Annotated in this window: 38 protein-coding genes (1 of these 38 running past the window's edge); 14 read left to right on the plus strand and 24 right to left on the minus strand. The window is 59.6% G+C overall.

The annotated features are described in order from the left end of the window. The 6 genes from acpP to ACPF7Z_RS07340 all read right to left on the minus strand — a co-directional run. Window positions 1-21, minus strand: partial view of an acyl carrier protein gene (gene acpP / locus ACPF7Z_RS07315; RefSeq protein WP_425192609.1) — the beginning only. 213 nt of this gene lie to the left of the window's left edge; only the first 21 of its 234 coding nucleotides appear in the window; its start codon is at window positions 19-21; its stop codon lies beyond the left edge, outside the window. 98 nt (window positions 22-119) lie between these two features. Further along, entirely contained in the window at window positions 120-866 is a 747-nt protein-coding gene (gene fabG, locus ACPF7Z_RS07320; protein WP_425192610.1) for a 3-oxoacyl-ACP reductase FabG, read from the minus strand. A 27-nt stretch (window positions 867-893) separates the two neighbouring features. Beyond that, the gene (fabD, locus tag ACPF7Z_RS07325) at window positions 894-1,847 is read right to left on the minus strand and encodes an ACP S-malonyltransferase (protein ID WP_425192612.1); all 954 of its coding nucleotides are present in this window, start codon (window positions 1,845-1,847) and stop codon (window positions 894-896) included. A gap of 12 nt (window positions 1,848-1,859) precedes the next feature. Next, window positions 1,860-2,948, minus strand: a complete 1,089-nt coding sequence (gene plsX, locus ACPF7Z_RS07330; RefSeq protein ID WP_425192614.1) for a phosphate acyltransferase PlsX — start codon at window positions 2,946-2,948, stop codon at window positions 1,860-1,862. Window positions 2,949-2,983: 35 nt separating this feature from the next. Next, a complete protein-coding gene (gene rpmF, locus ACPF7Z_RS07335) occupies window positions 2,984-3,154 on the minus strand; it encodes a 50S ribosomal protein L32 (RefSeq protein WP_425192615.1) in 171 nt (56 codons plus the stop codon). Between the two features lie 32 nt (window positions 3,155-3,186). Beyond that, the gene (locus tag ACPF7Z_RS07340; RefSeq protein ID WP_425192616.1) at window positions 3,187-3,714 is read right to left on the minus strand and encodes a YceD family protein; all 528 of its coding nucleotides are present in this window, start codon (window positions 3,712-3,714) and stop codon (window positions 3,187-3,189) included. Window positions 3,715-3,838: 124 nt separating this feature from the next. Here ACPF7Z_RS07340 and ACPF7Z_RS07345 point away from each other — a divergent pair, with 124 nt between their 5' ends. Next, window positions 3,839-4,456, plus strand: a complete 618-nt coding sequence (locus tag ACPF7Z_RS07345; protein WP_425192618.1) for a Maf family protein — start codon at window positions 3,839-3,841, stop codon at window positions 4,454-4,456. Here ACPF7Z_RS07345 and sppA read toward each other — a convergent pair. The 4 genes from sppA to ACPF7Z_RS07365 form a co-directional block, all read right to left on the minus strand. Next, window positions 4,441-5,520, minus strand: a complete 1,080-nt coding sequence (gene sppA, locus ACPF7Z_RS07350) for a signal peptide peptidase SppA (RefSeq protein ID WP_425192620.1) — start codon at window positions 5,518-5,520, stop codon at window positions 4,441-4,443. The genes ACPF7Z_RS07345 and sppA overlap by 16 nt on opposite strands. Before the next feature lie 21 nt (window positions 5,521-5,541). Further along, window positions 5,542-6,192, minus strand: a complete 651-nt coding sequence (locus tag ACPF7Z_RS07355) for an HAD-IA family hydrolase (RefSeq protein ID WP_425192621.1) — start codon at window positions 6,190-6,192, stop codon at window positions 5,542-5,544. Between the two features lie 36 nt (window positions 6,193-6,228). Continuing rightward, window positions 6,229-7,170, minus strand: coding sequence for an RluA family pseudouridine synthase (locus tag ACPF7Z_RS07360; protein WP_425192622.1), 942 nt, complete (start codon window positions 7,168-7,170; stop codon window positions 6,229-6,231). A gap of 451 nt (window positions 7,171-7,621) precedes the next feature. After that, on the minus strand, window positions 7,622-7,786 hold the full coding sequence (locus ACPF7Z_RS07365; protein ID WP_425192623.1) for a hypothetical protein: 165 nt from the start codon (window positions 7,784-7,786) through the stop codon (window positions 7,622-7,624). Between the two features lie 27 nt (window positions 7,787-7,813). Between ACPF7Z_RS07365 and rne the strand changes: the two genes are divergently transcribed. Continuing rightward, window positions 7,814-11,080, plus strand: a complete 3,267-nt coding sequence (gene rne / locus ACPF7Z_RS07370; RefSeq protein ID WP_425192624.1) for a ribonuclease E — start codon at window positions 7,814-7,816, stop codon at window positions 11,078-11,080. 106 nt (window positions 11,081-11,186) lie between these two features. On the opposite strand, the gene ACPF7Z_RS07375 is transcribed toward rne, so the two are convergent. After that, window positions 11,187-12,494, minus strand: a complete 1,308-nt coding sequence (locus ACPF7Z_RS07375) for a M18 family aminopeptidase (RefSeq protein ID WP_425192625.1) — start codon at window positions 12,492-12,494, stop codon at window positions 11,187-11,189. Between the two features lie 259 nt (window positions 12,495-12,753). Here ACPF7Z_RS07375 and ACPF7Z_RS07380 point away from each other — a divergent pair, with 259 nt between their 5' ends. The 3 genes from ACPF7Z_RS07380 (at window position 12,754) to ACPF7Z_RS07390 (ending at window position 17,432) form a co-directional block, all read left to right on the plus strand. After that, entirely contained in the window at window positions 12,754-14,805 is a 2,052-nt protein-coding gene (locus ACPF7Z_RS07380; RefSeq protein WP_425192626.1) for a carboxy terminal-processing peptidase, read from the plus strand. Window positions 14,806-14,862: 57 nt separating this feature from the next. Beyond that, complete coding sequence (gene ligB / locus ACPF7Z_RS07385) at window positions 14,863-16,572, plus strand: NAD-dependent DNA ligase LigB (RefSeq protein ID WP_425192627.1); 1,710 nt, start codon at window positions 14,863-14,865, stop codon at window positions 16,570-16,572. Between the two features lie 197 nt (window positions 16,573-16,769). Continuing rightward, window positions 16,770-17,432 (plus strand): L,D-transpeptidase family protein, encoded by a 663-nt coding sequence (locus ACPF7Z_RS07390; RefSeq protein ID WP_425192628.1) that lies wholly within the window; start codon window positions 16,770-16,772, stop codon window positions 17,430-17,432. Between the two features lie 218 nt (window positions 17,433-17,650). On the opposite strand, the gene ACPF7Z_RS07395 is transcribed toward ACPF7Z_RS07390, so the two are convergent. Further along, window positions 17,651-18,202 carry a DUF1439 domain-containing protein gene (locus tag ACPF7Z_RS07395; protein ID WP_425192629.1) on the minus strand — a complete coding sequence of 184 codons (552 nt, stop codon included), beginning with the start codon at window positions 18,200-18,202 and terminating at the stop codon, window positions 17,651-17,653. Between the two features lie 318 nt (window positions 18,203-18,520). Then, window positions 18,521-19,207, minus strand: coding sequence for a GntR family transcriptional regulator (locus tag ACPF7Z_RS07400; protein WP_425192630.1), 687 nt, complete (start codon window positions 19,205-19,207; stop codon window positions 18,521-18,523). A 197-nt stretch (window positions 19,208-19,404) separates the two neighbouring features. Here ACPF7Z_RS07400 and ACPF7Z_RS07405 point away from each other — a divergent pair, with 197 nt between their 5' ends. After that, entirely contained in the window at window positions 19,405-20,145 is a 741-nt protein-coding gene (locus ACPF7Z_RS07405; RefSeq protein ID WP_425192631.1) for an outer membrane protein OmpK, read from the plus strand. A gap of 15 nt (window positions 20,146-20,160) precedes the next feature. Here ACPF7Z_RS07405 and ACPF7Z_RS07410 read toward each other — a convergent pair whose 3' ends face one another. Then, entirely contained in the window at window positions 20,161-20,808 is a 648-nt protein-coding gene (locus ACPF7Z_RS07410) for a TetR/AcrR family transcriptional regulator (RefSeq protein ID WP_425192632.1), read from the minus strand. A gap of 181 nt (window positions 20,809-20,989) precedes the next feature. On the opposite strand from ACPF7Z_RS07410, the gene xdhA reads away from it, so the two are divergent. The 5 genes from xdhA (at window position 20,990) to ACPF7Z_RS07435 (ending at window position 27,532) form a co-directional block, all read left to right on the plus strand. Next, the gene (gene xdhA, locus ACPF7Z_RS07415) at window positions 20,990-22,471 is read left to right on the plus strand and encodes a xanthine dehydrogenase small subunit (protein ID WP_425192633.1); all 1,482 of its coding nucleotides are present in this window, start codon (window positions 20,990-20,992) and stop codon (window positions 22,469-22,471) included. Continuing rightward, window positions 22,455-24,908: a xanthine dehydrogenase molybdopterin binding subunit gene (gene xdhB / locus ACPF7Z_RS07420; RefSeq protein ID WP_425192634.1), complete on the plus strand. Its 2,454-nt coding sequence runs from the start codon at window positions 22,455-22,457 to the stop codon at window positions 24,906-24,908. Before xdhA ends, xdhB begins: the two co-directional genes overlap by 17 nt. Next, the gene (gene xdhC / locus ACPF7Z_RS07425) at window positions 24,895-25,767 is read left to right on the plus strand and encodes a xanthine dehydrogenase accessory protein XdhC (RefSeq protein WP_425192635.1); all 873 of its coding nucleotides are present in this window, start codon (window positions 24,895-24,897) and stop codon (window positions 25,765-25,767) included. Before xdhB ends, xdhC begins: the two co-directional genes overlap by 14 nt. Continuing rightward, window positions 25,760-27,076 (plus strand): guanine deaminase, encoded by a 1,317-nt coding sequence (gene guaD / locus ACPF7Z_RS07430; protein WP_425192650.1) that lies wholly within the window; start codon window positions 25,760-25,762, stop codon window positions 27,074-27,076. The genes xdhC and guaD overlap by 8 nt, the downstream gene beginning before the upstream one ends. 87 nt (window positions 27,077-27,163) lie before the next feature. Next, the gene (locus tag ACPF7Z_RS07435; RefSeq protein WP_425192636.1) at window positions 27,164-27,532 is read left to right on the plus strand and encodes a cupin domain-containing protein; all 369 of its coding nucleotides are present in this window, start codon (window positions 27,164-27,166) and stop codon (window positions 27,530-27,532) included. A 46-nt stretch (window positions 27,533-27,578) separates the two neighbouring features. Here ACPF7Z_RS07435 and ACPF7Z_RS07440 read toward each other — a convergent pair whose 3' ends face one another. The 6 genes from ACPF7Z_RS07440 to ACPF7Z_RS07465 all read right to left on the minus strand — a co-directional run bounded on the left by ACPF7Z_RS07440 (window position 27,579) and on the right by ACPF7Z_RS07465 (window position 35,664). Then, window positions 27,579-28,574, minus strand: coding sequence for an adenosine deaminase (locus tag ACPF7Z_RS07440; protein WP_425192637.1), 996 nt, complete (start codon window positions 28,572-28,574; stop codon window positions 27,579-27,581). Between the two features lie 92 nt (window positions 28,575-28,666). Continuing rightward, a complete protein-coding gene (gene cydC / locus ACPF7Z_RS07445; RefSeq protein ID WP_425192638.1) occupies window positions 28,667-30,415 on the minus strand; it encodes a thiol reductant ABC exporter subunit CydC in 1,749 nt (582 codons plus the stop codon). Continuing rightward, complete coding sequence (gene cydD, locus ACPF7Z_RS07450) at window positions 30,405-32,102, minus strand: thiol reductant ABC exporter subunit CydD (protein ID WP_425192639.1); 1,698 nt, start codon at window positions 32,100-32,102, stop codon at window positions 30,405-30,407. Before cydD ends, cydC begins: the two co-directional genes overlap by 11 nt. A 13-nt stretch (window positions 32,103-32,115) precedes the next feature. After that, on the minus strand, window positions 32,116-33,117 hold the full coding sequence (cydB, locus tag ACPF7Z_RS07455) for a cytochrome d ubiquinol oxidase subunit II (RefSeq protein ID WP_425192640.1): 1,002 nt from the start codon (window positions 33,115-33,117) through the stop codon (window positions 32,116-32,118). A gap of 3 nt (window positions 33,118-33,120) precedes the next feature. Then, window positions 33,121-34,527: a cytochrome ubiquinol oxidase subunit I gene (locus ACPF7Z_RS07460; RefSeq protein ID WP_425192641.1), complete on the minus strand. Its 1,407-nt coding sequence runs from the start codon at window positions 34,525-34,527 to the stop codon at window positions 33,121-33,123. A gap of 156 nt (window positions 34,528-34,683) precedes the next feature. After that, complete coding sequence (locus ACPF7Z_RS07465; RefSeq protein ID WP_425192642.1) at window positions 34,684-35,664, minus strand: calcium/sodium antiporter; 981 nt, start codon at window positions 35,662-35,664, stop codon at window positions 34,684-34,686. Window positions 35,665-35,942: 278 nt separating this feature from the next. On the opposite strand from ACPF7Z_RS07465, the gene ACPF7Z_RS07470 reads away from it, so the two are divergent. The 3 genes from ACPF7Z_RS07470 to ACPF7Z_RS07480 are packed head-to-tail and all read left to right on the plus strand — an operon-like array spanning window position 35,943 to window position 39,482. Beyond that, complete coding sequence (locus ACPF7Z_RS07470; protein WP_425192651.1) at window positions 35,943-37,208, plus strand: PqiA/YebS family transporter subunit; 1,266 nt, start codon at window positions 35,943-35,945, stop codon at window positions 37,206-37,208. Further along, the gene (pqiB, locus tag ACPF7Z_RS07475; RefSeq protein WP_425192643.1) at window positions 37,201-38,841 is read left to right on the plus strand and encodes an intermembrane transport protein PqiB; all 1,641 of its coding nucleotides are present in this window, start codon (window positions 37,201-37,203) and stop codon (window positions 38,839-38,841) included. Before ACPF7Z_RS07470 ends, pqiB begins: the two co-directional genes overlap by 8 nt. A 44-nt stretch (window positions 38,842-38,885) precedes the next feature. Then, complete coding sequence (locus ACPF7Z_RS07480; protein WP_425192644.1) at window positions 38,886-39,482, plus strand: PqiC family protein; 597 nt, start codon at window positions 38,886-38,888, stop codon at window positions 39,480-39,482. 82 nt (window positions 39,483-39,564) lie between these two features. Here ACPF7Z_RS07480 and ACPF7Z_RS07485 read toward each other — a convergent pair whose 3' ends face one another. The 4 genes from ACPF7Z_RS07485 to ACPF7Z_RS07500 all read right to left on the minus strand — a co-directional run bounded on the left by ACPF7Z_RS07485 (window position 39,565) and on the right by ACPF7Z_RS07500 (window position 45,283). After that, the gene (locus ACPF7Z_RS07485; RefSeq protein ID WP_425192645.1) at window positions 39,565-40,530 is read right to left on the minus strand and encodes an AraC family transcriptional regulator; all 966 of its coding nucleotides are present in this window, start codon (window positions 40,528-40,530) and stop codon (window positions 39,565-39,567) included. Between the two features lie 91 nt (window positions 40,531-40,621). Beyond that, a complete protein-coding gene (locus ACPF7Z_RS07490) occupies window positions 40,622-42,595 on the minus strand; it encodes a hydantoinase B/oxoprolinase family protein (protein WP_425192646.1) in 1,974 nt (657 codons plus the stop codon). Then, on the minus strand, window positions 42,592-44,643 hold the full coding sequence (locus ACPF7Z_RS07495) for a hydantoinase/oxoprolinase family protein (RefSeq protein WP_425192647.1): 2,052 nt from the start codon (window positions 44,641-44,643) through the stop codon (window positions 42,592-42,594). The genes ACPF7Z_RS07490 and ACPF7Z_RS07495 overlap by 4 nt, the downstream gene beginning before the upstream one ends. Window positions 44,644-44,890: 247 nt before the next feature. Beyond that, on the minus strand, window positions 44,891-45,283 hold the full coding sequence (locus ACPF7Z_RS07500) for a hypothetical protein (protein WP_425192648.1): 393 nt from the start codon (window positions 45,281-45,283) through the stop codon (window positions 44,891-44,893). Window positions 45,284-45,439 lie beyond the last annotated feature (156 nt).

Genomic DNA, 45,439 nt, shown 5'->3' on the forward strand with positions numbered 1-45,439 from the left:
ACGTTCTTCGATGGTGCTCATTACGTTGCTACTCCTAATGGTACATATCCGCCGGCAAAAACTGCCGGGTAGTTTATAGACGGCCTCTGATCGACGCAACCGAGGCGCTATCCGACAGCCTAACGCATATTCATGCCACCGTTGACTTGCAACGTCTCTCCGGTGATGTAGCCCGCTGCGTCACTGGTCAGAAAACCCACAGCGGCTGCGATTTCCTCAGGTTTACCTAGTCGAGCCAGCGGTATCTGACCCAATAATGACGCTTGCTGATCCTGCGGCAGTTTTTCGGTCATGTCCGTTGCAATGAACCCCGGCGCCACCGCATTGACGGTAATGTTGCGGGACGCCACCTCACGAGCCAGTGCCCGAGTGAAACCTTCCATGCCGGCCTTGGCGGCCGCGTAGTTGGACTGGCCAAGATTTCCCATTGACGCAACGACCGAGCTGATACTGACGATACGCCCGAAGCGTGCTTTAGTCATGCCGCGAATACAAGCCTTGGTGACACGATAAACGGACTTGAGATTGGTATCGAGCACCGCGTCCCATTCATCTTCTTTCATGCGCATCAATAGATTGTCACGAGTGATGCCAGCATTGTTGACCAACAGAGTAGGTGCGCCGAAACGCTCACTGATCGCCGCAATCAACGCATCGACACTGGCTTGATCGGTGACATCGAGCATCTGGCCTGCCCCCTCGATGCCCCGATCCTTGAGATCGGCATCGATGTGGCTGGCGCCCTGTTCGCTGGTCGCGGTACCGATTACCACATGCCCCTGGCGACCGAGTTCGTGAGCGATGGCGCGGCCAATACCGCGGCTGGCACCGGTAATCAGTGCAATTCTGGGTTCGCTTGTCGTCATGGCGTTTCCCGAAGTGAGTCGTTGGTATTATTGATCGATATTGCCGTGGGCCAGTTCGAGCGCCGCAGCAAGACTGTCGGGGTCGTTGGCGGACAACCCCTTGGCGTTTCGCGCAATACGCTTGTTGAGTCCCGTGAGCACCTTGCCTGGACCACATTCGATGAAGGTCTGCGCACCCTGTCCCTGCATGGCCTCGACACATTCTGTCCAGCGCACTGGACGATAGAGCTGCTCGACGAGGCGAGTTCGCAGTGTCTCGACGTCCTTGGGAGCGCTGGCATCGACATTCTGGAATACTTTATAGCGCGGCGGCTTGATTTCAATAGTCTCCATCGCTGCGGCCAGGCGTTCCGCCGCGGGTTCCATCAATGCACAATGCGAGGGAACCGATACTGGCAACGGGATGGCGCGTTTGGCTCCAGCTTCCTGACAGGACGTGATGGCACGCTCGACGGCAGCCTTGCCCCCGGCGATGACGATCTGTCCCGGTGCATTGTAGTTGACCGGGGCAACCACCTCACCCTGAGCGGCATCGCGACAAGCAAGTTCCACTGCCGCATCATCGAGTCCGAGGATGGCCGCCATGGCGCCCTCACCCGCCGGTACTGCCGCTTGCATGGCGTCACCACGCAGCTTGACTAGACGCACCCCCTCGGCAAAGCTCATCGCACCGGCACATACCAGCGCACTGTATTCGCCCAGACTGTGACCCGCCATGGCAACCGGCCGCGGGCCTTCCAACTCTTGCCAGACACGCCAGATGGCAATGCTCGAGGTGAGAAGTGCGGGCTGGGTGCAGGCAGTGGCGTTGAGCGCCTCCTCGGGCCCCTCCTGCACCACCTGCCAGAGATTATAGCCAAGTGCGTCCGCAGCCTCTTCGAAGGTCGTGCGCACCACACTATAACGTTCCGCCAGCTCTCGCAGCATGCCTACATGCTGGGAGCCCTGTCCCGGAAACACCAAGGCCAGGGATTGGGTCATGACATTCACCTTTCAGGGATTAGAATCATCGGTTCTCGAACGCGATACGCCGTCAAGACAGCAGGAAACGTCCGTCTCTTTCGCTAGAGTAGCCCGCTGGCCCAGTTCTCGCTCAAGATGCATCGGCAGATTGATACGCACCTCCTGCATTGCCCGGAATATGGCATACGTAAAACCCAACGCGCTGGCACGCCCATGACTCTTGACGACGATGCCCGACAATCCCAGCAAACTAGCACCATTGTAGCGTACCGGATCGAGCTGGCGACGCAGACGCTGCAGTGCCGGTCGTGCCAGCAAGCCCACCAGGCGACTCCCCCAATGGGCATGGAAAGTAGCCTGCATCCGCCCAATCAGCATGTGCGCCAAGCCTTCGCTTGCCTTGAGCACGATATTGCCGACGAAACCATCACAGACCACTACATCCGCCTCACCACTGAACAAGCCATCGCCCTCGACGAACCCCACGTAGTGGATGCCGGGCAACTCTCTGAGCATCGTATCGGCAGCACGAACACTGGCCGTTCCCTTGGTTGCCTCTACCCCGACATTAAGCAGGGCTACCCGGGGATGCGGCAAGCCATCTACGCGGCGCGCCATGACATCGCCCATCAAGGCGAATTCCACCAGCCTCGAAGCGGATGCCTCGATATTGGCGCCCATGTCGAGCATGTAACAGCGCCCACCGTTTCGAGTGGGTATTGCCGTGCTTATCGCCGGGCGCGGTATGCCGGCTACAGTGCCCAGCGCGCGTCTCGACAAGGCCATGAGCGCGGCAGTGTTACCCGCACTCACCCCCGCGTCCGCCCGACCCGACGCCACGTCATCGAGCATCATCGCCAGGCTGCTGGTGCGTGGTGCGCGCAGAGCACGAGTGAGTTTCATGTCTTGAGAGACGATATCCGGCGCATGAACCATACTTAACCGCGCCTTCGCTGCCTGCAGGGACTTGGGCAAGCGCGACAATTCATCTCGTAGCACTTCCTGCGGACCATACAGACATACCTGAAGCTCAGAATGGGCGATCAGAGCCTCGCTCGTACCGTGAACAGTAGCGCGGGGACCGAGGTCCCCGCCCATGGCATCGATAGCGATCTTCACGCTCGACTCCGAAACGTCGCCCGTGGCAATAGTGCTTAGACGTCGATGACCTTGCGGCCGCGATAGAACCCATCCGACGCAATATGATGACGACGATGAGTAGTACCGGTTTCCTTATCCTGGGACAGTGTGGGCGCAGAGAGTGCGTCGTGACTACGGCGCATGCCACGCTTGGAACGAGTTTTACGGTTCTGTTGAACTGCCATGAGAGATCACTCCAGAGTGTATCGGTATCGAATCAATGTTTTTTCTTCAAGGCACGAAGCACCTCGAAGGGGCTAGCAGCGGGCCGCTCCGACGACTCGGGCAAGGTGCCGCTACTCAGCTGATCCGGCGAAACGGCACAATCCGTTTCGTCGTGATAGACCACCTGCGGCAGACTGAGGATCAATTCATCCTCCAGCATCAACTGCAGATTGAGCTGTTCGTTTTCCACCACCACCGGCTCGTAGGCGGCCGGCAGGTTCGCCGCCATCGCATCATCGCTCACCATTCCCAACAGGAAATGACTATCGATGACGACCGGCATGGACTCAAGGCAGCGCTTACAGGCTAGGTCCAGCGTCGTCTTCACCCATCCTTCGATGAGACGGCGTCCTTGGGCATCCTGGGCGAACTCAAGACACACCTGGGCATCGCCCTGCTGCTCCCCTGCCTCTTCCCGCAAACGCACCATCTCCTCGAGAGACACTGCGCCTTCGAGATGCTCGCCGCTGGCGGCCAAACGGTACGGTTCGACCTGTAAAGGAAGTCTTGTGGTTGACATAAGCGCGCAATGATAGGGATTCCCCCCAGGCGTGTCAAAGCGGCTGTGGGATAAGCCTATACAAGTGCCACGCCGACACGGCAAACTGCGTCGAGTACGACCATGAACGCCCGGGAGCGACAGGATGAGTAAACAGTCACGTTTGATTCTTGCCTCTGGATCACGCTGGCGCAGACAGCTTCTCGAGCGGCTCGGCATTCCCTTTACCTGGGCCAGCCCCGACATCGACGAAACGCGCAAGTCCGAGGAGTCGCCTGCTGCACTGGTGCATCGCCTGGCGCTAGGCAAGGCCTTGCGTCTGGCAGATGATTATCCTAGCCACCTGATCATCGGCTCGGATCAGGTGGCAGTATTCGAGGATGATATCCTGGGCAAGCCTGGCGACGCAGCTACCGCCCAGGCCACGCTGGCGCGCTTCTCGGGTCAGAGGGTGCGTTTTCTCACCGGTCTGGCCCTGATCGATACCGCACGGGATTGGCAGCGCGTCTGCCATGAACGCTATGACGTCGTGTTTCGCGACTTGAGCAGCACCGAAATCGAACGTTATGTCGAGCGCGAGCAGCCCTTCGACAGTGCGGGCAGCTTTCGCATGGAGGGCCTGGGCATCACGCTTTTCGAACGCCTTGAAGGCGATGACCCCAATACCCTCATCGGCCTGCCCTTGATTCGTCTTTGCGCCCTGCTACGTGAAGCGGGGCTGGATCCATTGATCGATTCATCGCGCGATCAGGGCAGCTCATAGCGAAGTGGCGAGGCTGTCTGGGGCACACCCAGCCACTCGGCGGCAACGCGACCGAACTGACGCGACAGGCGCTCAAAAGGATCCAGCGCCGGCGTGTAATCGCGGGTGCGGGCTTCTCCCAAGCGCTCCCGCGCCAGTTGATCGAGACTCTTCAAACCATCGATGAGCCCGAGCTCGGTGGCCTGTTCGCCGGTCCATATCAACCCCGAGAACAACTTGGGATCGTCGCCCAGACGTTCGCCACGCCCAGTCTTGACGTCGTCGATGAACTGCTGATGAGTCGTTTCCAGCACCTGCTGCCAGAACTGGCGCTGATCCGGGGCGATATCACTGAACGGGTCGAGAAACGCCTTGTTCTCGCCGGCAGTGAACACACGGCGCTCGATACCCAGGCGCTCGATGGCCCCCTGCAAGCCAAAGCCGGAATAGATGACACCAATGGAGCCCACCAGGCTTGCCGGAGCGGCATAAATATCATCCGCGCCTGCCGCGACATAATAGGCGCCGCTGGCGCCGATATCCTCGATGACGGCCAGAATCGGTTTGTCCCCGGTCTGACGTAGACGACGAATCTCGTCGAATATGCGCTGGGACTGCACCGGACTCCCCCCGGGACTATTGATCTGCAGCACCACGGCCTGGGTCTCGTCATTCTCCCAGGCGCGCTGCAGACCCTTGTTGATACGCTCGGCACTCGCCTCGCTCTCGCCATCGATCACACCCTCGACCCGGACCACCCCAAGATGAGGACCGATCGGCGACGGCGTCATGCCGGCAAAGAACAGGCTATAAAGGCTGGTGGCCAGCAGGCTCAGGATCAGCACCGCAAACAAGAAGCGAAAGAATAGCTTCCAGCGCCGGGAACGACGCTGTTCGACGAGCACGCCCCCAATCCAGCGATCCATCATCTCCAATTGCGCCAGGCGCTGGCGTTCGCGTAGCGTATCGGCATCTTCGTTTCGTGCCTGCACTTCGGCCTCTTCACTAGCTGCGCGACGGCGGGGGTCGTCGCGGTCTAATTCGGGGCCGTCGGTCCACTCATCGTAGCGCTTGTCGTCACTCATGGTTCAATCTCATCAAGTCAATCAATCGTGTAGCCAGTCGACCAGTTCAGGAAAAGCGCTGGCAGTAAAAACAGGCTCGCTCACGGCCAGACGATCGGGAGCGTGCACCCCATAGGTGACCGCCAATCGATCCATGCCCAGGGCACGCGCCATTTCCATGTCATATTCGGTATCGCCCACCATCAGGGCTTCTTGAACGCCAACGCCGGTTTCGATCAGCAACTCCTCGAGCATCCGAGGATGCGGCTTGGACAGGGTTTCGTCCGCGGTGCGGCTAGCGTGGAACCAGTGGCCGCTACCCGTGGATTCGAATGCTCGATCAAGTCCACGCCGACTCTTGCCGGTGGCCACCGCCAGGCGAATGGTCTGATTGTCGCGTAAGCGCCGAATCCCTGCCTCGACCCCGGCAAAGAACGGCATCGGCGCCTGATCGGCATTGACAAAGTGATGGCTGTAGCGCACCCGCAACGCCTCGGCTTGACCGGCGGGCATACCCGGGCACATGCGCTCGATCGCCTCGGGAAGCCCCAGACCGATGATGTCACGCACACTGTCGGCACCAAGCGGTCCCCAGCCCACATCCAACGCCGCCGCTTGCATGCAGGTAACGATCCGCGTCTCCGAATCCATCAGCGTACCGTCCCAATCAAAGATCACCAATCGGTAGCGCATTCTTTCTCCATATCACTTAAAAAAGGTCAACTCATATCAACCGCGCGCTCGGGCCAGCACGCCCTCCAGTGTCGATCCCAACGGCGCCTTGATATGCACCGCCCGCCCACTGGTGGGCTCAGGAAACGTCAAGGCCGCCGCATGCAGAAATAGCCGCTCGAGCCCCAACCTCATCGCCAGATGCTGCCCTTCCCGGCTACCGTACTTGTCGTCACCAAGGAGCGAATGGCCGGCATGAGCGGCATGCACGCGGATCTGATGGGTACGCCCGGTGATCGGCTCGACCTCTACCAGGGTGGCGTTGACGAAGGTCTCGCGCACCGCAAAGCGGGTCCGGGAGACCTTGCCCTGGGGGTCGACTCTCACGCGGCGCTCACCATTGCCCGCATCGAAACGGTCGAGCCGAGCGCTGACATAATCACGCCTCGCCGGCCAGCGCCCCTGAACGAGGGCCAGGTATTGCTTGTCCATCTGGCGCTGCTTGAGCGCCGTGTTGAGAGTCAACAACGCCGAGCGTGACTTGGCCAGCAGCAGACATCCCGAGGTATCGCGATCCAGACGGTGAACCAGTTCGAGGAAATCGAGATCCTCGCGCACCTGGCGCAGTGCCTCGATCAGACCGATCTTGACCCCACTGCCGCCATGAACGGCCAATCCCGATGGCTTGTTGATCACAAGCCAATCGGGACCTTCTACCAGCACGCTGCCGGCTAGCAGATTGCGCAGATTGTCGCTGACGTCCCGCACCGCAACCTCGGGCGCCAGACGCAGCGGTGGAATACGCACAAGATCGCCGGACTCCAGCCGATAATCGACCTTGACCCGCTTCTTGTTCACGCGCACTTCGCCCTTGCGCAGGATACGATAGACCAATGCCTTGGGCGCACCCTTGAGACGCGTGCGCAAGAAGTTGTCGATGCGTTGTCCGGCCTGGGCTTCGCCAATTTCAACCCACTGCACCTCGCGACCCTCGGCCATTTTCTCTCCTCACGCCAGTCCGGCAAAACCAGCATCTTACCTCAGCACGCGCTCTTTCGGGCCAATTGCCGTCAAGAGGCTTAACTGTTATATTCCAGCTTACTCTGATAAGTAAAACCGACTTGTCACAACGCCTGCACGACATACACGTAGGCTAGAGTCACGATTACGGCGAACAGGGCTTGGGCCCTGCCGCCAAAGCAGCAACGATGTTACGCCACGCCCGAGTCCCGGACCGACCCTGATGCAGGGCTGTCACGACACGACGGGAGTTACCAATACCGTGCCGGAGGCCGGCGTCGGCGAACCGAACAAATGCCAGGTGTCTGGCGGTGACTGCAGGGCCGGACGGGGAATTTTGAATGACATCCCGCCGTAACATGTCTTGCCGCCGTCGCGTACTCAACATGATCTTGTAGCACTCTTCTCCTGACGAGTGTTGATTGTATTTTCACGACATGAGATGAGCACAACACAACGCACGAAGCGGTTCGTCGTCGTCGACATAGGGAATCGCTGACACAATCGACGCGTGGGTGAAACCGTCTTCGATCAACGTGAAGAACCTGGGTTCATCCACCAGACATTTAAGCAGCGTCTCCTCGAGGGCCGCCATCCGGCGCGCCTTTAATAGCGAGACAACATGAAACGAATGCTCATCAATGCGACCCAGCCTGAAGAGTTGCGCGTCGCGTTAGTCGATGGACAGCGCCTTTACGATCTGGATATCGAGTCCGGCGCCCGCGAACAGAAAAAAGCCAATATCTATCGTGGCAAGATCACCCGGGTAGAACCCTCCCTTGAAGCCGCCTTCGTCGATTTCGGCGCCGAGCGTCATGGCTTCCTGCCATTGAAAGAGATTTCCCGCGAGTATTTTTCCAAGGAGCCCTCCGGTCGCCCCAATATCAAGGAAGTGATCAAGGAAGGTCAGGAAGTCATCGTCCAGGTCGATAAGGAAGAACGGGGTAATAAAGGCGCCGCCCTGACCACTTTCGTCAGTCTTGCCGGACGCTTTTTGGTGCTGATGCCCAACAACCCCCGGGCCGGCGGTATCTCACGGCGCATCGAAGGCGATGAACGTGCCCAGCTCAAGGACGCCATGAGTCAGCTCACTCTACCCAACGAGATGGGCGTGATCGTGCGCACCGCCGGTATCGGCCGCAGCACCGAAGAACTGCAATGGGACCTGGATTATCTCGCCCAGGTCTGGGAGGCGATCACTGCGGAAGCGACCAAGCGGTCTGCCCCGTTTCTGATCTATCGCGAATCCAATGTCATCATCCGCGCCATGCGCGACTACTTGCGCCATGACATCGGCGAAGTATTGGTCGACAGCCCCGAGGTACACCAGGAAGCCCTGGGATTCATCCGTCAGGTGATGCCTTCCTACCAACAGAAGATCAAACTCTACGCCGATGACGTGCCGCTGTTCTCGCGGTTCCAGATCGAGAGCCAGATCGAGACCGCCTACCAGCGTGAGGTCAAGCTGCCTTCCGGTGGCTCGGTGGTGATCGATCATACCGAGGCACTGGTGTCCATCGACATCAACTCTGCCCGCGCCACCCGGGGCAGCGACATCGAAGAAACCGCGCTGCAGACCAATCTCGAAGCGGCGGACGAGATCACTCGACAACTGCGCCTGCGCGATATCGGTGGCCTGGTGGTCATCGACTTCATCGACATGTCGCCAGCCCGCAATCAGCGCGAAGTCGAGAACCGTATGCGCGATGCGCTCAAGATCGATCGTGCTCGGGTACAAATCGGGCGCATCTCGCGCTTCGGCCTGATGGAGATGTCACGTCAGCGTCTTCGCCCTTCCCTGGGGGAAACCAGTGGCGTGGTCTGCCCGCGCTGCGACGGCCAGGGCACCATTCGCGACGTGCGTTCGATCTCGCTTTCCATCATGCGTCTCATCGAAGAAGAAGCGATGAAAGAGCGTAGCGCGCAGATTCGCGCCATTCTACCGGTACCGGTGGCGACCTATCTGCTCAACGAGAAGCGCTCCATCCTCGCGGATATCGAGCAGCGCCAGGATGTCCGCGTGGTATTGTTGCCCAGCCCCGAAATGTCGACGCCGCACTACGACGTTCAGCGCCTGCGTGATGATCATCTGGGAGAAGATGACGAAGCCAAGTCCAGCTTCGAACTCGCGACGGATACCGAGGTGGGCAAAGAGCCTGATCCCTCCTTCGAGAAGCCGATCCAACGTACCGAGGCGGCGGTCAAAAGTGTCGCTCACACGACACCGGCACCGGACTCACTGCAACGCCAGAAAGAGCCCGCTTCTGCCCCGAGTGCCGTGAATGCCGCGGCCTCTTCTTCCGGGCTGCTGGGCCGTCTTGTCAAAGGCTTCAACAAGCTGATCGGCGGCGCTGAAGAGACCACGTCATCCCCAGGCTCAACCAATCCCGCGCGCTCATCCCAGGACAATCGTCGCTCATCGGCTCGTACAAACGATCAAGAGCAGCGTAACGAGCGCTCCAATCGCAATACGAATCAGCGTCGCCGCCGCGATGCAAGCGATGACGATCAGCGCGGCGAACGCAAAGCCTCTCGTGGCGACCGTCAGGAAGCCGATAATCGGACCACGCGCGATAACCGCTCCGCCAAGCAGGAAGACAAATCCTCACAGCGCAGCAAGGCACGCCAGGATGACAACACGGCGGGCGGCGGCGCGCAGAAATCGGACAAGAGTGAAAAGCCCGAGAGCAAGCCTCGCCGCGACAATCGCAAGGGTCGCGACGATCAGCGCGATAGCAAATCTCAGGCCCAGCCCGAAAAGAACGGCGACAAGAACGTCGAAAAGGCGACCGAGCAGAAAAAAGCCAAGGATGAGAACAAGGTTGACGATGGCACGCCCAAGCGTACCCGCAACAACCCGCGCCAGCGCAGTCGCAAGCATGCGCTGAATCCTCAGGCCGTAGCCGAGCAGGAGCGTCTGCAGCGCGAAGCAAGTGCGGATGGCGTTTCTGCGCCATCAACCAGCGTTGCGGAAGACACTTCTCAATCGGTGGCCGCCGCAGCCGATGGCAGCCACAGTGCCACAGAGGCTGAACCGGCCCGCCAGGCAAGCTCTGAATCCAGCGACCCCAAGGTTGCTCCCACCGCAGAGCGCGCCGCCTTTGCTCGGAAGCAGCACGGTCCGGGCGATGCCGACAACATCGGCGGGGCATCATCGGCCACCACCACCGAGACATTGAATTCGGGCGACAGCGCTCCGCAGGATCAGCAAACGGCACCGGATACCGCTGACACGGCACCTGATGCAAACGTGGCGATTCCCGTTGATTCAGCACGGCCGGATGAGAATGAGAGTTCCAAAGCCGGCAACAAACGTCGATCGTCCAGAGCCAAACCGGCGCACGCCAAGGCGAACAACGCTGTAGTCCCTCAGTCAAGTGAGTCCGCTGGGACACCCGTTGCATCTGGTGAAACGCCCGACGATGAAGCACGACGCCCCGCAACCGCCGAGACGAACGTGACATCCAGCGATCTTCAAAACGATCACCAGATGGCCCAGGCCAGCGACACCCGCGAACCGATCGTGGAAAGGTCCCAAGCCCCTTCCGACAATACAGCGGATATCGCAGCATCCAAGCCGTCCAGCGAAAGCACCCAAGACGAGGCCGCCTCCGGAAAAGCCGACGCCGGGAATAGCGCCACGACGCAGCATCAAGAACCGTCGTCAAGCCAAGAGGAAACCAGGGCGCAGGAGAACGATCCGGCAGCGGCCTCTACCGCAGTAGATACAACATCTTCAATGGATGCAAAGCCGAAGGATGCCCCGACAGCTGAAGTATCCGGCCCGTCGACGCCGAGTGACGATCGATCCGTCCGTCGCCGTCGTGCCCATAACGATCCGCGGGAAAAACGCCGCAATCAGCAAGGCCAGGCGAAGGATGGCAGCTGAGGCCTGAGAGTATCGCGCCCTACTCTAGAGCGCGGTATCGCCATGTCGGATCGCACAGGAGAGTGCCCGAGAATCTCGATTCTCGGGCACTTTCTTGCCATTTCCATCAATCCCAGGTCAGCTGGCGGCGATTAAGAAAGGTCGTCAGAGCACGAATCAAATGACCGGCGTCCTTGCTACCCGCAGTTTCGCGGATTGAGTGCATGGCCCATTGCGCAACCCCTACGTCCAGCGTCGGCACGCCAAGCTCCGTGGCGGTGATGGGGCCGATAGTGCTACCACATCCCATGTCGGCGCGGGTGACGAAGGTCTGTACCGGTACCTCGGCGTCACGACATACGTCGCGAAATAACGCGGCGGTGACGCTATTGGTGGCATAGCGCTGATTGGCATTGACCTTGATCACGGGACCACCGTTGAGCGAAGGACCGTGGGCGGCGTCATGCTTGTCGCTGAAATTGGGATGCAAGGCATGGGCGTTATCGCAGGAAATCATGCAGGAGGATTGAATCAGACGACTCCACTCCTGCTCACTGCTGTCCCCCAACTGCTCGACGACACGTCGCAGGACATCCAGCAAAAAGGGTCCCTGAGCGCCACTGGTGCTGGCGCTACCGACCTCTTCATGATCGTTGGCCACCAGCACGGCACCCTGGGTTCCATCGCTTTCCAGCAAGGCTTCCATGCCGATGAAACAGGACAGCAGATTGTCGAGTCGAGCGCTGGCGATCAGGTCGGCGTTGACCCCGACCACCGCCGGCGGCTGAGTGTCGTAAAAGCAGAGTTCGAAACTGAGAATATCCGCCTGCTTCAGCTCGTGCTGTTCTTCTAGCCATGTCCTGAGCAGAGTCTCGAACGCCTCGGACTTACCGCTTCCCTGGCATAGCACCGGCGCCATCTGGGTCTGCGGATTGATGGGACGCCCATTGTTGACGTCGCGATCCAGATGAATAGCCAGGCTGGGTACCATGGCGACGGCATGCTTCGTATCGAGCAACAGACTTTGCAATCGACCATCGCCATGACGGACATGCACGCGACCGGCCAGGGCCAGATCGCGGTCGAACCAGGGAGCCAATAGTGCGCCGCCATAGACCTCGACACCCAGTTGCAACCAGTCTCCGGCATTGAGCGCCGCGTTGGGTTTGAGTCGCAGTCCTGGGCTATCGGTATGAGCGCCTATCATGCGCAGTGCCGAGAGCGGATCATGGGGTAGCTGTAACGCAATGAGTGAAGAATCGTTACGCGTCACCACGACCCGCTCGCCTGCTTTCAACTCCCAGGCTTGCGTCTCGTGCAGGCGACGAAACCCCGCCTGTTCAAGCCGCTCCAACATGTTCTGCGTGGCATGCCAGGGCGTGGGCGAATGCTCTAGAAACCGCAGAAGTCGTTTGACGATTGGGTCAAGGGACATGCTAATCCTTATCAAGAGTCTATTTATCACGTAACAGGCTGCTACAATGGCTCCCGGCGTACATAGGAGCCACCCTGCAATCCTTGGACCAAGTACGAAACCGATGACTGAAAGCGGAACTCTGGTCGCCTGACGTGTCTCTTTATAGAGATCGCGCGCTCGAGCGGCCACATGCTTTTCACCCTTTTCGCGCCTTTTACGCCTTTCACAACAAAGGACCAAGGAATTTAGTTTACATGAAACCTGGAGTGCTTCATCAATGAGCCTGATTGCAGCTACTCGGTGCTGCGCCACAGTCATCTCGCTGCTGGTCGCGTTGAGCGCCTCGGCCCTTGCCGAGCCGAGCCCTACGGATTCCCAACGTCAGGCCGCCACCGAGGTTGCCGAATCGCTGCGCTATGGCCACTATGCCGATATCACCCTGGACGATGCCTGGTCGGAGCGAGCTTTCACCCAGTTGCTGAATGTACTGGATTCCCAGCGTGCCTACCTTTTGCAGCGTGACATCGACGCTTTCGAGGATTTACGTACCACCCTCGATGACGCTCTTTTCGAGGGCCGACTCGAGCGGGTCTACGAATTCTACGGTCGGTACCAGGATCGTCTCGAAGCACGCCTCGAATGGCTGATTGCCAGGATCGATGAAGGGCTCGACTTCGATTATTCGAGCAATGAACGCCTGGTCATCGAGCGCGACGACGCGGCCTGGGAAAGGACCCCCAAAGCACTGGATGCGCTATGGCTAAGGCGCCTGAAGAACGCGGCCCTCTCTCTCGCGCTGAGTGATCAGAGTCCTCAGGAAATACAGGAAACGCTGCGCGAACGCTATGCCGGACAGCTGTCGCGCCTGCGCCAGACAAACGCCGAAGATGTCTTTGGCTTGTTCATGGCCGGGGTCACCAGCACGGCCGATCCGCATACCGAGTATCTCTCTCCACGCCAAGGGGAGTCCTTCGATATTCAGATGAAGCTCTCGCTGGAGGGCATCGGTGCCTTGCTGCAATCGGAGGGGGAATACGTCAAGGTCTCGAGTCTTGTCGCCGGTGGGCCGGCGGACAAGAGTGGCGTGCTGCAACCCGCGGATCGTATCGTCGGCGTAGGCCAGGGCGAAGAAGGCGAGATGACCAATGTCGTGGGCATGCGCCTGGACGAAGTGGTCGATCTGATCCGAGGGCCCAAGGGCTCCACGGTGCGTCTGGACGTCATTCCGGCCAAGGCGGTGGATGTGACCCGCTCCCGGGTCGTCAAGATCGTGCGTGACACGGTCAAACTCGAGGACCAGGCGGCCCACAGCGAAGTCATCACCCTGGAGCGCGAGGGCAAGGAGCAACGCATCGGCGTCATCGAGATACCTACCTTCTATGTCGATTTCGATGCCTGGCAGGCCGGTGAGCAGGATTATCGGAGTACGACCCGCGATGTAGCCAAAGAGATCGAGAAGCTCAAGGCCAAAGGCGTGGAGGGTATCGTGCTGGATCTGCGCAACGACGGTGGCGGTGCCTTGCAGGAAGCCAATTCGCTGATTGGCTTGTTCATCGATCGTGGCCCCACGGTTCAAGTGCGTGACGCCCAGGGCCGTATAAGCCTGTATGGCGACACCGACAGCGGCAGTGTTTACGAGGGCCCGTTGGCGGTACTCGTCAATCGGCTTTCCGCCTCGGCATCCGAGATCGTGGCCGGGGCTATCCAGGATTACGGACGCGGCCTGGTGCTTGGCAATCGCACCTTCGGCAAGGGCACCGTACAAACGCTCAACGATCTGAATCATGGCCAGATCAAACTGACCCGCGCCAAGTTTTATCGCATCTCCGGGGAGAGCACACAGCATCGTGGCGTCTACCCCGACCTGGAATTTCCCAATCTGGTCGATCCGGAGTTGATCGGCGAAAGCACCCTCGATAATGCGCTGCCCTGGGATACGGTACGTCCGGTGCAGTATCGGCAGTACGGTACTCCCGACCAGTACCTCCCTGTCCTCAAGAAAAAGCATGAGCAGCGCATCGGCAAGGACGCCAACTTCATTTATCTCGAGCGCCAAGCGGCGCTGACCAAGCAGTTGCGAGAACAGCAGACCACCATCAGCCTCAACCGGGAACAGCGTAAGCGCGAGATGCAAGCTCAGGAGCTCGAGCAACTGGCACTGGAGAACCAGCGTCGCCGCGCCTTGGGTCTCGAACCTCTCGAGGACTGGACCGACGACACGGATGAGGAAACGCCGGACAAGGAGGAGGATGAGCCCATCGACCGCGCTCAGGTCGTGGAAGCGGGGCAAATCCTGCTCGACTATGCTTTGTTGACCCAGGACGATTGAGTGTAACGACTCGCCCGCTCCCGCGAGTGGGCGATGCACGCTCCCCGGCTATCATCGATGCTTTCTCGTCCACAGCTCATCGCCATCCTGGCATTATCCTCGCTGCTGGCTTTGCCGGCAGCGGTGACGGCAAAAGAACTGGACTGCCCCGCCTGGACAGCCGAGCAGGCTCGGCAGGCTTTCGAGCAATTGCAGGCGCGGATTGATACCTGGGACGAGGCCTATTACTCCCGCGGTGAGCGTTTGGTTGAAGACGGCGTCTACGACGCCGCTAAACGCCGCCAGGCCCACTGGCGTCAGTGCTTCGATGAGCCCACCGCGCCTGCCTCGCCATCTCCTCACGAGGCCGATGGCCCCCTCGCCCATCCCATCCCTCAGACCGGGCTCGAAAAAGCCGATTCTCGTCAAGCCCTGGCGGCCTGGCTCACAGCACGCCAGCATCAGGCGCTATGGATCCAGCCCAAGGTCGATGGCGTGGCCGTCACTCTCGTCTATGAATCCGGCGTGCTGAGCCGGGCGATCAGCCGCGGCGATGGGGACCACGGCCAGGATTGGACCGCGCAGGCCGGCAAGATTTCAGCCATTCCCAGGCGGCTAAGCAAAGCCCCTCCTCGGGTGATACTCCAGGGCGAGCTCTATCTGCACCGCCCCGATCATGTCCAGGCCCGGGACGGTACCGCCGGTGCCCGAGCGGATGTGATCGGCCTGATGGCCCGCAAGCAATTGAAAAAGGAAGACAGTGAACGTATTGGGCTGTTCGTCTGGGATTGGCCCGATGCACCGGCCGAAGAGGCGTTTTCGAAGCGGCTCGGGCGCCTTGCGGGCTGGGGCTTCGATACCCGGGACTACACCTTTCCGATTAAGGATATCGCTGCCGTGGCCAACTGGCGTCAGCACTGGTACCGGCACGCCCTGCCCTTCGCCACGGATGGCATCGTGGTGCGTCAGGCAGAACGGCCGCCGTCCACTGCTTGGCAAGCCAAGCCCCCGGACTGGGCCATCGCCTGGAAGCATCCTGCCAGTCAGAGCCTGGCCCTGGTCACCGGCATTGATTTCAGCATCGGCCGTACTGGGCGTATCACGCCGGTGGTACGGCTCTCCCCCGTTGAGTTGGACGATCGCATTGTCCGCCGCGTCAGCCTCGGCTCCCTGGACCGCTGGCAAGAACTCGACGTGCGTCCCGGCGACCAGGTCATGATCGAACTGGCAGGACTGACCATTCCCTACCTGACGGAGGTCGTGCTTGCTGCCGAGCCACGGGGCAGCGTCGAGATGCCCAGGCAAGACGATTACCACGCGCTAAGCTGTCTCGAACTCATCGAGAGCTGTCACCAGCAGTTTCTGGCCCGACTGATTTGGCTCTCCGACACCCTGGACATGAAGGGCATCGGTGAAGGCACTTGGCGCAGGCTGATAGAGTCGAGTCAACTGAACACCCTGCTCGACTGGCTCACCTTCGACCAGGACACATTACGCGCCCTCCCGGGCGTGGGAACACGGCGTGCCCAATTATGGCACGCCGCCTTTCAAGCCAGTCGCAGGCAACCCCCAACCCTCTGGCTCAAGGCACTCGGCATGCCGTCAGTCCCGCAACGGGCGCTGTTTGAGAACGACCGTTTCGTGGGCATTGCGGAATTGCAGCAGCGCAGCGAAGCGCAATGGCAAACCTGGTCCGGCATCGGCCCAAGTACCGCGAGCCAACTGATGGCGTTCTTTCATCATGCCGAGATAAATTCCTTGCTGGAGCGCCTGGCACTCGCGCCATGATGCACTTCTGCGTCAGCCCAAAACTACCAGAGCCGAGCAAGACGATATGACCACCCAGCAGTGACTGATCGTTCAGCCATGCAGCCCATCAGCGGCTGAATGCTGTCATTTGCGCACCAAAACGTCCTCTTTCCCGCGCTTTGAAATTTTCGATTTTCGAGAAACTGGCAGTACCGCAATTCTCTCGGAAGTCTCTCATGAAGAAATGGCTTACTCACGCCCTTCTGGCCGGTCTCCTGGGCCTGGCTCCCAGCATTTCCTCTGCCGCGATCAACACCCGCGAGTCGTCGCCAGTGGACGAGCCAAGCCTTTCGGCCCTGGAAACGCTATGGGACTTTCTCGATGCCCCGGTACGCCCGCTTGGGGTCGACGTCAATGAACCCTGGGTACACATTGACCTGTTAAAGCGCGAACTCGTGGTTTATCAGGGCGGCATTCGCATCGAGAGCATACCCTATCTAGCCTATGGCGCCGCGGGTTCTCAGGCAGTTCGTTTGCGGGGAAGCAAGCAAACACCGACCGGAGTATTCACGATTCGGCGCATCAACCGACACAGCAAATTTCGTCTGTTCTTCGGACTCGACTATCCCACGCCGCAAATCGCCCACCAGGCCTGGCAAGACGGCATCCTCACGGACAAGGACTACCGGCATTATCTCAGCTACCGGGAGCGTTACGGCGTTGCACCGGCGGATACCCCACTTGGCGGCTATATCGGCATCCATGGTCTTGGGCGAAGCCCGTTATGGATACATCAAAAGCGTGACTGGACTGCGGGCTGTGTCGCAGTGACCAACGCCGAGATTCTTGCCCTGAACAAGTGGCTAGGGGTAGGCACGAAGGTGGTGATCCGAGGATAGGCGACTCGTGGATCATAAAAAAACCACCACCGACGGGTTAATGTCGAGCAGTGGTCTTGCTGGCTCAACTATGAGAGCCAGCCAGTGTGCGAGCACTTTGGATGTAACCAGGCTATTTTAAGCCTCTGATATTTAAATCAATTGGTAAAATAAGCGGCTGTACAGATCGTTTATTGTCGTTATAAGCAACTTTTACTAATTCAGCTATTGTCGATCAACTATCTGGCCGGCTCGAACACAAGCCTGCCGGGTTCCGTACGAAGCGTCATTCCCTTGGCGAGGGCACGCGTCCCCCAGCCCGCATCATCGAGTCGATAAACCGGGACGGTTTCCAATCGCTGCGCGACAAGACGAGCTGCCATCTGCGTCAATGGCGCCAGGTCGATGGGCATCCAGGAGGCGTCGATACGGCTATCCAGTAGCCGCAAGCGGCGAATATAGATGGCCCCCTCCTCGGCATCGAAGTAAGGCGTCCCTTCGAGGCTCAACTCGATATAGGCCGGCAAGCTTGAGGCCAGCGCACTAAACGTTGCTTCACCCGCCACATCCAACAACACGGTGTCACGCCCTTCCGGCCCTACCGTGATATCCGAGGACTCGAGTTTGAGGGATAACGGAGAACCCGCGCGCAACTGATCGCGATCGAAATCTGCCACGGCTTTGGCCAAATGGCGTTCCAGTGTCGCCTCACTCACCGATCTGGACACCAGGTTGGCGCATCCGGACACCATGATCAGGCTGCTCAACACCCATACCTTCAAATAACGCATACCCAACCTCTGCCCGAGACTATTCCGCTAAGCATCTTGCATCAGCCATGAGGACAAACCAATAGCGAAATTTTGATAACTTCTCGCGTCTGGCGTTTCGCTTGGCGCAATTGTATGCGAGTACTTAAAGTCGCTTGTACTAGCTGATAGCAGAACGATTTATTTTCTATACAAAAAAACCGGCCTCTAGGGGGTGTGAGGCCGGTAAACAGTGAGGTGTTCGAACGGGACAACTCATCGAACAACTTTAGGTTAACTCAAAAAATCAAAACGTACAATCCTTGTACAATATTTTTTTAGTCATTCTCACCCCGGCCATTACTCGGCACCTCCAAGAATCGATGCAAGATCGATCGACGTCTCTTGCGCTCGCAGATCGAGCAGGCCCTCTAGCGCACTCAAATGCGCCTGCATCCTACGACTGGCTTCTTCTGCCGGTCCATTCTCCAGAAGCGTCAGCAGGTCCGCGTGTTCATGATCGAGATAGCAGGCCTGCATCCCCGAGCGCTTGTAGAGAGCGATGACGATGGAGGTACGTAGAATCAAATCCGTCAACATGGCGCCCAGTACGCGATTGGGCGACTGCTCCGCCAGATAGCGATGTACCGCCAGTGAGCATTCGACTCGCTTGGCTTCATCGCCCTGCTGATGAGCCCGCTGCTCCTGGTCGATGATACTGGCCAGGTTCTCGCGCTGCGCATGGGTCAGCTTGCCGGCCATCAATGCCGCTATCTCGCCTTCCACCAGCCGCCGGGCGGCAAAGATTTCCCGGGTTTCCGTGATGTCCGGCGCCGCGATTCGCGCTACCTGATTGGGGTGCTGAACGATGATGTGATCCGACGCCAACCGGGTTAACGCTTTTCTGACCACCGAACGACTCACGCCGAATATGTCACCCAGCGTGACTTCCGGCAGGCGCGTGCCCGGCGGTAATCGTTGCGTCAGGACCGCCTGGCGAATCATGTCGACGATCTGCTGGTCACCGTTGCGAGCCGTTGCGGGCAAGTCCGCTGCTATACGTTTTGTCCAATCTTCGTTCACTTTTTTCGTCTTCTCCGAGAGTCCCGTCGAGTCACCATCGCATGAGTATCCGATGAAAACCATGGATATTCACCGGATGGTAGCATTGCCTATTGGTATATTATTTTGTATACATTATAACGTCACAACCAAAACAAACACTGTATACAGTAGAGGAACACATGATCTTCACTACTACAAAAAAACTGCTGACCACCTCTTGCGCTTTCGGTCTACTGCTCGGGGGTGCCACCAGCGCCCAGGCCTGGACCTCATCGAGCATTTCCCTCCTCTACGGCTGGGACTATGAAATCGGTGAAGAAGAGCGCTCCATGGCTACCTTCGAGATGGCTAACGGCTGGGAATACGGCGACAACTACTTCTTCTTCGATTACACCAACTTGAGCGGCGGCTCTACCGCCGGCAATCCGACTCTCTATGGCGAGTTTGCCCCGCGCTTGAGCTTTGGCAAGTTGACAGGCCGCGATCTATCCTTCGGACCGGTCAAGGATGTGCTGCTCGCCGGTCAGCTTGAAATGGGCGATGACATCAATCGCCGTCTCTACGGCCTGGGTTTTGATCTGGCGGTGCCGGGCATGGATTACTTTCAGCTCAACGTCTACGCTCGTGATGATTTGGACAAGCCCGGCGATACTTGGCAGACCACTCTGGTGTGGGGATCGAAGTTCGATATCGCCGACACCAAGTGGTTCTTCAAGGGCCATTTCGACTACGCAGGCTCCGAAGGCGGGACCGATCACAATATCAACGCCGCCCCGCAATTGCTGCTGGATGTCGGAAATTTCTGGAACGCGGAAGACCGTCTCTACGCCGGTGTCGAGTATCAGATCTGGCGCAACAAGTTCGGCATCGAGGATGCAGACGAAAACAACCCGCAGTTGATCGTGACCTGGAAACTTTAATCAGGCGTTGCAGCGTCAAGTTCCCCCAGGGCGACGGACGACCCCGCAGCCCTGGAGGATCACACGACATAAGAAGTCGGTGATACGCCGATAATCCGCCTCGCTCAGTACCTCACGATCAGTGATTCCCAGCACCTGAGCTTCGAAATCCGCATAGTGCTGAGTCGACGACCAGATCAGAAAGATCAGCCACACCGGGTCCACCGGGTCCATCAACCCCCTTTCAGCCCATTGCTCGAATACCCGGGCCCGGGTCTGAACCCACTCGCGCAACTCACCCCGCAAGTATCCCTGAAGAAAAGGCGCCCCTTGCAGAATCTCCGCGGCAAACAGCCGTGAACCCTGGGGATGTGTACGGGTGAGCTCCATCTTGCTGCGAATGAAGGCCTCGAGCACTTCAGCGGGATCATCTTCCACGCTGATATCGTCGAGCATGACATTCCAGCGCGCCATCATGCGCTCGAGCAAATCCACGTAGAGCTGACGCTTGCTGCCCACGTAATACAGCACGTTGGACTTGGGCAGCCCTGCCGCCTCGGCAATCGCCTGAACGCTGGCGCCACGATAACCGTGACAGGCAAAGACCCGCTCTGCCGCGTCGAGGATCATCTGTTCATTGCGCTGGCGAGTCTGCGTCATCTCCGGCGAAGTCAAGGCCGTCATCATCATTACTCTCATCAATGCGTCGTTCAGGTCGTCAGGTATGCGTGGTGTGCACATCCGATCTTGCACTTGCCTTGGCTTTACGCCACGCTAATAACATCTTGACCATCTGGTCAGGTTATCCTAAACCATGAAATGGCTACTCGCGATGCCATTGTCAAAAAATAACGAGCGTTTCCCCATGATCGACTTCTACCTGAACGGCCAGCGCCAGCAGTTCGCCGAGGTGACTCCGGGTACCAGCGTACTGGAGCTGTTACGTATTCAGCTTGGCCGGACCGGCACCAAGGAGGGCTGCGCCTCCGGTGACTGCGGTGCCTGCACGGTGAGCATCGGCGAACCCGATGGCCAGGGCGGTCTTTCCTATCACAGTGCCAATGCCTGCATCCTGCCCGCCCATCAGATCAATGGCTGCCACCTGGTCACCGTCGAGGGCCTGGCAAGGGGCGATGCGCTGCATCCGGCCCAGGCTGCCATGGTCGATTGTCACGCCAGCCAGTGCGGTTTCTGCACCCCGGGCATCGTCATGTCGCTATTCACCCTGCACCAGTCGCAGCAACAACATCCCGCCCCCCTGACGCAACAACGCCTGGAAGCGGCGCTGGGCGGCAACCTGTGTCGCTGCACCGGATATCGCCCGATCCGCGACGCAGCACTGAGCATGCAAGACTATCCGGACACCCACCCGACCTGGGCCGACGATCCGGACTTGGCAAGCAACGTCGAGGCACTCTACATCGACACGACGAGACCCTCGGCTCAGCAGCAATCGCGGTGCCGGCCCGGGCATGTCGATTCACCCAGGGATATCGACACCCTGCGGGAACTGCGTCGCGAGCGCCCATACTCTCGCCTGGTCGCCGGGGCCACCGATCTTTGGCTGGAAATCACCCAGCAGCTCAAGCCCCTGGATGACCTTATCGATCTGCGTCAGGTGGCCGAACTCACCACCATCAACGAAGCCCCCGAGGGCTGGTGGATCGGCGCGGCAGTCACCTATAGCCGTCTCGAACCGCTGTTCGCGGAGCATTTTCCGGCCTTCGAGCATCTCATGCACCGCTTCGCTTCCAGCCAGATACGCAATCGCGCCACCTTGGGCGGCAACGTTGCCAACGCCTCCCCCATTGGCGACTGTCCGCCGGTGCTTTTAGCCCTCGATGCCAGATTGAAGCTGGACGGCCCCGACGGCCCACGAGATATCCCCATTGCCGACTTCTTTCTCGATTATCGCAAGACGGCACTCCAGGATGGCGAATTTATCCGCGCGATCTTTCTGCCGCGTCCCGGCGACGATCAACACCTCAAGGTCTGGAAGCTCTCCAAGCGCCGGGAAGACGACATCTCCGTGGTGCTCGGCGCCTTCGCCTGGCGCCTGGAAAACGGCGTGATACGTGACGTGCATCTGGCCTTTGGCGGCATGGCCGCCATTCCCAAGCGTGCTCCCAGCGCCGAGGCCGCCCTGGAAGGTCAGCCACTCAACGATGCCGCCTTTGATGCCGCGAAAGCCGCCCTACACAACGAGTTCCAACCCTTGAGCGACGTCCGTGGCTCCAGTGAATATCGCCTTGTTGCGGCGGGCAACCTGCTCGAACGTCTACGGCTGTTCCTGAATACCGACTCCAATGCCAACGTGGAGGTGTGCCTCGATGCGTACGCTCACTGATGTTTCACTAAATTCCGCCAGGGCGCGTCGCGAACAGAAAAATGCCAACAAGGGCGATGGCCCTCTGGCGCGGGAAACAACCGCCGCGTCTCACGATGTCAGTCGTCATGCTCGAGCTCACGAGAGCGCCATCAAGCACGTGACCGGCCGTGCCGCCTATATCGACGACATTCCGGCTCCCGCCAATGCCCTGCATGTCGCGCTTGGCCTCTCGCCGGTGGCTCATGGCCGGCTGACGCGCCTCGACCTGGAGAAGGTCAAGAACGCACCGGGAGTGGTTGACGTGATCACCGTCGTCGATGTGCCCGGCCACACCGATATCGGCCCGGTGTTTCCCGGCGATCCGCTGTTCGTCGATGACGAGATCAGCTACGTCGGCCAGACCCTGTTCGCCGTCGCCGCTACCAGTTACAAGGCCGCGCGCCTGGCAGCGAAGGAGGCGGTGGTCGAGATCGACGAGCAGCCGGCCAGCCTCGATGCACTCGCCGCCGCCAAGGCAAACGATGTCGTGCGCCCCACCCATGTACAGCAGCGCGGCGATTGGCAACGGGCGCTGGACAACGCGCCTCACGTGCTCGAAGGCGAGCAGTTCGTCGGTGGTCAGGAGCACTTCTATCTGGAGGGCCAGGCGTGCCTGGTCACGCCCAGCGAGGACGAGGGCGTGGTGGTCTACACCTCCAACCAGCACCCCAGCGAGACCCAGAAGCTGGTCGCCGAGGTGCTCGACGTGCCCTTCCATGCAGTGACCGTGGAAACCCGGCGCATGGGTGGCGGCTTCGGTGGGAAGGAGACCCAGGCCTCGCCCTGGGCCTGCATCGCCGCCCTGATCGCCCGGCGCACCGGTCGTGCGGCGCGCCTGCGCCTGCCCCGGGCCGAAGATACTCGGGCCACCGGCAAGCGCCACCCCTTTCACAATCGTTATCGATTGGGATTCGACGATGAGGGTGTGATCCAGGGAGGGGATATCACCGTGATCGGCGACTGCGGCTACTCGCCGGATCTGTCCGAGGCCGTGGTCGATCGCGCCATGTTCCACGCGGACAACGCCTATTCCTTGGGCAATGCCCGGGTGACCGGCATTCGCGCTCGCACCCATACCGCCTCGAACACCGCCTTTCGCGGCTTCGGTGGTCCTCAGGGCATGATGATCATCGAGGCGGCGATGGATGATATCGCTCGTCAAGTCGGGGAAGACCCGCTGACGGTACGCAAACGCAATCTCTATCGTGCGGGCCGCGACGTCACCCACTACGGCCAGACCGTCGAACAGCTCGATCTGCTCGCGGAGATCGTCGAGCGCCTGGAAACGAGCAGCGACTACTGGCAGCGCCGCCAAGCCATCGGTGAGTACAACGCCAAGAGTCCGATCATCAAGAAGGGATTGTCCCTGACGCCGGTAAAGTTCGGTATTTCCTTTACCGCCAAGCATCTCAATCAGGCCGGCGCCCTGCTGCACGTCTATACCGATGGCAGCGTGATGATCAATCACGGCGGCACCGAGATGGGCCAGGGTCTGCACACCAAGATCTGCCAGGTGGCGGCTCGGGAACTGGGTCTCGATCTCGATCAGGTGCGCATTACCGCCACCCGCACCGACAAGGTGCCCAACACCTCTCCCACCGCCGCCTCGAGTGGCGCCGATCTCAACGGCATGGCCGCCCGGGATGCCGCCAGCCAGGTACGCGAGCGACTGTTCGACTTCGCCGCCGAGCACTACTCAATTGATCGTGAGGGCATGCGCCTGGCCGATGGGGAGCTGATCGCCGGCCATGGCGAAAGCGAGCGGCGCATCACCTGGGGCGAGCTGGTCCAGGCCGCCTACCTGGGGCGCATTTCGCTCTCCGCCAAGGGGTTCTATTCCACGCCGCTGATCCACTACGATCGCGCCACCGGCCAGGGACGCCCCTTCTACTATTTCGCCCACGGCGCGGCGGTATCCGAGGTCATGATCGACACCCTCTCCGGCGAGTACCGCGTAGCGCGGGTGGACATCCTGCACGATGTCGGCGACTCCCTGAATCCGGCCATCGACCTGGGCCAGGTCGAAGGTGGGTTCATTCAGGGCATGGGATGGCTGACCAGCGAGGAGCTCAAGTGGAACGATAAGGGACGACTGGTCAGTGACGGCCCCTCCACTTACAAGATCCCGGCCTTCGGCGATCTGCCGGCGGTGTTCAATGTCGAGCTACTGCAGGGTCATCCCAACTCTCAGGCCAGCATCTACCGCTCCAAGGCGGTCGGCGAGCCACCGTTGATGCTGGGTATCTCGGTATGGTCGGCGCTGCGTGATGCTCTGGCCAGCCTGGTTGATTACCGTTACTGCCCGCGCCTGGACACCCCGGCCACCCCGGAACGGGTGCTGATGGCTGCCGAAACGCTACGTGGCTCCGCACAGACACTGAGGCTTCAGCCGGAGACAAGTGATGACCAGGTCTGAGGCACTGACCTGGCATGACGCCCTGCACCGGCTTCAGGTGGCGGCGCGTCCCCACGCCCTGGCCAGTGTGATGGGCACGGCGGGCTCCACCCCACGGGAACCCGGCGCCAAAATGGTGATCACCCCGGATGTCGTTTACGATACGCTTGGCGGCGGCACCTTCGAATATCAGGTGATCGACAGCGCCCGCCAGGCGCTGGCCCAAGGCGAGTGCGGCCTGCGCCTGGAGGCCTTCGCCCTGGGCGGGCGTTCGGGGCAATGTTGTGGCGGTTACGTGCATGTGCTGATCGAACTCTTCCCCGCCGCGGAGATGACCATCGCACTGTTCGGCGCCGGGCATGTGGGTCAGGCACTGGTTGAACTGCTGGCACCGCTGCCCTGGCGGGTACTCTGGCACGACAGCCGGGAAGATGCTTTCCCGGTCTGGGCGGTTAATCAGGCGCGCCTGGAATGTTATTCCGGTCAGAATCCAGACGCCGCCGTAGAGGCCTTGCCATCGGACACCCATGCCTTGGTGATGACCCACGACCACGGCGAGGATCGCGACTTGATCGACGCCCTGCTGAAACGCGGCGATTGCGCCTCCATCGGCCTGATCGGCTCGCGCAGCAAATGGGCCAGTTTTCAGCGTCGCCTGCGCGAAGCCGGCCATACCGAGGACGCGCTCAGGCAGGTGCGCTGCCCCATCGGCATCGCCGGGGCCAGGGGCAAGGCCCCCTACGAGATCGCCCTGGCCGTCATGGCGGAATTGCTGACCCTCAAACCCGCTGTAGAACGGTGCGATCAGCGCGGGATCACACCCCAGCGTCTTCGCGACGTGTTCGAGAACGAACGGATGGGTTCACAGAATGATGACTGAGAATCGCGTACTGCGCGGCCCGCTACTCAGCTTCCGGGAAGACCCGGGTGGCGAGGACCAGCCCGAGGCCGGCAGCGTGCTCTATCTCGAGGATGGCGCCCTGTGGCTCGACCATGGCCACATAAGGGCCGTGGACGATTACACCCGGCTGGCACCGAGCCTTCCGCCGGGCATCGAAGTGGTGGACTATAGTGGCAAGCTGATGATGCCGGGTTTCATCGACAGCCATGTCCACTACGTGCAGCTCGATATCATGGCCGCCTACGGCCGCCAGCTACTCGACTGGTTGAACGAGTACACCTTCCCCGCAGAAAGCCGCTTCGTGGAACGCGAGCATGCAGAACAGGTCGCCGAGGTATTTCTGGACGAGCTGATGCGCGTCGGGACGACCACTGCCCAGGTTTTTTGCACCTCCCATCCGGTCTCGGTGGAGTCGTTCTTCATCGCCGCTCATCGTCGCGGCCTGCGCATGCTGGCCGGCAAGGTGCTGATGGATCGCAACGCCCCGGAGGCACTGACCGATACCGCACTTGGCGGTATCCGCGACAGTGAACGTCTGATCGGCGATTGGCATGGCAAGGGTCGACTAGGCTATAGCCTGACTCCTCGCTTTGCACCGACCTCGACCCGCCAACAGTTGGATGCCACCGGGAGCCTGCTGCGCAGTGCGCCGGACCTGTATCTACAAACCCATCTGTCCGAGAACCATGGCGAGATCGACTGGGTCGCAGAGCTGTTTCCCGAGGCGCGGGATTATCTGGACGTCTACGAGCGCCACGACCTGGTCGGCCCTCGCAGCACCTTTGCCCACGGTATTCACCTGACCCTGGAAGCGCGGGCTCGCCTGGCAGAGGCCGGTGCCAATGTTGCCTTCTGTCCAACCTCGAACTTGTTTCTCGGCAGCGGCCTTTTCGATCGTCTGGCCTGTCACAAGGTAAATCTTGCATTCTCCCTGGCATCCGATGTCGGTGCCGGTACCGATCTGTGCGGACTCGGCACCCTCAAGGCCGCCTACCAGGTCGGCCAATTGCTCGGTCAGCCGCTGACCGCCTGGCAGGGTTTCTACCATCTGACCCTGGGTAACGCCCGGGCACTGCATCTGGATGCCCATATCGGCAGTCTGCGCGAAGGTGCCGAGGCGGATATCGTGGTGCTCGACCCTCGGGCAACGCCGCTACTGGCAAGACGCACCGCACACACGAAAACGCTGGATGAATTACTGTTCGCGCTGATGATGCTGGGAGACGACCGCACGATTTTCGAGACCTGGGCGGGAGGCAAGTGCCAGCATCGGCGTGACGTGGCATAGCGCTAGACGACCGCCATCGCCCCACTTGATCGCACCGCAGCGTTGGGGCATCGTGTGGGGCCCCGTTCGCCCTTCAGGAGCCTAAACATGCCCTCCACCGATGTTGTCAACTTCGCCGACACTCCGCTCGCCACGTCACAACGCCGACTGGCGGATCTGCCCGACCGAGTTGTCGAGGGCGACCCCCAGCATGAGACAAAGCTACGTTTCGAAAGCCCGGACGGAGCGATGATCGCCGGCACCTGGACCAGCACCCCGGGCAAATGGCATGCCTTCACCCATCGCGATGAGTTCTGTTACATCCTCTCGGGGCACTGCAGGCTGGTCAGCGAGGATGGCAAGATTCAAACCTTTAGCACCGGCGATGCCTTTTTGATTCCCAATGGATTCCGGGGTTACTGGGAAATCATCGAGACCACCACCAAGCATTTCGTGATCCGTCAACACGGCGAATGAGAACCTCATAACCTGTTTAAGATCTAGCGAGATCGTCAACAGCTTCTCAGCGATGAGCGACCAGGCGCTCCCGCAGCATCTGCCGGCGATCATCCTCCATAAAGGCCACCTGAAGGGCATTGTCCGCCAGCTCGATGAAGGTGTCCTTCGACCAGCCAAAGGCCTCGTGGCAGGCCAGGTAGTTGTCCAATACCCCGCCGCCGAAATAGGCCGGATCGTCGGAGTTGAGCGTCAGCAGGAGCCCGGCGTCGAGCAGCCTCGGCAAGGGATGATCGTTCATGTGCTCGACCACCTTGAGACGCACATTAGAAAGCGGGCACACCGTCAGCGGCATGCGCTCATCGCGCAGTCGTGCCACCAGTTCCGGATCTTCCAGGCAACGCACGCCGTGATCGATACGGCATACCTCGAGTAGATCCAGCGCCTCCTGGATATAGGCCGGCGGCCCCTCCTCGCCGGCATGAGCCACCCTCGGCAGTCCCAGCACCTTGGCTCGGGCGAACACGTCGGAGAACTTGCCCGGTGGATTGCCCTGCTCGGCGCTGTCCAATCCCACCGCATCGAGCAGTTCCAGATAGGGCCCGGCCCGCTCGAGCACCTCCATTGCTTCCGCTGCCGATCGATCGCGCAAAAAGCTCATGATCAGTGCCGAGGAAAGCCCCCATTCCCGTTCAGCTTGACGCATGGCTCGGGTCAAGCCCTCGAACTGTACGTCCAGTCCGATACCCCGCGCCAGATGCGCCTGAGGGTCGAAGGCGAGTTCCACATGCACGACACCCTCTGTCTGAGCACGACGAAAATAGTCCATGGCCAGATCGAAGAAATCCTCGGCACAACGCAATACCGACATGCCTTGATAGTAAAGATCGAGAAAGGACTGCAGGTCGCTGAAGTCGTAGGCGGCACGCACCTGTTTCACTGAAGTGTAAGGCAAGGCAATGCCATTGCGCTCGGCCAGCGCGAACATCAATTCCGGCTCCAGAGTGCCCTCGATATGAAGATGCAACTCGGCCTTGGGCAAGGCGCTTAACCACTCTTTCATTAGGGACCTCCAGCTTGTCGTCATTATTGTTCAATCCTTATTCTGCCCCGAGTGCAGCCGTGTACGAAAGCCTGGGAGATGGCAGGATTTGCCTAGACGATGCACCCCGCACGCAGCGACAAGGTGCGCGACACGCCAGGCAAAAGCCGATGGTCATGATTCAGAAAGAGCACGGTGCGCCCCCCGAGCCAACTATCGAGACGCTGAGCGATTCGCCGTGCCGTGGCCTCGTCCACTCCGGCGAAGGGCTCATCGAGAATCATCATGTCGGCTTGGGTCAGCAATACCCGCGCGAGTGCGACTCGACGTGCCTGACCACCCGACAAGCGGCGCCCGGACTCACCCACCCAGGTATCCAGCCCTTGGGGCAATCCTTGGGCCCAGTCGTACAAATCGACCACCTCGAGTAGTCGCCAAAGCGTCTCGTCGTCGGCCTCATGATCCGCAAGACGCAGGTTCGTCGCCAGGCTGGCATGAAACAGCTCCGTGTGCTGAGTAAGATAGCCGACACGATGGCGCAGGCTGGAAAGCGACAGCTCACGTATATCCCGGCCATTCAGACGCACCTGCCCGGCACTCGGATCGATCAAACGAACGAGCAACTGCGCAACACTCGATTTTCCCGACCCGGAGGCGCCCACCAGCGCGACGCGCTCCCCTGGCTCCATCGACAGCGACACCTCGTCCAATGCCGGTGGCAAGTAGTGCCGGGAAGCAGTCTGACCATCACTGTCGCCAGGGTAACCAGCGTTAGGATAACGCAGCGTCACCTTATCGAGCGTCACACTCGGGGCACCCTCGGCAAGCGTAATGGGCGCTTCAGTGTCCTGGAGATCGCTACGCGACGCCGTGAGAGCATTCAGGCGCTGCGCCGCTGCCCGGGTTGCGCCCAATTGGGTAAAAGCCGGCGGCAGCAAGGCCAACGCCTCGTTCGCCGCCAGCACCGCCAGCGGCATCATTACCAGCAGCGGCCCGCTCACCGTATTCGCGGTATACAGACCCGCCCCCAACCACAGGGCTAGTACCGCAGTGAGACTCACCCCCAGACCCACCACGGCGTTACCCAGCGCCTGAAATCGTCCCAGGCGACGTTGATCGCGATACAGCGCCTGCTCCTGGGCATGAAGCGTTTGGCGATGTGTGCCTAGCGTGCAATAGCAGCGCAGCTCGGCCAGTCCTTGCAACTGTTCGATGGTCAGCGAGCGCAAACGATCGAGTGCTGCCACCCGGCGTTTGCTGGCCGCCATCCCCAGACGTGCCTGCCCCAGCACCAGCCACAGCCATACCAACGTCAACACCACCAGTACTGTGCCGGCTATCCCTGGCGCGAAGAACATCATCAACAAGGCGATACCGAAAACAGCCAACAGCGACACCAGAGGCGGTGCCAACAGACGCAGATAGAGACCATCGAGCGTATCGATATCCGCCGTGAGTCGATTGAGCCACTCGGCAGCCCGCAAGCGCCCTAGACTTCGCCCATCAAGGCGAGTGAGCACTGCAAACAGCTCGGCCCGCAGATCCGCCAGTAACCGTAATACCGTGTCGTGGTTGTACAGACGCTCGCAATAGCGCGCAGCGGTCCGTGCGATAGCGAAGAAGCGAATACCGCCCCCGGGGCGATAGATATCGACACTCACGGTGGCGCCCACCGCCAGCAAACCGCCGGCGATGGCGGTGGTGGTGATGAACCAGCCCGAGAGAGCAAGCAGGCCGATCGCTGCGGCCAGGGTCAGTAGCATCAGCAGCGCGCCCAGCCACAGCCGCCTCTGGCGCCGGCCGATCTGACGCAGCCAAGGCGCGAAATCGGAGACAAGGGATGTTCGGCTATCAGGGGTCATCGCTTAGGGGCTCGTATAGCTGAAACGTGCCGTGCTCGAGGGTCAGCACCCGATTCGCCAGCGCCATCAATGCCGGATGATGGGTGGCCACCACCACCGTTCGCCCCTCGGCGACCAGCCGCTTCAAGGCGATCACGACCTGCGCCTCGCTATCTGCGTCGAGGCTGGCGGTAGGCTCATCGAGCAGTACCAGCGGTGCCTGGGAAAGAAACACCCGGGCCAGGGCCAAGCGCTGTGCTTGCCCTCCGGAAAGCCCCACGCCTCGCTCGCCCAGGCCGGTCTCCAACCCACCAGGCAAGGTAGCAATGAACTCGCCAAGACCGGCGGATGACACCGCTTCGAGTAGCTGCGCGTCACTGGCCCCTGGAGCTGCAAGGCGTAGATTATCGGCAAGGCTGCCCTGAATCAGCCAGGGGCGTTGATCCATCCAGGCAATCGGCGCGCTGGGGGTGATCTCGACACATCCCTGCTCCGCTTGCACAAAGCCGGCGAGCAGCTGTAGCAAGGTGGATTTACCGGCGCCGGAAGCCCCGACCAAGGCGATGCATTCTCCCGGCGCGATCGATAACGTCACCGGCCCCAATACGCGGCCCCGCTGAGGGTAAGAAATACTCGTCTCTACCACATGAACGCTAGCCCCATATCCCGAGGTCTTGCCGCGGGGCTCCTGGCCATGACCCGTGGTGGAAACCGGCAGCTCAAGCACCGCCAGCAGACCATCGGCAGCCCCCAGTGCAGCGGCACGATCATGATAGTGCTGGGCCAGGGTGCGCAGCGGCTGAAAGAATTCCGGTGCCAGCAACAGGATGAGCAAGCCACTGAACAGGGTCAGCTCATCCGCCGGACCGTAATCGATATACCCCAGCAGACCAAAGCCGATATAGATGGCAATCACGGCGATGGCCACCGAGGCGAAGAATTCCAGCACCGCGGAGGATAAAAACGCCAGTTTCAGAGTGCGCATGCTGCGACGGCGATAATCGTCCGCAGCGCTAAAGACTTCATCGATGCTGGCCTCCGCACGATTAAACAGTTGCAGCGTGGTCAAGCCGCGCACGCGATCGAGAAAATGCCCCGCAAGACGCGTCACCGCAACGAACTGTTGCTGATTGAGTCGTTCGGCCCCCATGCCCACCAGGGCCATGAACACCGGAATCAAGGGCGCTGACAGCAGCAGGAATATCGCAGCAAGCCAGTCGAGCCACAACACCAGCCCAAGGATCACCAGCGGGAGGACCAGGACCAGACGCATTTGCGGCAGAAAGCGTGCGTAGTAGCCATCGAGAGCTTCGACCTGCTCGACCAGTTGCCCCCCAAGCCCTGCCGTATGCCGATCCGCCAGCCCCACCGGCCCTACCGCGGCCAGATGATCGAGCAAGCGCGCACGTACTCGGCTACGGACACGCAGGCTTGCCTCGACACCCGCACTCTCCTGGCCCCACTGGGCCAGCGCCCGCATCACAATCACCCCCAGCAAGGCGACGAAGACACCGCTCAACTGATCAAGCGGCGCATCGGCACTGATCAGTTGAGCGATGATCCAGGCCAGAGCCCCCATCTGCGCCATGGTCATCAGCCCCGCCAGAATACCCAGCGCCGCCGCCAATCCCAGCCAGCCCTGAACGTCTTGCCCCTGAGCGCGCAGCCACCCCTTTGGGGTCGAGGTGTCGTATTCTCCAATCTTCACGAGCGCACTGGCGTCAGTAATACCCTTCGCCGGGGCGCACCTTGCCCCGGAATACCCAATAGGCCCAACCGGTATACCCCAGAATGACCGGGATGACGATCAAGGTGCCCACCAGCAGGAAAAGTTGCGAGCCCGGCGCCGAGGCTGCATCCCAGAGGGTGTAGTCCGGCGGTACGACATAGGGCCAGCGACTGACCAGTAGCCCTAGATAGGTGAACACGAACATGCTCATGGTGGCGAAGAACGGCAGCCGCGATCGCCCACGCCTGAGGGACAAAAATAATACCACTGCGCTCACCATTGCCAAGGCCGGCAGTATCCAGATCACTTGCAGATGGCTGAACCAGCGCTGCCAGACACTGGAATCGATGTAGGGCGTCCAAAAACTGACAATCGCGAATACGCCCAGCACGACCCACAGCAGCTTGGGTGCCAATTGATACGCCCACTCCTGCACATGACCCTCGGTCTTGAGGACAATCCAGGTGGCACCGAGTAGCGCAAATCCCGCCATCATGCCCAGGCCGGTCATCACGCTGAATGGCGTCAACCAATCAAAGGCGCCACCGGTGAAAACACGATCCTGGGTCTCGAAGCCCTGGATATAGGCTCCGACCACCGCGCCCTGAGCGAAGGCCACCACCATCGACCCCCCGGCAAAAGCGACATTCCACCACTTGCGTGAGCCCTTGGCCTTGAAGCGGAACTCGAAGGCGATACCGCGAAAGATCAACCCCGCCAGCATCAGAAAGACGCCAATGTAAAGCGCGGGCAGCAGGATCGAATAGACCAGGGGAAAGGCGCCCAACAATCCGGCGCCGCCGAGCACCAGCCAAGTCTCGTTGCCGTCCCAGATCGGGGCGCCGGTGTTCATCATCACATCCCGGGCCTCTTCGTCCGGAGCAAAGGGGAACAGAATGCCCATGCCGAGAATGAACCCATCCATCAATACGTACATGATGATGCTGAAGGCGATGACGATCGCCCAGATGACCGAAAGATCGAAGGTCTCCATACCTTAGCTCCTTGCCGGTGCAGTGTTGTCATCGAAGGAGGCGTCCGCGGCGGACATTGGCCGCATCGGACGATGAATCTCGTCGACACCGCTTTGCTCGTCTGCCATACCCTTGCGAATCACGCGGGTGAGATAGTAGACGCCAGAGATGAATACCACCGCGTAGACCACTATGTATCCGAGCAGGGTGAACAGCGCCATCCCCCCGGACAGGGATGGTGTCAATCCTTCCGCCTGAGTCATCAGGCCGTAGACCAACCAGGGCGCGCGTCCGGTTTCGGTGACGATCCAACCTGCCAGTAAGGCGATGAACGGTGCCACGCTCATCAGCCGCAATCCCTGCAGAAAGTAGCGGTGGGTATAGATGCGGCCGCCTCGGCGCAATATCAGCCCCGCCACGGCGAAGGCAATCATCAGGAATCCCAGGCCCACCATGATGCGAAAACCGAAGAAGGTGAACCACACCGGCGGCTGTTCATCTTTAGGCCATTCGCTGAGCCCTTTGATCTCGCCGTTGGGATCATGGGTCAGGATCAGACTGCCCAACTTGGGGATGCTGATCTCGTAATGATTGGTCTGATTTTCCTGATCCGGGATGGCAAAGAGTGCCAAGGGTACCGAAGATTCGGTATCCCAGATCGCTTCGATGGCGGCAAGCTTGGCCGGCTGATGCTCCAGGGTATTGATACCATGAAAATCTCCCACCACCGCCTGAGCCGGGGCGGCAATCAGCAGCAACCAGAGCGACATGGATAGCGCCTTGCGATTGGCCTCGATCTCATGACCGCGAAGCAGAAACCAGGCGCTGACACCGGCGACCACGAAGCCACCCGCCAGGAAGGATGCCAACCCCATGTGCATGAAGCGGTAAGGGAAAGAAGGATTGAAGATCGCCTCGAGCCAGGATGTGACAAAGAAAGTGCCATCCTGTACTTCGAATCCGGCGGGAGTGTGCATCCAACTGTTGGTAGCAAGAATCCAGAAGGTGGATATGAAGGTTCCCACCGCTACCATGATCGCAGCGAATAGATGCATCCCCGGGGAAACACGGCCACGCCCGAACAGTAATACGCCCAGGAAGCCGGCCTCGAGGAAGAATGCGGTCAACACCTCATAACTCAGCATGGGGCCGATGAAGTTGGCCGTCGCCTGGGCAAAATTGCTCCAGTTGGTACCAAACTGGAACGACATGACGATGCCCGATACCACGCCCATGCCGAACACCACGGCAAAGACCTTGGTCCAGAACTCCGCGAGTCGTTCCCAAGCCTTATTGCGCGTCTTGTAGTACAGGCCGTAAAGCAGCGCCAGATAGGAGGCCAGGCCAATGGTGAACGCTGGAAATATGGCATGAAATGAAATGACGAAAGCAAATTGCAGTCGCGAGATGATCAGCGGGTCCAGTTCCATGACGACTCCTTGAAAAATATTCTTGGCACTCGAGACACAAATCCGCGTGTTGACCATGTGACAGCGACGATCGCAAATTGCGTCACATCCGACGTGTGTCGCGTTGCCGCAGGCAAACCTTTGCCAATGTAACTCGCGCCCACTCCCTGAGTGATGTCAGCCACTGGTAGCCTGCACGATGGTATAGACAAGATAGCCCGTATACGCGATGTATACTGCCAGGAGTGCGCCTCCTTCGAATCGATTTATCCGCCCCGGACCGCGCCAGCCAATGGCGAAGATGGCCATGGCCAGCGTCAGGACCGCCATGACCACCCAGTCCCGGGAGAGCACTTCGCCGCCTGCATCGATCGGCGCGATCACTCCCGCCAGACCGACGACCCCCAGGGTGTTGAACAGGTTGGAGCCGATGACGTTGCCCAGCACCAGGTCGTGCTCGTTCTTGCGCAGCGCGCTGATCGACGAGGCCAATTCCGGCAAGGATGTCCCGATGGCGACCACCGTGAGGCCAATGATCAGATCACTGACACCGAAGGCCTCGGCGACATACACCGCTCCCCACACCAACAAACGGGAGCTGGCGATCAGCAGCACCAGACCGATCAAGGTCCAGATCACGCCAGCCTTGAGCGTCATGGCCTCGGCGGAAGGGGGCGATGCGTCGGCTATGGCCAACGCATCGCCGCCGCTTCGACTCGCCCGCCAGATGCTCAACCCGATGACCGCAGCCAGTAACAGCAACAGCAGTGCGGCGTCCAGACGAGACACATCGCCATCGAGCAGCAGCCAGGCAGACAATAGCGTTACCAGGCACAGCAGGGGCAATTCTTGCCGAATCACCTGAGAATGCACCATCAATGGACTAATCAACGCTACCGCGCCCAGGATGAGCCCGATATTGGCGATATTCGAGCCATAGCCATTACCCAGGGCCAGACCGGGATTGCCCTGTCCGGCGGCCAGGGCCGATACCATCAGTTCCGGCGCCGAGGTGCCGAATCCGATCACCAGCATGCCGATGAGTAGCGTCGAGACCCCTAGATGGCGGGCCGTGACGGCGGCTCCTTCGACGAATCTGTCAGCGCTCCATACCAGCAGAATCAAGCCTGCCACGATCGCGGCGGTGGCTAATAGCACGTAGGCATCCTCTTATATACTGAAGTAAAATGGATTTTTCGCCGAGGAATCATGCCCGACTCAATGCCCTCATGCCAGCCATCGATCAGTGAGCTCCTTGTCGTGCTCCGACCCTTGCCTGCGTCACCCTACTGTTCTAACCGTCCGCAAATGAAGGTTACACTACTCCCCCATTACTCGATGACTAATTTGATACCAGGATACCTGTGTAGGTGAACGACCATCCGACATCCGGCACCTCGACGGTCCCACCCTCGCCTTACGAGCCGGCGCATGCCCTGCCTTCGACGCGACGTCGTTTGCGTGCCTGCCATGAGTGTGACTGGGTGTCGGCACTACCTGCCTTGTCGCCCGGTGAAAAAGCCAGTTGCCCTCGCTGTGGCCATGTCCTGGCACAGCGCCACTTCCGCCCTGCCGAACGGAGCCTGGCATTGGCCTTGAGTTCGCTGGTCGCCCTGGCCATTGCCGTGTCCTTCGATTTCGTCAGGTTCGAGTTCGGCGGCATCGGCAATCGTATCGAGCTGCTTGAAACCGTCACCACCATGATCAGCTTCGATCAGCCGATCGTGGCCATCTGCGTAGTGCTGGCCATCGTCGCACTCCCGGCACTCTATCTATGCGGCGTGGTGTGGCTGAACATCGGTCTGCTGCAACGCGCGCCGCTTCCCGCCAGTCGCCAGATTGCACGTACCCTTGCGCATTTACACCCCTGGATGATGGCGGATGTCTTCGTCATTGGCGCCCTGGTCAGTCTGATCAAGGTAGCCGGACTGGCGGAGGTTTCGCTGGGGATCGCCTTCTGGGCATTTTGCATCTTTGCGTTATTGCTGTTGTTGACCATGCAATCCATCGACAGTGATTGGCTGTGGTTCTCTCTGGCGGCTGAACCCTTGGCGCCGTCGGGTAGCCATGCCGGGGCTACTGCTGCGTCTCAGGGTCTGGGCGGCTGTCGTACCTGTGGTCTGGTCAATCGTCTCGACGCCCGGGGCCGGGGCCGTTGTCGACGTTGCGGCGAGTCCCTTCACGATCGCCTGCCCAATAGCCTGCAGCGCACCTGGGCATTGCTGTTCGCGGCGGCCCTGTTGTACATACCCGCCAACCTGTACCCGATCATGACCACTACCTATCTGGGCAATAGCGATCCCTCCACCATCATCGCCGGTGTAGTGGAGCTCTGGCATGGAGGCTCGGCGCCGGTGGCGGCCGTCATCTTCGTGGCCAGCATCCTGGTGCCCATGGGTAAGCTCATCGCCCTCGCCTGGCTGTGCGTTGCGGCACGCCGGAACAGCGGCCATCATTCCGAGGTCCGTACCCGTCTTTATCGCGTGACCGAATTCATCGGCCGCTGGTCGATGGTCGACATCTTCGTCGTCTCGATCCTGGCGGCATTGATTCGTGGCGGAGCACTGATGTCCATCACCCCCGGTCCCGCGGCGCTGGCCTTTGCCAGTGTCGTGATCTTGACCATGCTTGCCGCCTTTGCCTTCGATCCACGCTTATTGTGGCGTTCGTCCCCGATCCTCGAGGAACCTGCTCATGCCTGAAGCGCAACGCGCCCAACGTCAACGACAGTCACGCCTGTCACCGATCTGGATAGTGCCGCTGGTGGCGGTACTGATCGGGCTATGGCTGGTGTACGACAATTACTCGCGTCGTGGTCCCGAAGTAATTCTCGAAATGCCCACCGCAGAAGGTATCGAAGCCGGCAAGACACTGATCAAGACCCGTAACGTCCAGGTGGGTCGAGTCGAAAACGTTCAGCTATCCGATGATCTGTCGCACACCCTGGTCACCGCTCGCATGAGCACTGACGCGGAGCGCATGCTCAATGAGGAAAGCCGCTTCTGGGTAGTCAAGCCGCGTATCGGCCGTGAAGGCATCAGTGGACTGAACACGGTGCTATCCGGGGCCTATATTCAACTGCAGCCAGGCAATAGCGACGAGCGCCAGACTCGCTTCAAGATTCTCGAACATCCGCCGGTGGCGCCGCCCGGTGCCCAGGGTATTCGCATCCAGCTGGTGAGTCAGATGGGCAGCTCGTTGCGAGTAGGCGATCCAGTCACCTATCAGGGTCTGACCGTGGGTCGGGTCGAGGATGCCGAGTTCGATCTCGAGAACCGGCAGATGGATCACCGTCTGTTCATCGAGTCACCCTATGATGAACTGGTCACCGAAAATACGCGCTTCTGGACAGCCTCGGGCATCGATTTACGTCTGAATTCAGAAGGTTTTCGGGTCAATATCGAATCCATCGAGACGCTGCTCGGCGGCGGTGTCACCTTTGCCGTACCGGAAGACATTCCCATGGGCAATAAAGCCAGCGGTGATGAAACCTACGAGCTCTTCGCCGACGAGGAAAGTGCCGTTCAGGGCACCTATAATCGTTATCTGGAGTATGTCCTGCTGATCGACGACACGGTCCGTGGCCTATCGAAAGGATCACCCGTGGAGTATCGCGGCGTACGCGTGGGCACCGTGGCTGCAGTGCCCTGGCACTTCAGCGCACCGCAACCGGATACCCGCCAGCGCTTCGCCATCCCGGTACTGATACGCATCGAGCCTCAGCGGCTGAGTAGCAAGGAGGAACGCATAGCGCTGGATGAGTGGCGACAGCGTTTCGATCGCATGTTCAACTATGGCCTGCGCGCCACGCTGAAAGCCGGCAATCTGCTGACCGGGGCCCTGTTCGTCGATTTGAACTTCCAGAAGGACGCAGCGGACCATCAGAGCGAAACCTTTGATGGCCAACCGGTCTTCCCCACTACGTCCGGTGGCTTTGCCCAAATCGAGCAGAAGGTGTCCAACCTGCTCGACAAGCTCAATGAGCTCGAAGTCGAACCCATCCTCGGTAAGCTGGATCAAAATCTGAATGCTTCCGAGAAGACATTGAAGGAAGTGCGTACTGCCACCGAGTCGTTCAAGTCGCTACTCGAAGATCCTCAGACGCGGCAGATACCGACCAATCTCAACGCATCGCTACGCGAGCTGCGGCAGACACTCAAGGGCCTATCGCCGGATTCCAGCGCTTATCAGGAATTGACCAAAACCCTGCAGAGCGTTGAGAAACTGGTGCGCGATCTACAACCCGTCGCAGAGACGCTGCGCGACAAGCCCAACGCCTTGATCTTCGATCGCAGCGGCGGCCCCGACCCCGTCCCCCAGGCACCGAGACGATGATCACACGACGCCATTACCAGTCTTACAGTGGTCAAGGAGAAACAATGAAAACACCAGGTCTTCCTTTCATGCTACTAGCCTTTTTTTTGTCGCTGGCAGGATGCGCCACCGGCGGCACCACGACGGAGCGCTATACGCTCCCCGGCGGCAGCGGTACGCAGAATCCCGCTGCTAGTAGCAATCACGGCAACACCGCGCAGCACACGCTGATCATGGACAGTCTGGAGCTGGCGAGCTATCTGGAAAGTCAGGGCATTATCCTGCAAAGCGATGATATTCGTGTGCGCGAAGCGAGTTCGCATCTATGGGCCGAGTCGCTGAAACGCCAGCTCGATCGAGGCCTGCGCCAGCGCCTCGTCAATCGCCTGCCGGATACACGTGTCCTCGGTGGTGGTGGCAGTGCCGAGGCCCTGCATCTGCGCGTCAACGTTGATCAGTTTCAGGGCCGCTACGATGGCCTGGCAGTGGTCAGCGGCCGTTGGCAGCTCTACGACGACGATGGCGAGCTGCTGGTCCTCGAATCCTTCAACGTCACCCACGCCCTCGAGAGCGACGGCTACCCGGCCTTGGTGCGGGCGCTGGGCCGTGCCTGGGATCAGGTAGCCGCAGACATCGCCAAGGGAATAAAAGCCGAACGCTAGCATGTATCGTCCGAAGGGCCATCGCGTGATCTGTGAACTGGACCCCTAAATCTGGGGACTGCTTCACACTACGATTGTGTTGTCAGTGAAACTCTGGCTGTCGCGCTGAGCTGCTGCGCAGTTCACTCGCGGAATAGCCGAACTGCTGACGAAACACACGACAGAACTGGGCCTGATCCGAAAACCCCCAGCGATAGACGATTTCACCAATATTAATACCATCCGGTGAAGCCTCGAGATCACGATGCGCGGCCTCCAGTCGCTGCATACGCACCCACTCGCGCACAGTATACCCAGACCCGGAAAACAGTTTGTGAAGATAGCGCAAAGAAATGCCGCAGAACTCAGCGATTCGCCCAGGTGTCAGGTCAGGATTACCAAGATTGGCAGAAATATAACGCTCGACACGCATCAAGTGAGCGGTTTTCATATGCGACTGGTCGCTGTTCAGCACTCGTTCATCCTGCTCAAGCACCAAAGACAGCATACTAAGTGCTTGCTCGAACAGGCGGTTCTGATCATCGATACTGCACTCATTGACGCGCTGCGAGCAGATTATTAGAAACTCGACAAAAGCGCATCCAATCCCCTTTCCCGCAGAAAAACAGTGCTGAGAGTAACGCTCTGGACGGCGGATGCGGCTTTTCATCGATTGGCCCGGGATCTTGAAGACCCACATATCGTTCGGTGCTTCATAACCAAAACGATACGGAGCATCACCCTGCTCAACGATAAAGTGCCCTGGTGGACAGTTCAGGCTCTTGCCATGCTGAGAGAAAAAAACATTGGTTCGAAGGGGAATCGTGACCAGAAAAGAGGCGTGATCATCCTGAGCAATCTGCGCATGGCTGCGTGCATACTGAGCCTTGTCAGAGCACAGGCGAGACAGCGAATAGTCACTACCCTCCGCCTTCCAGACTTTCAGAGACCCCTGAAACTTGGCTTGATGATTACCATAACTCAACGTCAGTGGAAAATATGTCTGTGATACAAGTTGGGTCCAGCGGTCCTGTGAGTCTGACGTCAACATCGAGTCGATATTGTTCATGTTGTTTGCCTCACTCGCATCGCATCATGTAGGTAGCGCCCCCTGGAAAAACATAGTGTTTCCAGGGGGGCGCGATCAGACTAACCGACCATCATGCCCAGTAATCCGATGAGCGCTTGCGCATGGATTCACGGTACTGCTCAGTCGACTTTTTCAACAGATCCCCCGTCCCCCAGTCGAGCACCACCCCGTAACGGCGAATCACATCCAGCACGCCCAGCTTGCCATCGCGATACTGCTTGGCGATATCCTCGGGCGCCGTTTCCAGCCATTCACGACGATGGGCACGGATCCATTCACGGACCTTGGCGGTGCGCTCGTTGTCTATTTCATAATCATCCAGGTCTGGATCATTCACCTTGATGACAACGCCATAGTCACTCTCGGCGCGACCGACCGACACATAGCCGTCAATCACGTCTTCCAACACGGCTTCCGCGCTACGCTCAAGCGGATCACCGAAACCACCGCCGCCGGCGGAAGGACGGGTAAAGGCATCCCCCGAGCGTACAGGAACATTCGAGAAGGTGGCACCCAGGTACTTCTCATCTGAAGTCCCCTTATTGATCCATACGCCATGGGGCACGGATGGCAAGCCCCCATTGACGCCCCAGGTGACCGAGCGACCGCGATCACAGCAGTAGCTCATCACGGTCTTGTCGACCTGGGTGAGCACCCCGCCTTTCTCGACACCGCACCCGCCACGGAAGCGGCCCGGGCCGCCAGAATCCATGCTGATCTCATGGCGCATCGTCAGCACAGGATTCAAGCGCTCCTGGCCCTCTACCGGCTGAACCGCCAGGCCAGTGCCGAACACGGGAGAAGTCGCCGATGAGCCATCCTTGGTCTGGCGACCGCCCCAGCCACCGGCCATCCAGTCATACCACATGAAATAGGTCGTGTTCTCGGTGCGCCCGTCGTTGCCGCCGATCAACAGGTACTCCAGGTTGAAGGCGCAGGCCATGGCGCGCTCGGGCATGATGACACTCCAGAGCTCGAAGATGCCATTCATGATCTTTTCATAAGGGCCGGAGCAGAAACCGGTCACCGCATGGGGCCATCCGGCGTTTACCACGCTGCCCTCTTCGCCGATATTCGCCGTCACGGCGCGATAAAAGCCAGAGTTCAGCGGCACGTCAGGGAAGAACGTCTTGGTGCCGGCGTAAATGGCGGAGTGGGTGGTGCCATACCCGGAGTTGAGGAAGGTGGATACCGCCGGTGCAGAGCCTGTAAGGTCGTAGTGAATGCCGTTGCCATCCAGCTTGAGCTTGATGCGAATGGGCACCATTCCCTCGCCCAGTGCAGGATCAACATCGAGATAATCGATCGTTTCCCATTCACCTTGCGGCATGCCGGCCAGGCTCTTCAATACAATTCGCTCGACGTAATCCTGCGTTTCCTGCATGGCCGCCACAACGGTCTCTTTTGAATACTTGTCGACCAACCGCAGAACTTCGCGCTCGCAGACCGCCGTTGCCTCAGCCTGAGCCTTCAGGTCACCCATGGCCTGGCTGGGTGCCCGCGTGTTGGAGACCAGCAGCTGTGCCACATCATGCAAAAAAACACCCGAGCGCCAGACGCGGACCGGCGTGATGCGAAGCCCCTCGCTGAAGTGGGTGCTGGCATTCACATCGAACGAGCCGGGTACGTTACCGCCGATATCGGCCCAATGGCCTTTGTTCTGCGCAAAGCCGATGATTTCGTCAGCGGCGAAAATGGGCCGGATGAAGCTCACGTCGTTCAGGTGCGTACCGCCCCGATACGGATCATTGATGGCAAACACGTCGCCCGGCTGAATGTCTCCCTGAAACTCCTCCAGCACGGCTTTGCACTGAAAATGCAGGGTACCGACATGCACCGCAATATCGCCGCTGCCCTGCATCACCGTATTGCCCTGCGCATCACACAACGCAGAAGAGAAATCACGCGAGTAGATGACGAACGAATAGCAGGTACGCAGTATCTGCTCGCTCATCAGGTCCACGCTGGTGGCGAAGGCGTTCTTCAAGACTTCGAAGGTGACCGGATCGAGCGTGCTGTCTTTTTGGTCGTGTCCCATTTTCATGCCTCCCCTCCTGCCTGAACAATCTGAATTCTGATATTTTTCCACTCATCGATAGTGGCCACGGCACCAGGCGGTACCACAGTGGTGGAATCGAGCTGATCGATGATGGCAGGCCCCGTCAGCCCCAAGCCGACCGGCAAGGTGTCCCGGTCAAAAACCGGTGTGTCGTGCCATTTATCATCAAAGAAGACGTCGCGATGCGCATGAGGTTCTGCCTGCGGATTCGCCGACCGTTCATAGGGCGCAAACGTAGGCTTGGGGGTTTTGCCCACGGCACGTAGATGCAACTGATAGATTTCCACGGGTTGAGTATCCTGACGGAAGGAAAACTGCCTCTCATGCTCCTGGTGGAACAGCTCGATCGCCTCTTTCAGTGACTCATCACCGCTACCCATCGACACCTGCAGGGAGCGCCACTGGCCCTGGTAGCGCATCGATATGCCACGCTGAAGCACCACATCTTCGTCGGCAACACCTTCGTGACGAAGTCGGTCGGCGGCTTCCTCTTCCAGGGAGCGGAATTGACCGTTGAGGTCATCGATGTCGGCATCCGCGGCACCGGCGGTGTACATCATCGATAGATCATGCTGAATATCGACAAGCAGGCACCCCATTGCCGACGTCACCCCCGGGCTGGGTGGCACAATGACCGCCGGAATGCCAAGCTCCTTGGCCACCTCTGCACCGTGCAGTGCCCCCGCGCCACCAAAGGCAATCAAGGCGAAATCCCGTGGGTCGAGCCCGCGGCGGATCGACACCAGCCGCACGGCATCGGCCATGTTGGCGTTAGCTACCTTGAGGGTGGCTTGCGCGGCTTCCGCCGTGCTTAACGCCAGACCCTGCCCCACCTTTTCGTCAATCGCCTTGATGGATTTTTCTCTGTTCAAGGTCAGTGCGCCGCCTGCCAAGCTGGTTCCCAAACGGTTGAGCGCCAGATTCGCATCGGTATTGGTCGGTTCGGTGCCGCCACGCTCGTAACATGCCGGTCCCGGATCCGCACCCGCCGATTGCGGCCCGTTGCGCAAGGCACCGGCAATATCAATATGGGCAAGGGAGCCACCACCGGCGCCAATGGTCAGTACCTCGATGCTCGGGAACACAATGGGATGACCGTATTCCACACCCCACTGCTTCGTCACACGCAGCTCACCATCATGGATCAGGGAGATATCGGTGGACGTACCCCCCATATCCAGACCCACCGCATTCTGATAGCCGCACTGCTCGGCGATATGCTTGGCGGCAATCGCACCCGCCGCGATACCGGACGCCGCCAGGCGTACAGGGAAGTGCTTGGCCATGGCCGGGGTCATCGACCCCCCACCGGAATGCAGGAGCAGCAGATCGTTGGCATAGCCCCCCGCACTCAGCTCGTCGTCGAGCTGTTTGACGTAGTCCGACACCAGTGGCCCGAGCACCGTATTCGCCACCGCTGTATTGAAGCGGTCATGCTCAAAGATTTCCGGCAGGATTTCCGATGAGGATGACACATTGGCGCCCGGAATCTCCTCCTCGAGGATTTCACGCATGCGCTGCTCGTTGTGCACGTTGGCATAGGAGTTGATGAAGCATACCGCAATCGTCGTGGCTCCCCGCCGCTTCAGCTTGCGCGCAAGCTCCCTGGCCTCCTGCTCGTCAAGGGGGGTCACCACTTGGCCGGCATAATCCACGCGCTCGGTCACTTCGAAACGATCACGGCGCCTGATATAAGGACCACTGACATCCGCGTAGGCATCCCACAGGTTGTCCTTGGTGCCATCGCGAATCTCGATCACATCGCGGAAGCCCTTCGTGGTGACCAGCGCCGCCTTGGGAAAGCGACGCGTGATCAGCGCATTGGTGGCAACGGTAGTGCCGTGGAAAAACAGTTCGACATCCGACAGCTCAATTTCTCCACGCTTGACGCCATTCAGCACGGCTTGCATGGGGTTCTTTGGCGTTGAAGGCACTTTGGTGACGCGGAAATCCTGCGTAGATGAGTTATAAATACACACATCCGTGAAGGTTCCGCCGGCATCAACGGCGACTCTAAGATCAGGCATAATCATTCCTCTATTGTTTTTGCTACGGTCACACCCACTCTCGCGGAATCGGCGTCATGGTTGAAATGACTGTACTTATCCTGCCATTTATTTAACTTTTTAATTGAATCTTTAATGCAAATAGCGTTGTACTTGGAACTTGAGACCGCCCACTTTTACCATTCAGACATAAAGCAAAAGTTGGCAGAGATACCGGTTTACCTACTTGTTATCCAGGCTAAGCTACCGATAGATATAATCTGGACAGGCGTTTTTATTTAAGGCTGGCAACATACCACTCGTCCTTGGCAACCCTGAGGCCCAGTTCATACACCACATAAGCGCACAGGAAGGTGGCAGGTGCCGAGAACCCAGTAATCGAAGGGATGTTCATAATTACGATGCCCGTTAATGCAGCACCACACCACGCAACCAAACCGCAGGGATTGAAGGCCGGAATATAGGCATTATCCAACTCGACATGGCCATTGAAACGATCCTGATACGTCCTGGATAGAATATGGGCAAGTGCAACACCGACCCAAGCCACGACAAAGACGCCCTGGTAAGCCAGCGCCTGCAGGATGTAAGAGAATACATCTGCCATCATCAGCACATAAGCGAACACGCCAATCACACAGCCGGCCACTATCTTGGACAACTTCACCCCCGTCACCTTGCGGATGAACGACTCGAAGTTGATGGTGGACTTCCCCCGATCTAGTAGACACGCATCGATAACTCCGCAACAGGAGAACACCGATGCCGGAGATGATCACGGGGAAGAAAACTCAGCAGTACAGCACTGAGTTCAAAGTCAAAG

This window comes from Halomonas sp. GXIMD04776, from assembly GCF_049808615.1.
GTDB lineage: Bacteria > Pseudomonadota > Gammaproteobacteria > Pseudomonadales > Halomonadaceae > Modicisalibacter.

Bases quoted from the DNA above. Each gene is read 5' to 3' on its own strand.
- ACPF7Z_RS07435 (WP_425192636.1), top strand. From the start codon at position 27,164: ATGCCCTCCACCGATGTTGTCAACTTCGCCGACACTCCGCTCGCCACG.
- ACPF7Z_RS07410 (WP_425192632.1), bottom strand. From the start codon at position 20,808: ATGACGGCCTTGACTTCGCCGGAGATGACGCAGACTCGCCAGCGCAAT.
- cydC (WP_425192638.1), bottom strand. From the start codon at position 30,415: ATGACCCCTGATAGCCGAACATCCCTTGTCTCCGATTTCGCGCCTTGG.
- sppA (WP_425192620.1), bottom strand. From the start codon at position 5,520: ATGAGTGACGACAAGCGCTACGATGAGTGGACCGACGGCCCCGAATTA.
- ligB (WP_425192627.1), top strand. From the start codon at position 14,863: ATGCTTTCTCGTCCACAGCTCATCGCCATCCTGGCATTATCCTCGCTG.
- ACPF7Z_RS07395 (WP_425192629.1), bottom strand. From the start codon at position 18,202: ATGCGTTATTTGAAGGTATGGGTGTTGAGCAGCCTGATCATGGTGTCC.
- xdhB (WP_425192634.1), top strand. From the start codon at position 22,455: ATGCGTACGCTCACTGATGTTTCACTAAATTCCGCCAGGGCGCGTCGC.
- rne (WP_425192624.1), top strand. From the start codon at position 7,814: ATGAAACGAATGCTCATCAATGCGACCCAGCCTGAAGAGTTGCGCGTC.
- ACPF7Z_RS07495 (WP_425192647.1), bottom strand. From the start codon at position 44,643: ATGATTATGCCTGATCTTAGAGTCGCCGTTGATGCCGGCGGAACCTTC.
- xdhA (WP_425192633.1), top strand. From the start codon at position 20,990: ATGATCGACTTCTACCTGAACGGCCAGCGCCAGCAGTTCGCCGAGGTG.
- ACPF7Z_RS07485 (WP_425192645.1), bottom strand. From the start codon at position 40,530: ATGAACAATATCGACTCGATGTTGACGTCAGACTCACAGGACCGCTGG.
- cydB (WP_425192640.1), bottom strand. From the start codon at position 33,117: ATGGAGACCTTCGATCTTTCGGTCATCTGGGCGATCGTCATCGCCTTC.
- ACPF7Z_RS07490 (WP_425192646.1), bottom strand. From the start codon at position 42,595: ATGAAAATGGGACACGACCAAAAAGACAGCACGCTCGATCCGGTCACC.
- ACPF7Z_RS07440 (WP_425192637.1), bottom strand. From the start codon at position 28,574: ATGAAAGAGTGGTTAAGCGCCTTGCCCAAGGCCGAGTTGCATCTTCAT.
- ACPF7Z_RS07360 (WP_425192622.1), bottom strand. From the start codon at position 7,170: ATGGCCGAGGGTCGCGAGGTGCAGTGGGTTGAAATTGGCGAAGCCCAG.
- ACPF7Z_RS07480 (WP_425192644.1), top strand. From the start codon at position 38,886: ATGAAAACACCAGGTCTTCCTTTCATGCTACTAGCCTTTTTTTTGTCG.
- ACPF7Z_RS07390 (WP_425192628.1), top strand. From the start codon at position 16,770: ATGAAGAAATGGCTTACTCACGCCCTTCTGGCCGGTCTCCTGGGCCTG.
- ACPF7Z_RS07405 (WP_425192631.1), top strand. From the start codon at position 19,405: ATGATCTTCACTACTACAAAAAAACTGCTGACCACCTCTTGCGCTTTC.
- ACPF7Z_RS07460 (WP_425192641.1), bottom strand. From the start codon at position 34,527: ATGGAACTGGACCCGCTGATCATCTCGCGACTGCAATTTGCTTTCGTC.
- ACPF7Z_RS07345 (WP_425192618.1), top strand. From the start codon at position 3,839: ATGAGTAAACAGTCACGTTTGATTCTTGCCTCTGGATCACGCTGGCGC.
- xdhC (WP_425192635.1), top strand. From the start codon at position 24,895: ATGACCAGGTCTGAGGCACTGACCTGGCATGACGCCCTGCACCGGCTT.
- guaD (WP_425192650.1), top strand. From the start codon at position 25,760: ATGACTGAGAATCGCGTACTGCGCGGCCCGCTACTCAGCTTCCGGGAA.
- rpmF (WP_425192615.1), bottom strand. From the start codon at position 3,154: ATGGCAGTTCAACAGAACCGTAAAACTCGTTCCAAGCGTGGCATGCGC.
- pqiB (WP_425192643.1), top strand. From the start codon at position 37,201: ATGCCTGAAGCGCAACGCGCCCAACGTCAACGACAGTCACGCCTGTCA.
- ACPF7Z_RS07340 (WP_425192616.1), bottom strand. From the start codon at position 3,714: ATGTCAACCACAAGACTTCCTTTACAGGTCGAACCGTACCGTTTGGCC.
- ACPF7Z_RS07375 (WP_425192625.1), bottom strand. From the start codon at position 12,494: ATGTCCCTTGACCCAATCGTCAAACGACTTCTGCGGTTTCTAGAGCAT.
- fabG (WP_425192610.1), bottom strand. From the start codon at position 866: ATGACGACAAGCGAACCCAGAATTGCACTGATTACCGGTGCCAGCCGC.
- fabD (WP_425192612.1), bottom strand. From the start codon at position 1,847: ATGACCCAATCCCTGGCCTTGGTGTTTCCGGGACAGGGCTCCCAGCAT.
- ACPF7Z_RS07380 (WP_425192626.1), top strand. From the start codon at position 12,754: ATGAGCCTGATTGCAGCTACTCGGTGCTGCGCCACAGTCATCTCGCTG.
- ACPF7Z_RS07365 (WP_425192623.1), bottom strand. From the start codon at position 7,786: ATGGCGGCCCTCGAGGAGACGCTGCTTAAATGTCTGGTGGATGAACCC.
- ACPF7Z_RS07355 (WP_425192621.1), bottom strand. From the start codon at position 6,192: ATGCGCTACCGATTGGTGATCTTTGATTGGGACGGTACGCTGATGGAT.